Source organism: Haloarcula sp. Atlit-7R, assembly GCF_003666065.1.
Taxonomy (GTDB): domain Archaea; phylum Halobacteriota; class Halobacteria; order Halobacteriales; family Haloarculaceae; genus Haloarcula; species Haloarcula taiwanensis.
Genome location: NZ_QXIK01000007.1, coordinates 170,246 through 224,458 on the forward strand (window position 1 = coordinate 170,246; position 54,213 = coordinate 224,458).

The 54,213-nt window shown below is 58.8% G+C and carries 40 protein-coding genes; 23 read left to right on the top strand and 17 right to left on the bottom strand.

Going from position 1 to position 54,213, the window contains the following annotated elements; genetic code table 11:
* Window positions 1-106: 106 nt before the first annotated feature.
* Together D3D01_RS15295 and D3D01_RS15300 are read left to right on the top strand one after the other, a co-directional pair.
* Entirely contained in the window at window positions 107-628 is a 522-nt protein-coding gene (locus D3D01_RS15295) for an LUD domain-containing protein (protein ID WP_101351823.1), read from the top strand.
* Between the two features lie 2 nt (window positions 629-630).
* Window positions 631-2,811 carry an LUD domain-containing protein gene (locus D3D01_RS15300; RefSeq protein ID WP_121512761.1) on the top strand — a complete coding sequence of 727 codons (2,181 nt, stop codon included), beginning with the start codon at window positions 631-633 and terminating at the stop codon, window positions 2,809-2,811.
* A gap of 209 nt (window positions 2,812-3,020) precedes the next feature.
* Here the strand turns inward: D3D01_RS15300 and D3D01_RS15305 are convergent, their stop codons facing one another.
* The 3 genes from D3D01_RS15305 to D3D01_RS15315 all read right to left on the bottom strand — a co-directional run bounded on the left by D3D01_RS15305 (window position 3,021) and on the right by D3D01_RS15315 (window position 7,149).
* Window positions 3,021-4,370, bottom strand: a complete 1,350-nt coding sequence (locus tag D3D01_RS15305) for a DUF362 domain-containing protein (RefSeq protein WP_101351821.1) — start codon at window positions 4,368-4,370, stop codon at window positions 3,021-3,023.
* 126 nt (window positions 4,371-4,496) lie between these two features.
* A complete protein-coding gene (locus D3D01_RS15310; protein WP_121512762.1) occupies window positions 4,497-5,831 on the bottom strand; it encodes a glycerate kinase in 1,335 nt (444 codons plus the stop codon).
* A 388-nt stretch (window positions 5,832-6,219) separates the two neighbouring features.
* Window positions 6,220-7,149 (bottom strand): NAD-dependent epimerase/dehydratase family protein, encoded by a 930-nt coding sequence (locus tag D3D01_RS15315; protein ID WP_121512763.1) that lies wholly within the window; start codon window positions 7,147-7,149, stop codon window positions 6,220-6,222.
* 349 nt (window positions 7,150-7,498) lie between these two features.
* Between D3D01_RS15315 and D3D01_RS15320 the strand changes: the two genes are divergently transcribed.
* The 5 genes from D3D01_RS15320 to D3D01_RS15340 all read left to right on the top strand — a co-directional run bounded on the left by D3D01_RS15320 (window position 7,499) and on the right by D3D01_RS15340 (window position 14,511).
* Window positions 7,499-8,818, top strand: a complete 1,320-nt coding sequence (locus tag D3D01_RS15320; RefSeq protein ID WP_121512764.1) for a glycosyltransferase family 2 protein — start codon at window positions 7,499-7,501, stop codon at window positions 8,816-8,818.
* 219 nt (window positions 8,819-9,037) lie between these two features.
* On the top strand, window positions 9,038-10,318 hold the full coding sequence (locus D3D01_RS15325) for a nucleotide sugar dehydrogenase (RefSeq protein ID WP_121512765.1): 1,281 nt from the start codon (window positions 9,038-9,040) through the stop codon (window positions 10,316-10,318).
* A 163-nt stretch (window positions 10,319-10,481) separates the two neighbouring features.
* Window positions 10,482-11,597: a non-hydrolyzing UDP-N-acetylglucosamine 2-epimerase gene (gene wecB / locus D3D01_RS15330; protein ID WP_121512766.1), complete on the top strand. Its 1,116-nt coding sequence runs from the start codon at window positions 10,482-10,484 to the stop codon at window positions 11,595-11,597.
* Window positions 11,598-11,889: 292 nt separating this feature from the next.
* Window positions 11,890-12,867, top strand: coding sequence for a DUF1616 domain-containing protein (locus D3D01_RS15335; RefSeq protein ID WP_121512767.1), 978 nt, complete (start codon window positions 11,890-11,892; stop codon window positions 12,865-12,867).
* A gap of 435 nt (window positions 12,868-13,302) precedes the next feature.
* The gene (locus D3D01_RS15340; RefSeq protein WP_121512768.1) at window positions 13,303-14,511 is read left to right on the top strand and encodes a glycosyltransferase; all 1,209 of its coding nucleotides are present in this window, start codon (window positions 13,303-13,305) and stop codon (window positions 14,509-14,511) included.
* Window positions 14,512-14,530: 19 nt separating this feature from the next.
* On the opposite strand, the gene D3D01_RS15345 is transcribed toward D3D01_RS15340, so the two are convergent.
* Together D3D01_RS15345 and D3D01_RS15355 are read right to left on the bottom strand one after the other, a co-directional pair.
* Window positions 14,531-15,748: a glycosyltransferase family 4 protein gene (locus D3D01_RS15345; protein ID WP_121512769.1), complete on the bottom strand. Its 1,218-nt coding sequence runs from the start codon at window positions 15,746-15,748 to the stop codon at window positions 14,531-14,533.
* Window positions 15,749-16,649: 901 nt separating this feature from the next.
* The gene (locus D3D01_RS15355) at window positions 16,650-18,137 is read right to left on the bottom strand and encodes a right-handed parallel beta-helix repeat-containing protein (RefSeq protein WP_121512771.1); all 1,488 of its coding nucleotides are present in this window, start codon (window positions 18,135-18,137) and stop codon (window positions 16,650-16,652) included.
* A gap of 384 nt (window positions 18,138-18,521) precedes the next feature.
* Here D3D01_RS15355 and D3D01_RS15360 point away from each other — a divergent pair, with 384 nt between their 5' ends.
* From D3D01_RS15360 to D3D01_RS15370, 3 genes are all read left to right on the top strand, one after another.
* Window positions 18,522-19,499: a glycosyltransferase gene (locus D3D01_RS15360; RefSeq protein WP_121512772.1), complete on the top strand. Its 978-nt coding sequence runs from the start codon at window positions 18,522-18,524 to the stop codon at window positions 19,497-19,499.
* A 359-nt stretch (window positions 19,500-19,858) separates the two neighbouring features.
* Complete coding sequence (locus D3D01_RS15365; RefSeq protein WP_121512773.1) at window positions 19,859-21,658, top strand: hypothetical protein; 1,800 nt, start codon at window positions 19,859-19,861, stop codon at window positions 21,656-21,658.
* 256 nt (window positions 21,659-21,914) lie between these two features.
* A complete protein-coding gene (locus D3D01_RS15370; RefSeq protein ID WP_121512798.1) occupies window positions 21,915-23,279 on the top strand; it encodes a sulfatase in 1,365 nt (454 codons plus the stop codon).
* A 68-nt stretch (window positions 23,280-23,347) separates the two neighbouring features.
* On the opposite strand, the gene D3D01_RS15375 is transcribed toward D3D01_RS15370, so the two are convergent.
* Window positions 23,348-25,834, bottom strand: a complete 2,487-nt coding sequence (locus D3D01_RS15375) for a right-handed parallel beta-helix repeat-containing protein (RefSeq protein ID WP_121512774.1) — start codon at window positions 25,832-25,834, stop codon at window positions 23,348-23,350.
* A gap of 1,004 nt (window positions 25,835-26,838) precedes the next feature.
* On the opposite strand from D3D01_RS15375, the gene D3D01_RS15385 reads away from it, so the two are divergent.
* Window positions 26,839-28,089: a glycosyltransferase family 4 protein gene (locus D3D01_RS15385; protein WP_121512776.1), complete on the top strand. Its 1,251-nt coding sequence runs from the start codon at window positions 26,839-26,841 to the stop codon at window positions 28,087-28,089.
* Entirely contained in the window at window positions 28,082-29,962 is a 1,881-nt protein-coding gene (locus tag D3D01_RS15390) for a heparinase II/III family protein (protein WP_121512777.1), read from the top strand. Before D3D01_RS15385 ends, D3D01_RS15390 begins: the two co-directional genes overlap by 8 nt.
* A gap of 179 nt (window positions 29,963-30,141) precedes the next feature.
* On the opposite strand, the gene D3D01_RS15395 is transcribed toward D3D01_RS15390, so the two are convergent.
* The 5 genes from D3D01_RS15395 to D3D01_RS15415 are packed head-to-tail and all read right to left on the bottom strand — an operon-like array spanning window position 30,142 to window position 34,159.
* Window positions 30,142-30,576 carry a PTS fructose transporter subunit IIB gene (locus D3D01_RS15395; protein ID WP_101351804.1) on the bottom strand — a complete coding sequence of 145 codons (435 nt, stop codon included), beginning with the start codon at window positions 30,574-30,576 and terminating at the stop codon, window positions 30,142-30,144.
* Window positions 30,573-32,252 carry a phosphoenolpyruvate--protein phosphotransferase gene (gene ptsP, locus D3D01_RS15400; protein ID WP_121512778.1) on the bottom strand — a complete coding sequence of 560 codons (1,680 nt, stop codon included), beginning with the start codon at window positions 32,250-32,252 and terminating at the stop codon, window positions 30,573-30,575. The genes D3D01_RS15395 and ptsP overlap by 4 nt, the downstream gene beginning before the upstream one ends.
* Window positions 32,245-32,532 carry an HPr family phosphocarrier protein gene (locus D3D01_RS15405; protein WP_101351802.1) on the bottom strand — a complete coding sequence of 96 codons (288 nt, stop codon included), beginning with the start codon at window positions 32,530-32,532 and terminating at the stop codon, window positions 32,245-32,247. The genes ptsP and D3D01_RS15405 overlap by 8 nt, the downstream gene beginning before the upstream one ends.
* Window positions 32,529-33,005, bottom strand: a complete 477-nt coding sequence (locus D3D01_RS15410) for a PTS sugar transporter subunit IIA (protein ID WP_101351801.1) — start codon at window positions 33,003-33,005, stop codon at window positions 32,529-32,531. The genes D3D01_RS15405 and D3D01_RS15410 overlap by 4 nt, the downstream gene beginning before the upstream one ends.
* Window positions 33,006-33,019: 14 nt before the next feature.
* Window positions 33,020-34,159, bottom strand: a complete 1,140-nt coding sequence (locus tag D3D01_RS15415) for a PTS fructose transporter subunit IIC (RefSeq protein WP_394343401.1) — start codon at window positions 34,157-34,159, stop codon at window positions 33,020-33,022.
* 244 nt (window positions 34,160-34,403) lie between these two features.
* Between D3D01_RS15415 and D3D01_RS15420 the strand changes: the two genes are divergently transcribed.
* The gene (locus D3D01_RS15420; RefSeq protein WP_121512779.1) at window positions 34,404-36,362 is read left to right on the top strand and encodes an archaea-specific SMC-related protein; all 1,959 of its coding nucleotides are present in this window, start codon (window positions 34,404-34,406) and stop codon (window positions 36,360-36,362) included.
* Window positions 36,363-36,385: 23 nt separating this feature from the next.
* On the opposite strand, the gene rdfA is transcribed toward D3D01_RS15420, so the two are convergent.
* Window positions 36,386-36,982 carry a rod-determining factor RdfA gene (gene rdfA, locus D3D01_RS15425; protein WP_101351798.1) on the bottom strand — a complete coding sequence of 199 codons (597 nt, stop codon included), beginning with the start codon at window positions 36,980-36,982 and terminating at the stop codon, window positions 36,386-36,388.
* Between the two features lie 296 nt (window positions 36,983-37,278).
* Between rdfA and D3D01_RS15430 the strand changes: the two genes are divergently transcribed.
* From D3D01_RS15430 to D3D01_RS15455, 6 genes are all read left to right on the top strand, one after another.
* On the top strand, window positions 37,279-37,959 hold the full coding sequence (locus tag D3D01_RS15430; RefSeq protein WP_233563402.1) for a hypothetical protein: 681 nt from the start codon (window positions 37,279-37,281) through the stop codon (window positions 37,957-37,959).
* On the top strand, window positions 37,952-39,256 hold the full coding sequence (locus D3D01_RS15435; RefSeq protein WP_199725407.1) for a hypothetical protein: 1,305 nt from the start codon (window positions 37,952-37,954) through the stop codon (window positions 39,254-39,256). The genes D3D01_RS15430 and D3D01_RS15435 overlap by 8 nt, the downstream gene beginning before the upstream one ends.
* Before the next feature lie 214 nt (window positions 39,257-39,470).
* Window positions 39,471-40,103 carry a GTP cyclohydrolase I gene (gene folE, locus D3D01_RS15440; RefSeq protein WP_121512780.1) on the top strand — a complete coding sequence of 211 codons (633 nt, stop codon included), beginning with the start codon at window positions 39,471-39,473 and terminating at the stop codon, window positions 40,101-40,103.
* A gap of 403 nt (window positions 40,104-40,506) precedes the next feature.
* Complete coding sequence (locus D3D01_RS15445; RefSeq protein WP_121512781.1) at window positions 40,507-43,041, top strand: FAD-dependent oxidoreductase; 2,535 nt, start codon at window positions 40,507-40,509, stop codon at window positions 43,039-43,041.
* Window positions 43,042-43,084: 43 nt separating this feature from the next.
* Window positions 43,085-43,858 (top strand): electron transfer flavoprotein subunit beta/FixA family protein, encoded by a 774-nt coding sequence (locus tag D3D01_RS15450; protein ID WP_121512782.1) that lies wholly within the window; start codon window positions 43,085-43,087, stop codon window positions 43,856-43,858.
* Window positions 43,859-43,860: 2 nt separating this feature from the next.
* The gene (locus D3D01_RS15455; protein WP_121512783.1) at window positions 43,861-44,829 is read left to right on the top strand and encodes an electron transfer flavoprotein subunit alpha/FixB family protein; all 969 of its coding nucleotides are present in this window, start codon (window positions 43,861-43,863) and stop codon (window positions 44,827-44,829) included.
* 52 nt (window positions 44,830-44,881) lie between these two features.
* On the opposite strand, the gene D3D01_RS15460 is transcribed toward D3D01_RS15455, so the two are convergent.
* Window positions 44,882-45,262 carry a hypothetical protein gene (locus D3D01_RS15460; protein WP_121512784.1) on the bottom strand — a complete coding sequence of 127 codons (381 nt, stop codon included), beginning with the start codon at window positions 45,260-45,262 and terminating at the stop codon, window positions 44,882-44,884.
* A gap of 150 nt (window positions 45,263-45,412) precedes the next feature.
* Between D3D01_RS15460 and D3D01_RS15465 the strand changes: the two genes are divergently transcribed.
* On the top strand, window positions 45,413-46,006 hold the full coding sequence (locus D3D01_RS15465) for a cyclodeaminase/cyclohydrolase family protein (RefSeq protein ID WP_121512785.1): 594 nt from the start codon (window positions 45,413-45,415) through the stop codon (window positions 46,004-46,006).
* 85 nt (window positions 46,007-46,091) lie between these two features.
* Here D3D01_RS15465 and D3D01_RS15470 read toward each other — a convergent pair whose 3' ends face one another.
* Window positions 46,092-47,837 (bottom strand): formate--tetrahydrofolate ligase, encoded by a 1,746-nt coding sequence (locus D3D01_RS15470; RefSeq protein WP_121512786.1) that lies wholly within the window; start codon window positions 47,835-47,837, stop codon window positions 46,092-46,094.
* Window positions 47,838-48,037: 200 nt separating this feature from the next.
* Here D3D01_RS15470 and folP point away from each other — a divergent pair, with 200 nt between their 5' ends.
* Together folP and D3D01_RS15480 are read left to right on the top strand one after the other, a co-directional pair.
* Window positions 48,038-50,437 (top strand): dihydropteroate synthase, encoded by a 2,400-nt coding sequence (gene folP, locus D3D01_RS15475; RefSeq protein WP_121512787.1) that lies wholly within the window; start codon window positions 48,038-48,040, stop codon window positions 50,435-50,437.
* 25 nt (window positions 50,438-50,462) lie between these two features.
* A complete protein-coding gene (locus tag D3D01_RS15480; RefSeq protein ID WP_101351794.1) occupies window positions 50,463-50,696 on the top strand; it encodes a hypothetical protein in 234 nt (77 codons plus the stop codon).
* A 164-nt stretch (window positions 50,697-50,860) separates the two neighbouring features.
* Here D3D01_RS15480 and D3D01_RS15485 read toward each other — a convergent pair whose 3' ends face one another.
* The gene (locus tag D3D01_RS15485) at window positions 50,861-51,292 is read right to left on the bottom strand and encodes a hypothetical protein (RefSeq protein WP_233563404.1); all 432 of its coding nucleotides are present in this window, start codon (window positions 51,290-51,292) and stop codon (window positions 50,861-50,863) included.
* 106 nt (window positions 51,293-51,398) lie between these two features.
* On the opposite strand from D3D01_RS15485, the gene D3D01_RS15490 reads away from it, so the two are divergent.
* Window positions 51,399-52,007 (top strand): hypothetical protein, encoded by a 609-nt coding sequence (locus D3D01_RS15490; protein WP_121512788.1) that lies wholly within the window; start codon window positions 51,399-51,401, stop codon window positions 52,005-52,007.
* A gap of 58 nt (window positions 52,008-52,065) precedes the next feature.
* Here the strand turns inward: D3D01_RS15490 and D3D01_RS15495 are convergent, their stop codons facing one another.
* Both D3D01_RS15495 and D3D01_RS15500 read right to left on the bottom strand, forming a co-directional pair.
* Window positions 52,066-53,826: a BCCT family transporter gene (locus D3D01_RS15495; protein WP_121512789.1), complete on the bottom strand. Its 1,761-nt coding sequence runs from the start codon at window positions 53,824-53,826 to the stop codon at window positions 52,066-52,068.
* A gap of 268 nt (window positions 53,827-54,094) precedes the next feature.
* Window positions 54,095-54,213 (bottom strand): integrase core domain-containing protein (locus D3D01_RS15500; protein ID WP_147439909.1); only part of this gene is annotated, 119 nt, incomplete at its 5' end.

A 54,213-nucleotide genomic window follows, 5' to 3' on the forward strand; every position in this document is an offset into this window, starting at 1 on the left:
ATCCAGTTCGGGAGGGAAGGTGAACGGTGATCGACCACGCCTGCTGGGCCGTCGTCTCTTTCAGACAAAAATTAAATGATGATGTAGGTTTTCGGTTCGCGTATAGATGGAAAGCAAACGCGCTTCGTTCGAGGGGTCGCTCGAAGCACTGGGCGTGTCAGTTTCCAGCACACCCGAGTCTGAACTTGAAGCCGCTGTCACGGAGGCAGTCACGGAGCCGGCAGTCGGGATCGGGCTTGACGAGACGGTCGGGGACGAGGCGTTTTCTCTCGCAGAGACGCCGGTAACAGTCGATCCGACGCCGGTCGGGCTTCGCGAGGCGACCACCGGCGTAACCGGTGCCGAACTCGGTGTCGGCGACTACGGCTCACTCGTCCTCACGATGACCGAACAGGCCAGTGAACTCGTGAGCCTGTTCGTTGAGCGCCATGTGGCTATTCTTCACGAGGAAGACATCCAGCCAGATATGGACGCAGCGGTGGCAGAACTGGACGAGCGGTTTACCGAAACGAACGGGAGCGCGATCATCGCAACAGGACCGAGCGCGACAGCCGATATGGGCGCGCTCGTCAAAGGCGCACATGGGCCTAAGGAGGTCCACGTCATCATCGTCGAGGAGGCGGCCTGACAATGGCGACTGCCGACGAAATCCGCGAACTGATGCGGACCGAAGGGGCAGCAATCGCGGAGAACACGCAGGGGTTCAACGCGGGGCGCTATGACTCTGTCGGGGACCTGGAGGACTACGAGGACCTCAAGCGAGCAGCCCGCAGTATCAAGGAGGACGCAATCGCGGAGCTACCGGAGCTTCTCGACCAGCTCACGGAGACCGTCGAAGCGAACGGCGGGACAGTGTACATCGCCGACGACGCTGCTGACGCGAACGAGTACATCCGCGAGGTAGCCGACGAGCGAGCGGCTGACCGGGTCGTCAAGAGCAAGTCGATGACCAGCGAGGAGATCGAGGTCAACGAAGCGCTCGAAGCGGATGGCGTGGACGTGGTCGAGACGGACCTCGGCGAGTGGGTGTTGCAGGTCGCCGACGAAGCCCCGTCACACATCGTCGCTCCCGCGATTCACAAGTCACGGGAGAGCATCGCTACGCTGTTCAACGAGCGGTTCGACCCCGACGAACCACTGGAGACGGCCGAGGAACTGACCCATTTCGCTCGCGAGAAACTCGGCGAGCAGATTGCCGACGCGGAAGTCGGTATCACCGGTGCGAACTTCATCGCAGCCGACACCGGGACGATGGCGCTGGTCACCAGTGAAGGGAACGCTCGCAAGACGGTGGCTGCGACCGACACGCACGTCGCTGTCGCTGGCGTCGAGAAGGTGATTCCGACAGTTGCGGACCTCCACCCGTTCATCGAACTCATCGGTCGGTCGGGCACCGGTCAGGACATCACGTCGTACGTCTCCTTGCTGACCCCGCCAGTTGACACGCCGGTCGTCGATTTCACGGACGACGAAACGCCGCTGTCGGAATTCGACTCCGAACGCGACTTCCACCTCGTACTTATCGACAACGGCCGACTTGAGATGCGAGACGACGAACAGCTCCGGGAGACGCTGTACTGTATCCGGTGTTCCGCCTGTTCGAACTCCTGTGCAAACTTCCAGAGCGTTGGCGGCCACGCCTTCGGCGGGGAGACGTATTCGGGCGGTATTGCGACGGGCTGGGAAGCCGGCATCGAAGGGCTGGACGTGGCCGAGGAGTTCAACGACCTCTGTACCGGGTGTACGCGCTGCGTAAACGCCTGCCCGGTTGGCATCGACATTCCGTGGATCAACACCGTGGTCCGGGATCGGATCAACCGCGACAAGGACACCCCCGGTGAGTGGCTCGTCGACGGCCTCACCCCCGACGAGGAGGACGACGGTGCCCCCTTGCAGAAACGCTTCTTCGGAAACTTTGAGACCGTGGCGAAACTCGGCAGCGCCACCGCGCCGGTGTCGAACTGGCTGGCCGATACGACACTCGCCCGACAGACGATGTCACGAGTCCTGGGTATCGACCCGCGGCGGGACCTGCCAACGTTCGAACGGGAGACGCTCGTCGACTGGGCCGCTGCTCGTGACTCACAGGTCGATGATCCCGAGCGCCGGGCAGTGCTGTACCCGGACCTGTACACGAACCACGTCCAGGTCGAGCGCGGGAAAGCCGCGGTAAAGGTCCTCGAATCGCTTGGCGTCGATGTGGTGGTTCCACCGGCTCCGTCTAGCGGCCGCGCGCCGTTTTCTCAGGGGATGGTTGCGACGGCGACAGACCACGCCGAACGGGTCACAGAGGCTCTGGCCCCCCACATCCAAGACGGCCGCGACGTGGTCGTTATTGAGCCGAGTGACCATGCGATGTTCACACGGGAGTACGAACGCCTCATCGACGAGTCGGCGTTCGCTGACATCGCGGCGAACAGCTACGAGGTGTTCGAGTACGTGTTCGGCCTGCTCGACAACGGGGCGGCCGTCGATTCACTCTCTACCGTAGAGGGGGCCGAAATCGCGTACCACAGCCACTGCCAGCAGCGGACACTCGGGCTCGAAGCTCATACCGTCGCTGTGCTCGAGGAGTGTGGGTACGATGTCGTCACATCTGATGTGGAGTGTTGTGGCATGGCCGGGAGCTTCGGGTATAAGTCCGACTACTACGAACTGAGCATGGATGTCGGAGACAGACTCCGGACACAACTACGGGACGACGGCGTACAGGACCGGCCCGTTGTCGCCAGCGGAACCTCGTGTCTGGAGCAGATCGACGCTCTGCTTGAGCGGCAGCCGAGCCACCCTATTGAGCTCTTGGCGACGTAACCTTTTTTACGGTTTGCGTGCGCGAGCCAGCACAATCACCTAACGCGTGTACGCCCGTTATTTACCCCGTTTTTATAGCCTTCCGTGAGGCAGGCCCGTGTGTCGCTTGGCCTTCACGGTCTGAGATATCGTGTAAGTGTCGCCGCGATAAAACATAGCCCACCCCGCCTACGCTCTGCAATACACGTGTACAGGTCTGCTACCGGCAGCTACTCGCGGAGCGGCGGCGCGACGAGCTGTCCGGTATCAAACTCAATCGGTGACGGCTCTTCGATGACACGGAGGTCAGCACGGTCACGTGCGGCCTCGACCAGCGCTGGCGAGGCGTAGAGCCGGTGAAGGTGCATCGTATCAGCTGCACGGAGGACACGAACGGTTTCGGTGTCGACGACGCCTATCGTCGACAGCGCAGCGACGATGCCGGCGCGGTCGGTTTCGACCACTGGCGGCAGCTTCACTCCACGAATAGTGCTTGCAGTGAGTGCGTTGATAAGCGACGTTTGCGCGTCGAGTTCTGCGACGACATCTTCGTGAACGACATCCGCGGAACCGACACCCATCGCGTTCCCGTGTGTCTTTTCGGTCAGCCCGCGTGTGAAGATGCGCTTGATGTCTGGCGTCTCCGGAGCCGGTTCGTTTATCGAAAACGGTCGGCGACCGATAACGTTCGTGTCCAGTCCCTGACCGCTGATTTCTTTCCCCTGGCGGTCGAATATCACGAGGTCGAGGTCCCCGAACGGGAGTGTCGGCATCAGTTCGTAGGCAGTCTCTAACAGCTCCGCCTCGCGGTCGAGGAACCCACTCGGCGGCACACCCTCTATCAGCGTCGTCTCGTCGTGCTGGTCCTCAACGATTGCGACGCCGCCGACAATGGGCAACTCGTCGAGTAACTGGCCGGTAATCTCTGGAATCATCCGCCGGAACGACCAGTCGACAGCCCACTTGTGAGCAATCTGTGCGCCGCGTTGCTTGCCCATCCCGATGACCAGCATCTTCGAGAGCCCGCTTTCGACGGGACCGTCGAAATCCGTGTGCGGCTTGACGCGGTTGATGGGGATGATTGCATCAGCCGCCACAGCGGTATCGTCGGCGACGACAGGCACATCACGGTCTGGTGTCCGTCCGACCTCGACAACATCCATCGTCGACCGGATTTCACAGCCTATTGCCGACTCTGTCACGCCCAGCTCGTTCAGCATCGTTCGCTGGCCCTCGCCGGTCGCGCCACCGTGACTCCCCATGGCTGGGAAGACGAATGGCTTGTAGCCGGCATCAGACACTGCTTCAACGACGCCGGCGACGATAGTGGGAAGGTTCGCGATACCGCGACTACCGACGCCAAGCGCGACCTCGCCGCCTGCAGGTACCTCGGCAAAAGATAGTGACTCGACTGCCCGCGCTGCGTGTACTGCGACGTCGTCCGGCGCTATCGGGTCTGTCTCCCAGTTCTGTTCGATGACGCCGAGTTCGGGGAGCGGCGGGTCGCCACAGGCATCGACGATCGTCTCTTCCGGGACGGAGAGGGCGTCCGCCGCGACCTGTTGATCAGGTGCGTTCATGCACGGCATATCAGCCCGTCTGCTGATAAACGTGACCCACGGATCGAACGGTGGCTGCCACATCCTCCGTGATACAACGGTCCGGTAGTACCACCTAAGAGTAGCCACCGCGTACCTGTGCCGCCGTTACTCGGTTGCCTCTGGAACAACGAGCACAATCACGTCGTTGACGTTCGTCCCGGTCGGTCCGGTTTCAACTGTCGCCTCGAGTTCTGAGAGGTGCGAGCCGGCATCATTTGCGAGCAGCGCGTCGCGGGCTCGTTCGCGGTCCTCGATGATGCTCGTATCAGCGATAGCTCCAGCCACGTCTGAACTTCCGTCTTCGCCATCAGTGTCGACGGCAGCGATGACTGCGTCGCCGTCGTGGGCCAGTGCCCCCGAAAGGACGAATTCCTGATTGGGGCCGCCCTGTCCGCCATCTCCCCTGACCGTGACAGTCGTCTCACCACCGGCAAGGAGGACTGCTGGCGGTTCGACCGGTGTGCCAGTCGCTGTCGCTTCTTCGGCGATAGCGACGAGCGGCTTCGCTACCTCACAGGCCTCGCCGCGCAGCCGAGACGTGAGGACCAATGGTTCGTAGCTGGCCTCCCGTGCGACAGCAGCGGCGGCGTCAAGTGCAGTTGCGTTGTCCGCGATGAGATGGTTCGTAACACGGTCGAAGACCGAATCGTCGGGGAACGGTGTCTCCGGTCGTCGGCCATCTTGCCCGGCTTCAAGATGGTCGTGAACGGCTGGCGGCGGCGCGAGGCCGTATCGTTCGAACACATCGATCGCATCTCCATACGTGGTTTCGTCCGGGACTGACGGACCGCTACCGATGGTCGAGAGGTCGTTTCCGACGACATCGCTGACTAGTACCCCAGCAACAGTAGCGGGAGCCGCGCGCCGTGCTATCTGTCCACCCTTCAGGTCTGAGAGGTGCTTCCGGACCGCATTAATCTCCGTAATCGGAACGCCACCACTGAGGAGTCTATCGGTCGTTGTCTGGAGGTCGTTCAGTGTCAGGTCCCCGGCCGGAGCCGATAGCAGCGCGCTGGCTCCACCAGTCAGGACAAATAAGATGAGCGTGTCCGTGTCGGCTTCATCGACTGTCTCTAGTATCTCAGTCGTCGCCGCGACGTTCTTGTCCGACGGTAACGGGTGGTCTCCCATCGAACTCTGGACGGTTTGAGTGTCGACGGCCTGCTTGGAGAGGATGTGGCCGCCGCTGAGGCTGTCGCCGAGCATAGACTCAAGTGCCCGTGTCACGCCGCCGACGGCTTTCCCACCGCCGATAACGATAACATCGGTATACTCGGCAAGTTCGTAGGTCGTTCCGGCGATTGTCAGCGTCTCGCCGTCGCGGCTGACAGCCGATTTGGTGGCGGCCGTGGGTGCAGCCGCGTCCACAGCAGCTTCGAGACAGTCGAGTGCCACCTCGTGTGCAGCGCTGGCAGCCAGTGCGCTCCGGTTATGAATCATACGACTGATTCCGTCCGAATCGGTAAAAAATCCCCCGCAGAAACGGTGCTCAGTGGTGCTGCCAGAAGCCGCTTCTAGTCTGGAGGCAGTGCAGGCACTGTGCGTGACCCGTTAGATGGCTCCACAGCGTACCGCACTGCCGTGTCTGCCAGTACTGAGTGAAAATGTAGACAGGCAACAGCACGGCTGTTCTCGTTTTCGAATGAGTTGGTCAGGTCAGTGTTAGACGCTATTTTATATCAGTATGCCTTGGTTATATCATCGCTGTGTGTACAAGTGATGACTTCGTGACGCAAAAAGCCATTTCGCTACTATCGGGAGCAAAAAATGGCCTGGATGAGACTATTGCCCCGCATTTGCAATATCCGTTAGCAGCAACAGGAGGTGCCTATTCGCCTTCAGCGTTGAGCGTTGACTCAAGCCCTTCTCGGAGAGATACGGTCGGTTCATATCCGAGCAGTGTGCGTGCGTCACTGAGGTCCGCTTCGCTCTCTCTGATATCACCCACCCGCTCGGAGACGTGTTCAATTGCCACATCCGTTCCAACGACGTCCCGGACGGTTTCGGCGAGTTCGTTGATACTAATGCTTCGTCCAGTTCCGATGTTGAATGGCCTGCCGGTCGCATCTGTCGTGGCTGCGAGCAGGTTGGCCCGGACGACATCATCGACGTGAACGAAATCACGCGTCTGCTTTCCGTCACCTTCGACTGTGAGCGGGTTACCGGCCTGCGCCTGACGGATGAACGTGCCGATGACACCAGCGTATTCCCCGTCCAGTCCACGCGGCCCATAGACGTTAAAGTACCGTAGCGGGACTGTCGGCAGACCGTGCTGCTCTGTATAAAACCGCGCATACTGCTCGCCGAGATGCTTCTCGATTCCGTACGGAGTGCGTGGATCAGCCGGTTCCGCTTCCGTAATTGGGACCGTATCGGGGGTACCGTATACGGCGGCACTGGAGGCGAGTACGACCCGCGCATCCTGTCGTCGAGCGCAGTCGAACACGGAGATAGTTGCCGACCCATTAAGTTCGTGACAGGCGACCGGCTGCTCAACCGACTGTGGAACACTAACCATTGCGGCCTCATGAAAAACTACGTCAACGTCATTCATCGCCTCGTCAAGCGTTCTCTTCTTTCGTATATCACCCTCAACGACGGTTACATCGGCTGGGAGATTGGCACGCCGTCCCGTTGAAAAGTCATCGAGGACCCGCACATCGTTCTCCTCCGCTAGCGCTGACGTAAGATGGCTCCCAATGAATCCACCCCCTCCGGTAACTAACACCCGACAATTGCGGATCTCATTCGTCGACATGCTACCCGAACGGGGGGTTTTCATGGGTTAAGTTATTCGTAGACATACGCCTCGGTTCATAAGCGACTAATCTTTGGATCACAGGGCATGTGCCGAGCGAACGCCCGGTGAGACCATAGCGGCCACGTATCGTGTCCTCACGTCAGTCCGTACTTTGTTACCAGCTTTTTGCGAATAATACAGGATTGGCGCAATCTCGGAAAGCTGGGAATAACAATATGATAACTCGTTCACAGCAGAGCATAACGGAATCCACTATTCGCCACAATGACACCACTAAACGTACCGGAGCGTGTGGACGATCACACCGGACGACCGCAATTGAGTGCGGTTCCGGAGTGGAACTGAGATGTCGGATAGAATACAGCAATCGCCCGCTAGTGACAGCACACGCGAGGTTTCAAAGAACTTGCCCGCCGTTGGGTTAGTCGCAACCGAGTCGAACGCAGAGTGGATTGCGGCTGAGATTCTTCGTATACACTCACGGGCACACCAGGCAATTGTCACGGCTGCAGTTGATGCTGATCTTCAGGCACTCACTTTTGCCCGATGGCTCGATGCAGAAGTGGTTCTCCCCTCTGGAAACTGGGCTGAGGCCGATTCCCCCCGCGAGCGCCTGCAGCTGTTCGCCAAGGAAGCTGGGTATCCAGGCCTTCTCTACCATGGTGAGGAGGATGGGTCAGTTAATCTCCCGGCAAGCCGGGACGCCCTGAAAGAGACCGAGAAATTCACCGTCGACGCCCAACTTGAACCCGTCACCGAGGCGGATCCGACTGTCATGGTCGGAATTCCGGCATACAACGAGGCGGCAACGATTGGTACGGTGGTGGAGTCTGCCAAGAACTATGCAGACAGCGTTCTGGTGGTCGACGACGGGAGTACTGACGACACTGTCGAAGTCGCATCGGCGGCGGGCGCGACAGTGTACGAGCACGACCGTAACGTCGGGTATGGTGGTGCCCTCAACAGTATTTTTGACCAGGCTGACCGGGGTGATGCCGACTACCTGGTCATCCTTGATGCTGATGGGCAACACGATCCCAGTGATATCCCGGACTTGATCGAACAGCAACAGGAGTCGGGAGCCGAAGTCGTTATTGGAAATCGGTTCGATGAGGACGCAGACACCGAGATGCCGTTGTATCGGCGGTTTGGTCTGTTTGCGGTGAATCTCATGACTAATCTCAGCCTCGGAATCCTCAGACCGACCAAGCAGATCAGCGACACACAGAGCGGGTTCCGTGCGTATAGTACAGAGGCGATAACCTCACTCGCTGAAGACAACTCAATCGGCGACCACATGGATGCAAGCACCAATATTCTCTATCACGCACACTCGAACGGCTACCAAGTCGTAGAGGTCCCAACGACGATAGATTACGACGTGGAGGCTTCTAACAACCTTGGCCCAGTTGAGCATGGACTCACCCTCGTTGGTAACATTATTCGGACAGTTGAGCGAGAGCACCCTATCATGTTGCTTGGTGTGCCCGGAGTATCCTGCGTTCTGGTCGGATTTGCGTTCACCTACTTCACGATGTTCAATTATCTTCAGTCCGGGAGCTTTCCGCTTGGATATGCTCTGGCTAGCACCACTTTCACAATCATTGGGATCCTCGCATCTTTCACCGGAATTATTCTTCACTCCTTGGAATTATACCGGAAATAGCCGGCGGCTCAGTGGTTGATTGGCCATATTAGGTGGTCCAGACACACTTATCAGGTCTGGGTTTACTATGGTGTTATCTCTATTACCAGAAACAACTTCTGCATAACAAAGGCTAATCTATATGATTCGTAAGTCAATGCGAAGCGAATCAACATCAGACTATCTAGCACGGCGACAGCGTGGCGAGTCAATAACGAAACGACCGAGGGCACAGAGAGCATGAGTATCTGCGTCCATGGGCTCGGCTATATCGGGCTCGCGACTGCATCGCTGTTCGCCAACGCAGGTACTGATGTCACTGGTTTCGATGTTGACGAAGGTGTAATCGATCGCCTCAACGAGGGAAACCCGAACGTCAGCGAGCCTGAACTTGAATCGTACATTCAGGATGCGCTGGAGTCCAATCTAACGCCGAGCCGCCGTCCCCAACCCGCTGATGTACATATTATCTGTGTTCCAACCCCGTACGACGAACTGAACGACGGGGCGGACCTGACATACGTGAAAGATGCCGGACGGAACGTGGCAGACGTTCTCAGATCGGGCGACACCGTGGTGCTGGAATCAACAGTACCGCCGGGCACAACGACCGGAATCTTGGCACCGATCCTGTCACAAGACGACTTCGATATCGGTGAGGATGTACACCTGGGTTACACGCCTGAGACGGTGATGCCAGGGAATACGCTCACAGAACTCCGAACCAACGATCGAATCGTTGGTGGTGTTGATGAGGTCTCAGTCAGTGCCATCAAATCGCTTTATCAACCTCTCACCTCAGGAGATATACATGTCGCCGCAGACCCAACGACCGCCGAGTTCGTGAAGCTAGCACAAAACGCCGAACGAAACGTCAGTATTGCATATGCCAACACGCTTGCGCTCCTCGCAGAGAACTACGGCATCGATGTTCGGTCTGCAATTTCGCTCGCGAACAACCATCCACGGGTTGATATTTTGAGCCCTGGTCCGGGCGTGGGTGGGCACTGCCTTCCTGTCGACCCACATTTCCTGAGCGATGGGTCTGGTGCTACAGAGCTAATCGATATCGCGAGCCGAGTCAACAGCAGGATGCCCGAACACGTCGTCAGAATACTCGAAGATGCCATCGGCTCACTCGAAGACAAGACTGTGGCCGTCCTTGGAATCACGTACAAGGGCAACGTCAGCGACACTCGCAATTCTCCGGGATTGGAAATAGCCAAACTGCTCGGGACTGTCACAGTGGATACACGCCCGGCCATGGATGGGGGTTGGGACGAGGGATCAGTCACGATTCACGACCCGCGGGCAACGGACTCCAGATTACAGCTAGTGCCACTCGATGTAGCAGTTGACGGCGCTGACGCGGTGATATTCGGGGCTGCACACGATGAGTTTGCAGCGCTCGACCCAGAGGACATCAGGTCGAAGATGGCGAGCCGGACTGTGGTTGATCCAGTTGATGTCATCGACACGGCGCAATGGACTGAGCACGGATTCGATGTCCGGACACTCTGAGTTAGTGCTCCGAATAGCCGTCTGTCAGAAACAATTCTCCCACTGGCAATCAACAACGGCGTAGGAGGCCTATAACAAATCTTATCGGCTACTCACGGAATCGCTATGAAACTGAATGGGTGGACTCCCACCGGATGTTCAATTACCGGAATCGTGAGCAACAATGACTGACAACACCGTTGGGTTTGTCCTTGGAACGCGCCCAGAGATTATCAAATTAGCCCCGGTAATCAAAGAGTGTCACCGGCGTGGCGTCGGTACACACATCGTCCACACTGGACAGCATTACTCAGACTCGCTTGATACTGTCTTTTTCCGACAGCTCGGGTTATCACCGCCAGATGTGAACCTCGAAGTCGGATCTGACGATCACGGGGCGCAGACTGGTGCGATGCTCACTGGTATCGAAGAAGAACTTCAAGCCACTGAGCCCACAGTGGTGTTTGTCCAGGGAGACACGAACTCCACCCTTGCGGGCGCACTCGCGGGGAGCAAGATGGATGTCGACGTGGCTCACGTCGAAGCAGGACTTCGAAGTTTCGATGACGAAATGCCCGAAGAGACGAACCGCGTCATCATTGATCACATCGCTGACCATTTGTTCCCACCAACCGCCGAAACAGCAACGTTACTCCGAGATGAGGGGATTCCCGAGGACCGTATCACAGTCACTGGAAATACGATCGTCGACGCAGTCGAGACCTTTGACGATGATGCTGCAACCAGCAGTCAGATTCTGAGTGAGCTCGGCGTTTCAGAAGGGCAGTTCGACCTCTTGACCGCTCACCGAGCGGAAACAGTCGATGACCGGGAAGCGTTCGAGCGGATTCTCAGCGGCGTCGCACGAGCAAGCGCTCAGGCGAAACGAGAAGTCATCTACCCGATTCATCCCCGAGCGAAGGACCGCCTCGAAGAGTTCGGTATTGCAGTTCCCGACCAAATTCGTCTTATCGAACCACTGGATTTCTTTGATTTCCTCAGATTAGAGAGCACAGCGGACCTGGTGTTCACCGACTCAGGTGGTGTGCAGGAGGAGAGCAGCATCCTCGGGACACCGTGTGTGACGCTTAGGTATGGAACTGAACGCCCTGAGACAGCATTTGCTGGTGCGAACTGTGTTGCCGGCCGGGAACCGAGTAGCATCACCGCGGCAGCGACACAAATGCGCGGAAAGGCCGGGGACTGGAACACGCCTTTCGGAGATGGGACAGCCGCCGTTCAGATTCTCGATGCAGTCCCGGAACTCCCCGCAAGAGAAACAGTCACGGCCCCCGAGTGACCAGAGCCGGCAAGCACTGTCTCTCGATAGTGAGTCTATTCTTAAGCCCGAATTGACCGGTCCCCGATGATTCGCTTGGCTAGGGATAGACGGATCCCGACTCAATTGCGTACAACTGGACGCCCACGCTCTGGACAGTTGCTTTCCAAGTGGCAGTTCATCAACTGACAACAGTCTCCTTGCCATCCAGTGAGCAGATTGGGAGGCCAGATTACGGACGATAATCTTTGATCTGACTGTCTACACTGGTAGTAACTGTCTAATTTTATTACTTCACTCTCATCAAGCGATAATGGCTACTGATGCAGATGCGAACATCAAGACGGAGGCGTTCCCGATCGACCTTCTGCTGATCGGACTCCTTGGCCTCTGGCATCTCGCCACCGTCCAAGGGTATATCGGACAGTCTCCCGCAAGAGTTGTTTTGGGGTTGGTGGCGGTGCTTATCGCGCCGGGATACGCTTTGACCGCGCTTCTATTCCCGCGCGGTTCCGCCGAGTCAGATGGATCGTTTGATAGCTGGGGGGGACGAATCTCTACAGGCGAACGATGTGTCCTTGCAGTTGGAACCAGTGTCTGTATTGTCCCGCTATTGGGGCTAGGAGTAGTCTTGATTTCGCCGGGTGAGACTACCGGACCGTACCAACTCTCTATCGGCGTAACGACTGTCGTTCTCACGTTTGCTGCAGCGATTCGACGGCTGCGAGTGCCAGCTGACGAGTCTTTCAGTCCCTTACGTTGGATGACAACCGTCCGGAGCAAGGCGTCTCGACCACCGGTTAGAAGTGTTCCGATGCTACGGACGTTGCTTGTATTAGGGCTTCTTCTCTCCGGTACCGGGATCGGTTACGCGGCCATATCGACTGACCGGGGTGAACAGTTTACGGAGTTTGCGCTGGTAACTGAATCCGACAACGGAGAGCCCATTGCGTCTGAGTATCCGTCAGAGATGGCACTCGGCAGTTCCCGGACTGTTCAGGTCACCATCGGCAATCATGAGCGACAAGAGCTAAATTATACAGTGGTAGTCATCGCTCAGAGAATCGAGAACGGCAGTGTCCTAGCTACCGCGCAGATAGGTCGGTTCAGGAGCCGCGTTGCGGCTGGTGAAACTCTTAATCGATCGCACGAAATGTCTCCCACGCTGGTTGGAGAGGATATCCGGGTTTCATACCTTCTCTATCGGAACGAAGCCCCGGTTGGATCGAACCCTCGCCCCGAGAACGCGTACCGACGTACGCATATCTGGGTTAGCGTTACCAGTACCTGACGGCAGCGGTTCACACTTTGTAATGACGTATCAACCGTGCACACCTTTATGACGCCTTCATTTGATGATCTGATCTGCCTTGGGGCTATCACAATGAATCTCTCAAATTGTGAAAATTTTATATGAAGCTAACAAGCCTGACGAGTTAGAGCTGACGTCTCCAGTTTCCTGTTTGGTAGAGGTCAGGATTGACCGCAGCGCAGTACAGGTACCACTACGAGCAGGCTTCGTACGTGTAATGCCCGCTAGCAGGGGCAGACTACATATTGGACTGTACAATGAGTCTCGTAAGATTTTCTTACCGTCTGTTCCTTCCAACCCGCTCTATCGTTCTGTCCATCTCATCTGCTCACCTGAACAGGCGGGGTCATGTTGTGGAATTCAATTTCGGAACCCAGTGACTAACAAAGACTATCTGACGGGTTCAGTACGACAATGGACGAGTCGACGCTTTCAGATGGGGCCGGTTCTGCTGTCTCGACAGTACCCAAGCAAAACACTGTAACCACGATGGACGGTGACCGACCACTGCTGGCATTTTTCATTCCAGATCTCTCCGTTGGCGGTGCAGAGCAGGTCGCAATCACAATCGCGAACGGACTGGTCACCCGAGGATACGACATTGATCTTCTCTTGTCACGGGCGAGCGGTGAGCTTCGGTCGGAATTATCCGAACAGGTGTCTATCGTCGAACTGCCACCATCGAAGACGCCTGTGGTCGGGGTGGCCGCGCACCTACCGTTTCTGGCCACATATTTAAATAAACGAAAGCCAGCAGCGTTGTTTCCACATCTTGAACACCCCAGCATTGTCTCACTCGCCATCAATCGGTTCCTAAGCGCCGATACTGCAGTGATTCCGACGCAACACTCCGTGTTCGGACACGACGTTGAGGCGACACCGAAAGACCAGATCGTCAGACGGATCGTTCCCAGACTTTACCCCGCATCGGATCAGATAATCAGTGTTTCCGAAGGCGTCGCGGATAGCCTCGTCGATAGAACACCAGTCGACCGATCAGACATTTCTGTCCTACACAACCCTGTGGATGTCGAACAGATTCGTGGTCGGGCCAGACAACCAGTCGAGCACGAGTGGGTAGAAAACGATGAGCGAGATGTCGTCCTATTCGTTGGGCGACACGCACGGCAAAAGAATCTCGATGGATGGGTCCGTGCGTTCGAGAAAGTAGTTAACAGGAACCCCAATGCGCGTGCAGTCATTGCGGGCAAAGGACCGTGCAGAGCGCAAGTTCAGACGACAGTTGAGCAGTTGGGGTTATCAGATGTGGTGTCTCTTCCCGGATTCGTCGATAACCCGTATCGGTACATGACAAAGTCAGATGTGTTTCTCCTCTCGTCCCAGTATGAGGGATTACCGACGGTATTGATCGAGTGTTTGGCGGTTGGGTGCCCGGTCGTGTCGACAGATTGTCCAAGCGGCCCCAGAGAGATCCTCTCTGATGGGGAGCATGGTACACTTGTCCCAATAGACGACATGGATGGATTGGCCAACGCAGTCTGTGACACGCTTGCTGACCCGCCTGATTCTGACCGGTTGCGGTCCCGCGCTGATGACTTCTCGCCGAAACCCGTGTTTGATGAGTACGAACGTTTCCTCGAAAAGCACGTCTTCACAGCTTAACAGCACTACCTGCCAGGCATTAGCCTAAGATTTCAGCTGCGGGGAGTTGGCCGTCATTGATGATTGTTTCGTGCAGGTTCGCAAGTCGTTGCCCGTGTGCCTCCCACGTCCAGCCCTTCGATACTAACCGTTCCTTTCCGTTTGTTCCCATTCGTTCTCGTTCTTTTGAATTACCGATGAGACTGTTCAGAGCGGTAGCAAGCGAATCGGAGTCTTTTTTTGGGATCAAGAGACCCGTCTCCTCGTCTACAACTTGTTCTGGGATACCGGACACAGCAGAGGCGACAACCGCTGTTTCGCTGGCCATCGACTCGTATATAGTGTTCGGCCGGCCTTCTGCGTGGCTCGGGAGCATGAAAATGTCTGCAGCAGCGAACCATCGACGAAGGCCCAGTGGCGGAACTTCCCAGAGAACTCGATAGTTCTCGTGGTGGCTAGCTTTGAGTTCAGCGAGGAGTTCTGTACGGAGATCACCGTAATGACCGACGAAAACAAAGGCTACGTCGTCGTTACGAATGTTATCCAGAGCGTCACAAATTTCGCGGATCCCTTTCCGTTCCGTATACCCGCCACAGAACATGACAAGCGTAGTATCTTGGTCGATTCCTAGTTCCTGTCGAATCGTTGCCTCGCTATCTGTTGGATACCGTGACGGATCCGCACCGTTGGGGAGTACAGTGGCTTTCGGGGTTTCGGTAATATTGTTAGCAATTCGTGCGAGTGATTCACTCACACAAAAGATCCCATCCGCGTAATCGAGAGTCTTTCTGATCTTCCGTCGGCTTATCTGTGAGAGATTGTAGAAGTTATTCAGAATTTTTCCACGTCCCATGACTGTCAACGGGATATCGTTGCTCCTGCAGTACGGAACCAGCCCGTAACCATCGTAATGGATGTGACCAGCGTGACAGATATCTGGCGTCTCAAAGTTCGATGAGACATATTTCGGAAGCATTTCCGAAAACGACTTCGACGATAATGTGTATTTGAATAGTTTTTGTGGCAGCAAATAAAGAAACCTTGGATAGTGGACCTCATGAGAGCTGTACTCATGTCGACTCGGGATATCACTGAACTCGGAATAGGGGCCGATTGGGGGCGCTCTCGGACGAGGGGTAACAACATCTAGACTAGCGTCTCTCGCACTGAGCGCTTTGATAGAGCGGAAGTTGAACAGCCCCATGTAGGGATTAAAGGGGTCTGGGTGGTTCATCGCACTTACGACCGCATCGTACATGAATGCTGACTAGAAATGCGCCTCATTAAGTATGCATCCGGTACTGGTGTTCTCTTTGACGCATGGTTTAGAAGACGGACAATAACAAATAAAATTATAGCTATCTTGGATGTGTTGCTCACTTTGGGATGCTACGCTCTTGGGGAAAACTATCACACTAAACTCATCCTTGAGCTGGCAATTATAGATGAATTTGACGCGTAGGGGCCTAACTGTTACTTTATTCAGAATACATATGTTGAGCCACCAATTTCTGCGGGTGGTCGGTCGAAAACAGGATCTTCTCGGGTTATATGCACCCCAATATATGCTATGGAACCCTACAGATTCTACGTCAACCCGATATGTGGCTGTCGAGGTGCAAGTCTTCAATCCAGAGCTCAGAGGAACCCTTCCATCCACAAGTAGTGCTAACATTCCACGTTTTGTTATTATAATTTTGATATATAAGCGCAGTGACGGTCAAAGCTACGCGATGTATTCGGTCTAACATTTGAACTGATTCTTCGCTATGAAAGAACAGGCATCACACGTCTAAAGAGGACATACACGAGCAGTATCCAGCCGAGCCATTTAGCCCATCGAAGACCGTGGGTCCACCTCATATCTGCCTTCGGCGAAACTAGGAGTACGGCCAGGACTAGAAACCACAGGAAGGCGATGACATAGTAGACACTGAATGCCGTAAACCCGACCCACCACATCGCCAGCGAAAGCGATACCAGCACGCTGATATAAATCAGCAGAAACCGGCGGAGTCGAGGCTCTGTGTCCGATTTCGGTGATGCGAGAGTCAATCGTCTGATACCTGTGTCTGGTCCATTCATGATTGAGATGTCTGATAGTTACGGTGAATCCCTGTTCGGTGACTGGCAGTGAGTTTCAGTGCAGGCATACTAGATCACCTCCATACCACTGAGTGTGACGCAGTGTTGATTCCGACAGTCGATGGCGACGGTACTGATGGCTCGAACGGTGCTTGCCCCTTCGCATCCGTTTCGACCGTGAGGTCAGCTGTGTTGCCGAGCCCTCCCTGATTATTGTTCCGTGCCAAGGTCTGGATAGTGCCATTTGATGAGCTCAGATCGAACACCATGCCATTGCACTCATGGACTGAGAGCCGGTCGATATCGATATCCGAGAACCATCCAGAATCCCGGTCTCTGATAACTTCATCGTCTTCTCGTATGTTCGTTTTAATGATTGCTATCATATCTCCCTCGATAGTCATTTCGTCAATCCGACACTGGAGCGCGTAGTCTGTCATATTTGTCGTAACAACGTCATTAAGACGTACTGTCGGTGGAGTGTCCGCTCGGGAAGCTATACGCTGAATGAACTGTCGCCCATCAAACTCGTGTCCGGGGATGTCATCAAGCTTCGCTTCGAGCGAGGGAGTGTTCGCGCGGTGGAAGACACGACGGACATCCAACAGGGATGCGGCACTCAATTTACAAAAATTCGCACCAGTACCAGTCACATAGCAGTTTCTGACAGATATCTCGCCGGCGTTAAATCGGACATCGATGGCGCTTCCAGAACAATCGATGAATCGAGAGTTCGTCACTTTGAGGGGGTTGCCTTTGCTCGCGTGGGTGGTGATGTGGTGGCCGACGTGTCCGCCATCCGAATAATTGTGGTCGGCGATGGCATTGTCTTCGAATGTACACCGGTTGACGGTCCGTAGCACATCCCGTCCAAGGATAGCCTCTTGATACCAGCCGCGGATATGAGCGTTCGATAGGTGGAGATCACCGTCGCCACCGACTTTGATACATCTTGATCCGCCACCAGCACCGCGGAGGTTCGGGAGGTTCTCATAGTTTCCATTGAGCCGGACATCCCTAACAACGACCGTACCGTGGTCCACATCGTCCATATAGCGGAAGCCGGTCTGTACCGGGTGTGAATCGGCCTGAAGTCGTTCTGTAATAGCGAGTTCCGAGGCCTGTGGGCCGGCTCCATAGATTGAGATGCCGGGTGGCATATCCCCGTCGACACCGATCCGATTAAATGGTTCGTACTGCGCTGCTCTACGGCCAATGTAGTACGTTCCCTCTGGGACGTAAATAGACCCGTGAGCACCAGCCGCTTGAGCAGCAGTTTGGAGGGCCTTCAGATTCCTCTCTGCGGCCTCAATACTCGGATCGCCCGGGTTCGGTTTCGCACCGTGCGCCCTGATGTTCTCCCCGCTCGTCTCTGGCTTATGTTCCTGATCTGGTTTTGCCTCCGGCGTGCCTTTGACACTAGCCAGTGGCTCCTCACTGGGCCCGGTAAACCGACCCCCAAACACTTGATGGGCAACACCACCGGTGACCGCGGCTGATCCGAGGAGGGCAAGGAGCTTCCGTCGGCCTATCTGCGACGCCAACCCTGAGTCATCAGTCATTGTTTTTGTACGTGTAAATCAAGTCATGTATCGTCGGAGGGCAGATCACTTGATGCGATCCCAGTAAGCATACCCACATATGCTGTGATTGATAGCATTGTTATTCCCTTCTTAACCTATTCTGGTATCTATTGACGGGAGTAACATAATCCATCAGACGGCACACCTCTAGTTACCCCGTCGACTCCGGTATTGATATGTTTTTCAGGCGTGTATCTGACTACTGGTCGGGACGTTGTCCAGACTTCGAGGGGAGTTTCTTCAGGAAGAGAGGGCGACCGGGTGGTACCAGCGATATGTCCAGCCGATGACTTGCGGTTTGGGAGCACGAGTAGGTGCCGAATAGTGAACACTGTCAGTCCCGACTCCCAATACCGAAGCCACATGAATGAGTCCGTGGACACGGAAGGAGGGACAACGCCGCTCGTGAGCGCAATCATTCCGACGTACGGCCGGAACGAACGGTTATCGAGCGCCATCCAGAGTGTTCTAGAGCAGACGTACGACAACATTGAGTTGCTCGTCGTCGATGACGCATCTCCGACTCCTGTCAGAGAAACGCTGGACTCATTCGATCTGACGGTGGACAACTCGTTTCGGATCCTCCGTCACGACAAGAACCGAGGAGCGAACGCTGCCAGGAATACGGGTATTAGAGCCGCCGACGGCCGGTACGTCGCATTTCTGGACGATGACGACCAGTGGGACGAGACGAAGATTACAAAGCAGGTGCAAGCATTTCAGGAGTCTGGCTCGGAGACCGGTGTTGTGTACACCGGCGTTCGGAAGGACGGGCCAGAGGGCACGACAGTGTCGACACCAGTCGCATCGGGCGACGTAATGACGGACCTCCTGACCGGCACGAACTTCGGTCAGTTCTCGTCGGTTATGGTCGATACGACGGTCATAGAAACTGCAGGATTACCCGACGAGAGATTGCCTGCCTGGCAAGACCGCGAGTGGTTCTTCCGCCTAGCACAGCACGCCCACTTCCAGCCAGTTCGGGAGACGCTGACGTACCGTCAGACCGGACTCCCCGACAGCATTACGAAAAAGTTTGAAGAGAAGCGAGACGTGGCCTATCCACTGCTCATCTCGAAACATGACTGGGTTGCGGCGGAGTACGGACTCTACTATGAGCGGATGTTCGTAGCCACAATGCGTCGCTCGCTGGCACGGTCTGCGGTTAGAGCCGACCGTTACAGGGAGGCCAGGAAGTACTTTTTCTTATCCGCGCTCGCGAATCCGTTGTACTGGTCAGTGTATCCGCATTTGGTTGCGTCGCTCGGTGGGAGATGGTCTTATGAATCGATTGCCTCTCTCCGACAGAAGGTAACTAACGGTCCCGCTTCCGGCACCTAAACTCTCCTGGCTTCCAGCATGACAGCGACGACGTACCATCGGGAAACCGGACACTGTGGCATCGGCTCAACTGAACCGCTGTTGTCGTTTTCATTCCCACCGTGGAGTGATAGTGAGATAGACCATGTCACAGTCAGTCAAGTAGGCACACCGGACAGGAGCGGAACCGTCACGGACGGACCGCAGATTCTTCCGGCGGCCCTGTGGAGACAGCTAAATGATCGCATAACAATGTATACAATTCGGAAAGGGGAAGATATGCAAGCACGATCAAGTGAAGGATCATCTGATGCTCTTGATCAACATTACTCTCGCTCGACGATGTGGTTCTTCCAGCGAAATCTCAGGAGGCGACACCGATGAGCCGAACCCGGCATCTTGAACTACTTACGCTCCTCGGGACGGGGCTACTCATGATTGCGGTCGCAGTCGTTTCTACGGTGCCATCGGCAACCAAGTATGAAATATCCATCTACGGGGCTCTCCCGTCGTATTTTTGGGTCTCGATCGTCGGTGCGCTGTTCGTGGGCGGCCTTGTTATACTCTTGAGCGCGGCTGAGCGCGCGGATACGACGTGGCGACCGGCACTCGCGCTCATGATTCTCTCTAATTTAGTCCTCTTTCTCATGCCGTTCCTGCGTGGGTATCAGATGTATGGGCGTGAAGACCCTATGTCACATCTCGGGTATATCCGCGATTTTGTTGTCACCGGCGAGATCGGCGCCAACATCTACCCGCCAGCCCACGTTCTGGCTGTCACTGTTTCCGATGCAACGGGTCTTGGCTGGATGACGGTCGTGATGGTGCTGTCTCCCATGTTTTCTCTGCTATATTACGGAGCGATGTTCTATCTGTTGCGGACCGTGTTCGACTCCCGACGAGAGATGCTCTTTGGACTCCCGTTCGTCATGCTCCCTGTGCTTCGATTCGCACATCTCGGGTTCCGCCCCTTTGCACTGAGTGTTATGCTGATACCGTTCTCGCTGTACCTTCTTTTCAAGAGTGATCAAAGCGCCGCACCTGCAACCCGAACCGCTTTCGTGATCGCACTCTTCGCACAGACATTCTATCACCCGCTAACTGCGCTTTTTGTCATCGGGACATTCGTCCTATATCGCGGGAGCAATCACGTTCCGGGTATGGGCGGTCCACTCCCTACAACGAAAAATCTCTTTTCGCTCTCAGTGGCATTGTTTGCGGTTTGGTACACGCAGTACGCGGGTATCCTTCTGCGCTTCAAGCGGATCTACACCACTCTGTTCGGTGTCGATCAAGGGGAACCGCCGGTGGCCGCTTATCAGCAAACTATTCAAGAATCTTCACCGGCATTAATCGATATTCTTCGAGTGATACTGTTCAAGTATGGCGTAGAATTCATGCTGTTTGGGCTCGGGTTCACATTTATCGTCGCTGTAGCTGCTCTGGTCTGGAAAGGTCGATATGTCCCAACACCACACCTCGGCCTGTTTACCGGGGCGGTGGTCGTATTCAGCTTTGGAGGGTTGTTATTCCTAGTCTCGGACCTCATCGTCCCGCCGAACCGACCATTCCAGATCGCTAAGATCGGCGCTATCATATTGGTCGGACAGCTGTTGTATGTCAGCTGGAGAAAGGTCGACTGGAGCGAGAGACGGATCGGACGGACTGTGGGGTTCTGGCCGACAGCTGTGGTAGTTCTCCTACTGCTCGCAAGCCTTTCCACATTCAGCGTGTATAAATCGCCGCTGAGTTCTGAACGGAATCCACAGGTAACCGAGATGGAAATGGAGGGGAGCGCATGGCTGATGGGCCACGGCGAGGCCACCGAAAATCTCGACCGCTTCGGGATCACCTTTCATCGACATCACGACTACCGGAACGGTGTTCAGACAGCGGATAACTTCGACGAAGGGACACCGCCGAGTCATTTCAATTACACCACCCGTCAGTATCTCGGGAGTAGTTACGACTCCGACCACTACCTTACAATCACACGGAAGGGCCGGATCACGTATCCAGAGCTTTTCCCGGGCTATCGTGACCGATGGCGATACACACCCGGTGATTTCGATCAACTCGAACGGGACCAGACAGTCAACCGACTGTACGACAACGGCGATTATACGCAATATCTCGTTAATGCTACCGCAAATGACGGAACGACGGCGAGTCCGAACTGATGTCACACTGGTCAGAACTCCGACATTTGGAACAGGTAGTCGAGTAGTTCTGTGAGATATTGATTCATAATCCGTATCAAGTGGGGATAACGTCGGAGTTGGCGCTCTACTCGGTTAGGGAACGTATAATTATTTCTTTGAATGTTGCTAAACTACCCATGTCGAATCCAAATTGGATACACACGAGAGACTATTTAATAAAAAGCGAACGGGTTCGATTTGTGGGATATAACTCCGGCCAGTGGAGGGAATGGCAATGAAAAATATCGTTTTCATTACCGTCGATTCACTGCGTGCTGACTATGTTTCCGGGCAGAAGGCTCCTGACTCGCTCGAAACGCTTCCGCAGATGACCGAAGAGTGGCTCACGTGCTCCACTGCATACGCGAATGCGCCATACACGAAGCAATCGTTTCTCTCGATTCTGAGCGGGAGCTATCCCTGGACGTTCGAATCAGCGGAGACTGGCTTCGATCCGGACCGAGTGCATATTGCGGAGCGGTTGTCCGAAGAGGGGTACGCCACAGGTGGCTTTCACTCGAACACGTATCTGAGCCCGACATACAACTACGATAGAGGGTTCGACTATTATCTGGGTCGTGACAGTGGAGGAGATGGGGACACAGACTCCAAGCTCACGTCTCTGTTCAACACGGCCGTGGAACGGGCTGTCGCTACCGAGCAACTCTCAGATCTCGTTTTTTGGACGTACCAGAACGCCGGTAAGCGGCTGGGGATTCAGCTTGGTAGTAACCTCTACAAGCCGGCCGAAGAGTTGAATCAGCATATCGTCAACTGGACCAAACAGCAGTCTAGACCCGTCTTCGTATGGGCACATTACATGGATGTGCATAATCCGTACTATCCTCACGAGGGGACAGTCAGTGAAGGAATCAGCCGGAGACGGGCAGTAAAACTATTTCATAAAGTTAACCAACAACGGTCCGAGGCCGCCGAGAGCGATATAAATTCCCTTGAGCGTCTGTACCGTGGTGAAATAGAGTATTTCGACCGGCAGCTTGGGAACCTGCTAGAGCGACTCAACGAGACGCTCGGTCTCGAAGAGACACTCCTTGTGTTCACGTCGGACCATGGCGAAGCGTTCAACGAGAAGGGACTTGTTTTTCATCCGGGAAGCGCTCTCTATGAGGAGAACGTTCATGTTCCAATGATGATTGATGGACCTGAGATTAGCGGTGGGGAGATAGAGACCCCGGTTTCACATGTCGATCTAGTTCCGACGATACTGAAAAGAGCCGGTATCGAGGCACCAGAGGCAGTCGACGGACGAGATATCGCCGGACCAAATTTTGATGCTACCAGCGACCGTATCGCATTCACGGAGAGCTACGATCACGACGACGGCGGACTAATGGGAACTGACGGAGAGTATAAACTCATCAGGGATCTGGAGACGGGTGAGGAGATTTTTTGCAGGCGCCACTCCGAACCGGAAAAGATCAACCAACCAGACAACATTGAGTCTGTCGCATACGACAGGCTGGCCGGGGCTTTAGACGACCACATTCAGTCGGTAGCAAACGCCGAAGTTACAGCTACTGAGAGCGAAATTTCCGAAAACGTCCGACTCCAACTCCGCAAACTCGGCTACAAAGAGTGACAAACCGTTCGACGATTGAATCGTAACTTCGCCCCACAGACAGGGAGATGAATAACACGGAGCGGGAGCTACAGCGGTTCGCTCAGACTATCCACCTGATTCTCGACGTCATTCACTGTGATCCGAAGTTCGTCGACTTGACCGCGGTCTCGCAATCGGTGCGTGTAACTGTCCTGTTTCCCGCTGACACGGGTGCTATCGGCAGCCACCACTGTTCCCTGAGAGAGGAGCGTCGTGACGACCATATCGAGGTCCCCATCGGCGTCCGTAACGGTCCAGTCAACATCGAATCGTGACCAGTCATCAGTATTCGTTCGGTTCACTTCGACGGCTTCGATCTTCGGGGGGCTCAAAGCCGTCCCGTTGTCTACGGTTACGGTGGCCGAGGCAGTGGCGTCGTTTCCGGCGGAGTCGGTCACACGTGCTTCGAGTCGGTAGTCGCCCCCGTCAACTCCTGTCGTGTCCCACGTGTCCTCGAAATACCCAGTCTCAGCGTTGTATGTGGCCGTATTCCAGCTAGCGTCGCCGAGACGGTGTTCTACAGTCAGTGCGTCTGCCGCATCTTCCTCGTCGTTTGCTGCGATCTGTACCGTCACCTCGCCACTCGCTACCTCACCATCAGTCGGCGTTGCCCAGGATACAGACGGCGTCGTATCTGTCGTCTCGGAGCCAAGGAATTGAGCGGTGGCACCGCCAGTCACGGCACTGAACACGTCCGTTTCGACGGGTTGCGGGTCGAACGACCCCAGCCCAACCCAGCCGTCAGCGTGGTCACTGTCAGTCTCGACAACATCCCACTCAGTTGGTTCGTCCGTCCCAGCAGGCCACACCTTCGCTTTCAGCTCGGACCCCTCGGCACGGAACCGCCTGTAAAAGTATTCATTCTCCTGTGGCGTGCCGAATCGGGCAATCGTTCTCACGTTCCCGTCAGTGTATTTACCCAGACGGAACGCGTCTGCACGGTCTTCGACCTCTATCCAGTAACCGTTGGCATTACCGTCAACCGTCGAGCCACGGAGATACACCCGTGCGTGGAACCCGTATTCTGTCTCCGCAGCGAACGATGGAACTCGAAACTTATCTAGTACCTCAACGTCCGCCGGTCGGCCGACATTGTCCGCGGAAATAGCGTATCGGGTACGGTTCCCGTCAGTGTTCTCGAAGGCGAGAGCAGAGTTTCCTGCGAACTGCGATCCGGTGTCGACACTCCAATCACTCGTGGAACTGGACCACTGCGGTGTCCAGTGATCGAACAACGGTGGCTCTGAGGTAGTGGTCGTTTCCTGCCCAGAGTCATCGGACGCCGAGTTGATACCGACATCGGAAGCAGTCGGCACATCGGGTGTGAGCGGGTCGGCACCCTGCTCGTCGGCCTCAATCGTAATAGCGCCGGTATCGCCGAGACCGCCGTTCCTATCACGCGCGAGTGTCTTGATAGCCCCGTCCGAGTCCTGCGTGCCGAACAATTCCCGCTCGCAGTTGTGCACTGACACGCGGTCGAGAGCCACATCGGAGAAATGCGCCCCGTCACGGTCACGGAACACTTCGTCAGCTAGCTCGAACGTTGCGTTGTGAATCGCAAAATTGTCACCCTGAATATTCAGTTGTCCGGCGGCGGCCTGAATAGCGTATCCCATGTGGTCTCTGGTTTCGACATTCTCGAGATACACTGTCGGTACACCGCCGGTGCGGTCGGACAGCCTGTTGATGAAACAGCGGCCATAAAAATTCTCGCCCGACTTCTCATCAAGTTTGGATTCGAGCGAAGGCGTGTTGGCGCGATGGTATACTCGTCGGACATCGAACAGCGAGGAGGCACTCAACTTACACAGGTTGGCACCCGTCCCTGTCACGTAACAGTCTCGCATCCGTATCTCGCCAGTGTTAAACCGGACATCGATTGCGCTCCCGGAACAGTCAATGAAATGGGAGTTCGTCACTGTGAGAGGGTTGCCCTCGCTCGCATGAGTGGTGATGTGGTGGCCGATGTGTCCGCCACCCGAATAATTGTGGTCCGCAATGGCGTTATCTTCAAACGTACACCGGTCGACGGTCCGTAGCACGTCCCGGCCAAGGATAGCCTCTTGATACCAGCCGCGGATATGCGCATTCGAGAAATGTACATCTCCACTGCCAGCGATATTCATACATCTAGAACCCCCGCCAGCACCGCGAAGGTCCGGTAGATTCTCGTAGTTCCCATCCAGCCGTATATCACGGATTGTGACCGTGCCATGATCGGCACCATCGTCGTAGTAAAATCCTGTCTGGATCGGGTGGGATGACGCGTCGGTGTGCCTGCTCACCCCTAGCGCTGACCGCTCTGGACCGGCCCCGGTGATTGATATGCCGGCGGGCTCCTGCCCACCGAACTCAAAGAACGAAGACCGACTGTCACGAGCGAAATAAAACGTTCCCTCTGGGACGTAAATTTCGCCACCGTCGCCAGTAGCATTTGCCGCGTCAAGCACTGCCTTCCAGTTACGTTTCGCCACATCGAACGAGGGGTCGTCCGGGTTCGCCACCGCACCGTGCTCGGTTATGTCTTCAGTCATAGCGCGTACTCACTGAAATCAGTCATATACTGAGTCTGCTGAGACGATGCGGTTGCAGCGACGCTGTTCGCACCGACAAGTGCGGCGACTGTGACAGCACCCGTTTTGAGATATGCCCTGCGGTTAATCGTACCTTGTTGGCCCCCGTCAAGTGATTTGTTCCGCCCGTTCTTTCCGTCCGCTTCTTCAGTTAATGACTTATTACTTTGCTCCGATTCGGTATTCATCACACTCACCGCTGGTGTAGGTCCCGTATTTACTGATGCTACCAGTCAAAGTGATTTTAGCCCATTTTAATTACCAACTAAAGATATTTACAGGCAGTTAGCTTATCTTAAGTTGATAATACATGATAGGAGTAAGAGTATCCTACCTTGAGACAGAATATCGTATAGCGTGGTTGATCCGCATCTTGAGCACAGGACGCTATACTCAGCCGTACAGAGAAACTACTTCAGTCAGACATCAAATTTGACTCGTATGGAACGGCACGATACCGATCACGGACATACGGAAACTGTGGTTTTGACGGTTACAACTGTAATCTGACTTGTTTTGGCCATCCAGTTTGGCGGGAGTGAGATTCATTAATCATGACTATTTTTGACGCCGTTACAGACTGGTCTATATAGCATACAGAGTCCACGAATAATCTGTCCTGAACGTCTCATACTCTGTTTCTGAGGCTCTTCGTTTGAGAGACAGATCAGGATAGTTTATTATAATACAGATTGGAGCTTTGACCATATTTTGATCTATCAGCTCACTTTATTCAAGATTGAGAATCTCTAATAAGTCAATATATACCGATTCAATAGTGTACATAACGGATTCAGGTTCGGAGCACCACAAGAGTATCAAACGTATACTAATACTCCCGTCATCGGTACGGTGCAACGATTCGATGTTGATGAGTAGCGATAGGCAATCGGGCACTGGACCGTCGTCAAAATCGAGGGCGGAACATCTGAGAGTGGGCCGAGCGATGTACACATTTCACGACGATGACAACTGACTGTGTCATCGTCTCTCAGCGGTATCCCCCTGAAAAGGGCGGCAATGCATCCAGAATCCACGACACAGCCGTCAATCTCGGTGACGACTTTGACGTGACCGTTCTGGCACCGTGCCTCTGTTACCCACCGGGAAACTTCGAACGGACTTGGAAGCGCAAACAGACAGACCGCGATAAGGGTGTGGTCGTCCACCGCCTGTGGACGTGGCAGCCACAAAGAGAGAACCCCTCTCTGCTTCGTCGACTTCCCTACTACCTGATATTCGCACTGCATGCGGCTCTCTGGCTAGTCTTGAATTTCCGGCAGTACGACGTTGTCATGACATCTACGCCACCGATCTCCACTGGGTTCCCCGGACTCGTGGCTGCTGCCATTGGAACTCCCTGGGTAATCGATGTCCGCGACCTGTGGATTGAGAACTCAATCGCCCTTGGATACATTTCAGCAGATAGTCCCCTAGTAACAGCCGGCCGCGCGTTCCAGCGCCTCGCGCTGCACTCCGCCGACTGCATTACAGTAACGACTGAGACGCTTGGAGAAGCAGTCGCTGACACGTACGGTAGCGAACTCAGGGACCGGGTTCAAGTCGTCCCGAACGGTGTTGACATCACCCGGTTTTCCTCCGTATCGTCCCCTGAAAACGGCGGCTCGCGAATCGTTTACACCGGTAATATCGGGAGTGCACAGGCACTCGAACCGTGTATCCGGGCAATGCAACACATTTCAAGCGACGATGCAGTGCTTCAGTTAGTCGGCGACGGTGACGAGGTGTCTCGGCTCAAAGATGTGACAGACCGACTTGGGCTTGAAGACCGCGTAGAGTTTGTCGGGCTGGTGGACCGTGAGCGAATCCCGGAGATCCTTGATACTGCAACTATCGGATTGGCTCCAATAAAAGACAGTCCGGAACTGGACTACGCAATACCCACGAAGCTCTACGAGTACATGGCGTGCTCGCTACCCGTCGTCGTCACCGGAAGAGGGGAAATAAAGCGGTTCGCAACGGATACAGAGGCAGGGATTCACACAGAACCCACTCCCGAGAGCATTGGGGCAGCAATTGACAGTCTTCTCGAAAACCCCGACAAGCGAGTGGCGATGGGTCGAGACGGACACAGAGTCGTCTCCGAATCATACGATCGGCAGGCCATCGCGGGTCGACTCGGCGAGGTGTTTCGGACATTGACAACAGGCGAACAACTGGAATCGTACACGGCCCCAGAACCTGAGCATGACTGAGTCCCTGCAGACGCTTCCCAAAGCGGTCAGATTGTACGGACACACGCTCACACAGTTGGAGCCTGCTCAGGTACTCGGGATGGTTGAGCGAACGACTCGTAACTCCGTACTTACACGACTCCCGCTGGACTTCGACGCACACTACGACGCGGCGATTCCTCAGGCCCTCTCGGTGGCAATCACTCCGGTCAAAACGGATCTTCGCCTACTTCGGGCAGAACTTTCAGAGACGACCGTCGAGATGTTCCAGCAACAGAGCCGTCGGGCGGCCGATGGTAATCTGACGTTCCTCAACAGGACCATACAGCTACGGTCGCCAGACCAACTCAACTGGTTTGACGACCGGTTCGACGACTATCCGCTGCTCTGGCCGCTGAAACTATACGCGTTCGAACCGCTTCGATGGGCGACGCTGGGGTTCACAGACCCACAGTCGGCCCCCGATAGGGTTGTCGATGTGTTCGACCAGTGGGTGCGGGACTGGACCGATAGTATTGAGATCGGCCAACCGGGGTACCTTCGAGACGTGTGGACGCCGTGGGCAGTGTCGCTCCGCATTCAAACACTCACACGATACCTCGCGTGGCGGACTGGAGGCACCCGGAAAGACGGTCCAGAAAGACTCATCGAAACCCTTGCCAGAGAAATATATCGGAATTCGCTCTTCCTCGCAAACCATATCGAAGGTGATGTCGGCGGGAATCACCTCGTCGAGAACGGGCTCGCACTGCTCATGAGCGGACTTACTTTCCCGGGTGCTGATACGTCTTGGGTTTCGGAGGGGATCTCTATACTCGGTCGTACGGGGGCTAAGCAGTTCCTTTCTGACGGTGGTCATTATGAGCGCTCGCCGATGTATCATGCAATCGTGACAACTCGGTTCGTGACAGCGTGCGCTGTGCTGGCAGCCAGTGATCGGTCACTCCCCAACTGGCTGACAGCGATGACGACGCAGGCCGTAGCGTATCTGCGGTACCTCTGTCCCCCAGACGAACGGCTTCCGCTCTGTAACGACGCCGTGTTCGGTCAAGCGCTTCCACTTGCCGACTGTTTGAGGTACGCTGCTGCCGCCGGGTTCGGGTCGGGTGACCGTCCTGCCCCAGCATCCAATCCAGCGAGCGGAGAAACAGGGTACTACTGGCTCGATACAGACCATGGGCGTCTGTTAGTTGACGGCGGCCCAGTCGGGCCTTCGCATTTACCCGGTCACTCTCATAACGACCTGCTGAGTATCTTGCTCTGGATCGGAGGACAGCGTGTACTTACAGATACCGGTGTATATGATTATGCCAGCAACGACCGCAGACAGTACGTCAGAGGTGTCGCTGGCCACAATACGGTACAGGTTGGCAACACCGAGCCGATAGAGATCGGGGGAAAGTATCTGATGGGGGCGCGGACGGAGCCGATGGCACAGTGCGAGGGGACAGACCCGGCGGTTTTCGATGGCCACTACGTGACGAACCCACATTCGCCAGCGTCGTATCAACACACCAGAAGCATTGTAGCGGCAGATGACTGGTGGCTTGTCCGCGATACACTCCGCGGGTCTGACACTGAGACCGAGTCGTGCATCTCCCGTCTCCATTTCCACCCGGATATTGCTATCACAATCGACGAGTCTGAGACAGTACGGGCATCTCACCGGGCAGTGGCCGATGATGAGCCGCCCTTGCTGAGCGTTCACCCGCTGGGTACAAACGACGTTCGCACTACGACAACCGAATACTTCCCCGAATTTGGCGTCGCTCAAGAGCGACAGACCGTGGAGTTACGGGTCGGTCCGGAGTCAGGAACAACAGTTCTGGGTTACCTGCTTGCCCCAAGAGGCGGCGGTGGGGATAGATATGACTCCTCTGGTGAAGGTGAATAACCACCAGCGGGCCGAAACCGCCAGCCCCCGGTAAGGACTGGTTTGGACACCGCAGCTGATGCGTACTCCGGCGTTTGAGATCGTGATCTCAACTCTCAGATTAGCTCCGTTCGTGAAAGTGGGTAAATCCGCTATGGCAGTTCGATGGATCGCCTACGTTAGCGGGGTATACCTCCGACTCAACTGAACAGACGCTTCAACCGAGCCACGAGACTCTTCGAACGGTCACCACCACGACGGCGCTGCTGAGTAGAATCGGTACTCGTGGACTCGGATCCATCTACATCGGACCCAGTGTCCGATGCGTCGCTGTCAGCAGCCGCAAGCGCATCAGCGATCATGCCTTCGGCGTCGTTAACGGCGTCTTTGACTGTGCCTTTAATTAGCGGGATACCGCCGAACCGGTCCTGGCTGACCGACGTGTCCGAGGCGATGATGGCGGCGTCGGCGGATTGGATATCCGTTTCGGAGAGTTCGTTCTCCGCTCCCATCGCCCCCTGTACTTCTACCTTAATATCGTGACCCTGTTCTTCGGCTGTCTGTTCAAGATTCTCGGCTGCCATCTGACTGTGTGCGATACCAGTCGGACAGGAGGTGACTGCGACGAGTTTCATGTGTCTAGTGTGGTGTGGACTTCGCTTCGCGTTGCGGCGAGTTGGGCGCGGTCCGCACGCTCACTCGCGGTGCTGTACTCGGTGTCGCTGACGGCCGTCTTGACCTCCGGAATCGTCACAGCGCTCATGCTGAGTTCGTCAAGGCCGAGACCGACAAGAAGCTCGGTTAAGTCGGGATCGCCGGCCATCTCGCCACACATTCCGACCCAGGCGTCTTCTTCGTGGGCTGCGGTAACTGTCTGATGGATCGCCCGGAGGACGCCCGGATGCGAAGGATCGTGTAAGTCACCGACGCGCTCGTTCTCTCGGTCAGCGGCCATCACGTACTGTGTGAGGTCGTTCGTTCCGATAGAGAGGAAATCGACTCGCGCCGCGAGTTCGCCGGCCATGAATGCGGCGCTCGGTGTTTCGATCATGACGCCGACTTCGACATCAACGGCGTCGGACTTTTCAATATCAGCCGCTGCCGTGTCCAGCGCGTCGAGTGCAGCGTCGAGTTCGGGAACCGTAGCGACCATCGGGAACATGATGGCGAGGTCCCCGGCGCCGTCCGCAGCAGCACGCAGAAGTGCACGGAGTTGCGTGGCGAAAAGGTCCGAATCCGGGCCGAGCGAGCGCCGGATTCCCCGTTCACCGAGGAATGGGTTTTCCTCATCTGGCTGGTCGAGATACGGAATCTGCTTGTCGCCACCGATATCCAGCGTCCGGACGACGACGCGCCCATCCGGGAACGTGTCGAGTGTCTCACGGATGGCCTCGTACTGCTCATCTTCAGACGGCGGCGTCTCCCGGTCGAGGAAGAGAAACTCAGTCCGGTAGAGGCCAACGCCGTCAGCCCCTCGTTCTACTGCGGGCTTCAGTTCCGCCGGCTGGCCGATATTTGCCGCCACTTCGACGTGTCGCCCGTCAGTGGTTTCGACGGACGCATCGACGACAGCGGCACCCGAGTCGCTTGCTGCGGCCGCTCGCTCGGTGTCATCAGGGGCGACCAGCACCTCGCCGCTGTCGCCGTCGATCACCACTTCTGTTCCGTCTTCGATGGCTTCGAGCGCTTCCCCGACACCGACAACGGCCGGGAGGGCCAGCGAGCGGGCGAAAATCGACGCGTGCGATGTCCGTCCGCCCGTGACTGTAGCGAAGCCGGCCACGCGGTCCGGGTCGAGCTGTGCCGTGTCGCTGGGTGTCAACCGTTCGGCGAGGACGACACTGCCGTCGGGCAAGTCACCGAGGTCGACCCGTTCCCCATCCGTCAACAGACGGAGGAGGCGGTCACGCACGTCTCGAAGGTCGTCCGCACGCTCGGCCATTCGGCCGTCCATCCCTTCGAACTGCTCGATATGTTCGCCGAACGCGGCGTCCACGGCGTTCGGGGCGGGCTGGCCCTCGCCGATCATCGTCTCGACGGCCTCCTCGATAGTCGGGTCTTCGAGGAACTGGATATGCGCGTCGAACACTGCGGCTTCGTCTTCACCAACGCGTTCGGCAGTCGCTTCGCGCTCGGACGCTAGTTCCTCGCGAGCGGTGTCGACGGCGTTGGCGAATCGCCGGCCTTCTGCCTCGGGGTCGACTTTCACGTCGTCAGGGTCCGGGAGCGAGATGTCGCGGCCGTACCAGACAACCGTCCCGACCCCGGAGCGCGGCGTGGCACCGGTCCCGTGGAGTGTGCGGTCAGCCATCGTCAGTGTCCAGTTCCCCCTCTGGTGTTGTTAGTATTCGCTCCAGCTCGTCAAGTACGGCTTCTGCGTCCGGGCCGTCGGCGACCAGTTTGATGTCGTCGCCCTGTCCGACACCGAGGCTGGTGATGGCGATCATACTCGCTGCCTGGACAAGGTCACCATCCGGACGCCCAGCCGAGACCTCCGCCTCGTGATCGTTGACGGCCTGGACGAACGCTGACGCCGGCCGGGCATGCAACCCCGCCTCCGGAACAACCGTTACAGTTCGTTCGACCGTCATGCGATGGCCTCCCGAAGCGTGTCCTGAACGGTCGCTTCGTCCTCCGCCGCGTGGAGCCGGTCCCGGACGTCGTCGTGCATCAGAGCCCGCGAGAGCGAGCTGAGGATGTCGAGGTGCTCCTCCCCACCGGCCTCCGGGACAAGGATCATGAAGATGAGCGTCGCGGGTTCGCCGTCCATGGAACCGAAGTCGATTCCCTCCTCGGAGCGAGCGAACGCGAGCGAGGGCTGACTCACAGCGTCAGTCTTCGCGTGTGGAATCCCGATCCCCATGCCGACGCCCGTTGTCGTCTCCGATTCGCGCTCCAGCAGTGCTTCGAGTGCGCGCTCGCGGTCCTCGACTCTGCCGCCGTCCACCAGCAGGTCAAGCAGGGACTCGATACACGCTTCCTTCTCTGCCGGCGGCTCGGACAGCGAGATGTGGTTCGCCGGAATCAGTTCTTCGATGTCGTCCGCTGAGATTGCATCTGTCATTGTCGTCAGTCTAGTTAGTCGTCCGACGGTTGTGTACTGCTCGCCTCTGCCCCGGTGTCGACACGGTCTTCGAAGTCCGGCTTGATAACCGTAGCAACAACCGCTGTCACAAGCGAGCCCAGCAGGATGCTGCCCAGGAAGGCGAGTGGCTGATTCGACAGCAGGACCACGAAGATACCGCCGTGGGGCGCGGGCATCGTGACGCCGAGGGCCATCGATGTCGCACCGCCGACAGCGCTACCGGCCACGATAGCCGGGATGACACGCAGCGGGTCCGCGGCTGCATACGGAATCGCGCCCTCAGTGATAAACGAGAGGCCGAGCACGATACCGCTTTTCCCGTTCTCGTACATCTCGGCCGCGTACTTGTGGGGCGCGATGAAGTTCGAGAGCGCGAGGCCGATTGGCGGAATCATCCCGCCGATCATCACTGCGGCCATCGGAGCGTAGATTTCCTCGGTGATGAGCCCGGTGGCGAACACGTACGCGACCTTGTTTACTGGGCCACCCATATCGAAGGCCATCATCCCCCCGAGGATGAGGCCGACGACGATAGCCTGACCGCCCTGCATCGACTGCAGGAAGGAGGTCAGAGCCTCGTTAGCGAGTGCGACGGGAACGCCCAGCACGAACAGCATCAGCGGCGTCAGAACTGCCATCGTCGCGACTGGGATGAGCAACACCGGCATCATTGGTTGAATGAACTCGGGAACGTCGAGATTCTTGAAGAAGCGCGCGACGTACCCGGCCAGCAGCCCAGCGACGATGGCGCCGAGATAGCCGGCACCGGCTTCGCCGCCGGAGATGCCGATTACTGTCGCCGCTTCGGCGACGACGTTCCCTTGCTGGAGGATGTATGCCAGCAGGAATCCCGGGGCGAGTCCGGGGCGGTCCGCGATGGCGTACGCGATGTAGCCGCCCAGAATGGGCACCATAATTGTCAGCCCGGCCACGCCGATCTGTGCCAGGAACCAGCCCGCCGAGCCGGTATTCCCGAACACTGCCTGTGTGTCCCCTATCGCGTACGCGACCGCGAGGAAAATCCCCCCGATAGTTACGAAGGGAATCATGAACGATACGCCCGTCATCAGGTCCTCCTTGACGGAGGTCACGTGAGCGCGAAGCGCACTCTCAGCCCGGTGTTGATCTGTCATGGTCAACGACATCGACAGCTACGCCGATTGGGTGATATAAAGATACACGTTTGAGCGTGTTATTTATCGAATCTGCTCGATATATGGATATAGGCGATTGTTTCTGCACGGAAATAGGTCTGAGGATTCGGTTGAATAACAGGCATATGCTTGTTAGCCACTTCCATCTATTAGGGTCAATGTCTGGATGGTCGGTGCCACGCGCGTCATAGTGCTTATGCCCGTAACTCGCTCACACCGAAACATGGGTTCACTCTCGGTATCTGGGGAAGTGGCGACCGTCACCGTCGAGAAGATAGGGGGCATCGACGAGACGACAGTCGAGGTCCCGCCAGGGGTGACGGTGCTCCAGGGCCGGAACGCGACGAATCGGACCTCGTTCCTGCAGGCAGTGATGGCCGCTCACGGGAGCGAGTGGGCAAGCGTCAAAGGTGACGCTGATCAGGGGCACATCGAGTTCTCACTGGGAGGTGAGACGTACACCCGAACACTGACCAGAACCGACGACGGGGTTGTCGGGTCGGGCATCGGTCTTCTCACGGACCCGACTGTTGCGGACCTGTTCGCGTTCCTGCTCGAAGACAACGAGGCCAGGCAGGCTGTCGAGCGGGGTGATAACCTCCGAGAGATTATCATGCGACCCGTCGATGTGGCGTCTATCCACCGACAGATACGTGCGGCCGAGCAGCGCAAGGAGGAGATCGACGAGGAACTCGATCGTATCGCGTCGCTCAAGCGTGAGCTTCCCGACCTAGAACGACAGCAGGCGGATCTACGCGAGGAAATTGCCGAGACGAGAGACGAACTCAAGCGTGTCGAAGGACGCATCGACGAGCGGGACGTCGATTTCCAGACGACACAGAAAAACAGGGACGAACTCGAGACTGCTCTCGATGAACTCCAAGCGACTCGGTCCGAACTGAAACGCGTCCGCGAGGATATTCAGTCAGAACAGGAGAGCATTGCGGCGTTACGCAACGAGCGAGGCAACCTCGCAGTCGAACGGTCCGGGCTCCCAGACTCACCAGATGACCGACTCGAATCCCTAGATGCAGACATCGAACGACTTCGGGAACGGGAGCGTGAACTCTCAGAGTACACCACCCAACTGCAGAACGTCATCGAGTTCAACGAAGAACTGCTATCCGGCGAACACCAGGAAATAACTGATGCCATCGACGCAAAGCCCGAGAGCGTAGGTGACATCACGGAACAGTTGTACAAGGGATCAAAGACGACCTGCTGGACCTGTGGCTCGCGAGTGAAGCCGGCCCGTATCGAGTCGACACTCCAGAGTATGCGTGACCACCTTCAGGAGACGATCACAGAGATTGACCATGTCGAAGACAACCTTGACGAACTAACCGACCAGCGTGACGAAATTTCGGAGACGCGCGCGCGGACACAGGAACTCACGGAGACGATTTCGGAGGTCGACGCCGAAATTGAGCGCCGGCAGTCGGACGTAGCGGACCTCCGGGAGCGACGCGACAACCTTTCGGCCCGCGTCGAGGAACTGGAGGACCGGGTGACGACGCTCCGGACCGAGGAGTTCGACGAAGTGCTGGACCTCCATACGGAGGCGAACGAACTGGAACTGAAACTGGACCGCCTCGAATCAGAGCGGGACGAGGTGAGCGAGGAGATCGCCGACATCGAGTCAGAAATCCGTCGGAACGACGAACTAGCCGACCGACGGGAAGAGGTAGTCGACGAGCTGATCGACCTCCGGTCGCGTATCGACCGGCTCGAAGCCGAGGCGACCGACCAGTTCAACGAGAAGATGGCCGACTTGCTCGACATTCTCGGTTACGGGAACATCGAACGTATCTGGCTCGAACGGACCGACACGCCCGACGGCCCGGTCGTCGGCAGCGACGACGGCGTTACGGGGTCGACGTTCACTCTCCACGTCGTCAGGAGCACCGAATGCGGGACGGTGTACGAGGACACGGTCGGCCACCTGAGCGAGAGCGAGCGCGAGGTGACCGGGCTCGTGTTCGCGCTCGCCGGCTACCTCGTCCACGACGTGTACGAAGAGGTCCCGTTCATGCTGTTGGACTCGCTTGAGGCAATCGACGCGGAGCGCATCGCCGCCCTCGTGGAGTACTTCGCGGAGTTCCCCACCTACCTCGTCGTCGCGTTGCTCCCTGAGGACGCGCAGGCGCTCCCCGAGGAGTACACCCGGATTACCGACATCTGAGGGACTGGGTACGGCCAGGGACGCTACCGGCAGTTACAGCCGCCGCGGTCGAGGAGGTCGCTGATGCTGTGGCGCGTCCCGCAGTCCTGACAGCGGATGTCGATGCTGACGAACACGCGGTACTCGCCGACGGTGAGCCTGTCGGCGGTCTGTAGTCTGTCGACCGTGTCTCGGACGATGGTCTCGACCCGGCTGCGGAGGCGGTCGATGGTGTCACGCTCGCGCTCTACCTGCTCGGTCTCGCGGTCGGGGTCGTAGCTCGCCCCGCGAACCTCCGTCAGGTAGTAGCGAATCGCCTGGTAGGTGACGAACTCCTCTTCCAGCCGTTCGACGTCGATGCCGGCCCGTTCGAGCCGGTTCCGGGCTTCGACCCGCTTGCCCGCGCTGACGTCATCGGCCGTCAGGAGGCGATAGAAGTTCGCCGGTTCACCGTCGACCACGTCCATCCCCGCGTCGCGTATCGCGGCCACGAGCAGGGCCCGGTTGAACCGGTCAGCTAGGTCACGGAGGCTCTGGCGCTCCTGACCGTCGCCGAGCCAGGCCCGTTCCAGCTCCGAACCCATCGACTCCAGACCGTACGTTTCGATTAGCCGTCCGACTTTGGACTGCGCCGACCCCATTACCGCCGGAACGCAGCGGCCCGGTTTAGCCGTTGTGTTGCGTCTCCGCGTCCGTCGGTACCGGGCAGTCGGCTCACCGGGTGGGGCCGCGACGCAAACGGTAGCCACAGAACTCGCAAATTGTAAATTATCAATGCCGAATCCAAGCGTAAATCTTCCGAAGATGTATTTATATCTACAGTGTCCGGTGTAGAATATCGACATCGGTTCAGCGCTCCAGCTATCTAACACGACCTGGTCGCTGTCAGTCTACCACGAGGATTTTATACCTGACAGCGCAAGCGGGAAGTTGCACAATGGTCCCCTTCACCCGACGTGCCCTCCTCCACAGCGCCTGCGGGCTGGCGACGCTGTTTGCCGGCTGTAGCGGGCTGTTCGAGGGCGGCACCGGCTCGACACGCACGCCGACCGAACGCAACGACGCGGCCGGTTCGAGGGCCGGCTCGGTAGCCGACCCGGACACGGTCGTCGCCCGCGTCGACGCCGACCGGAAACCGGTCTGGCTCGACGACGAACGACCGACCGAAAGCCGACGCAGAGACCGGCTGCAGTCCGAGGTTATCGACACCGCGGCGAAAGCCGACCGGCTCGGCATCGCTGAAACCGTGGAGCGGGAGCCAATCGAGAGTTTCCTTGCCGAGACCGACTTCGAGATCGAGACAATATACCTCCAGAACGTGAACATCGAGGAGTGTTTCCGGCTGTCGCTCTGTAGAGTCCAGTGGTCGCCGGACAGGATTTCGACCGACTACGGGCGGGTGAGCCGTCCCTACGACGAACGCTGTACGGCGGGTGAGACGGTGTACGCGGCGTGGTTCATCCGCATCCCGCAGGCGCTCGACGCCGACGAGGTCACTACGTTCTCCTCCTCTATCGGGGGCAGCGGCTGTGACGGCCCACAGATGGGTGCCGAAAGCGAAGGTGTCGGCGGGTCTGGACAGAGCAGCGTCGGTCCGGTGGTGAGCGAGCATGACTGACGATACGTCCGGGACGAGTGGAAACCGCGCGGTGATGACTCGCCGCGGGATGCTCGCGCTGGCCGGGGCCAGCGCCATCGCCGGCTGTGGCAGTTTCGGTACCACCGGGAGCGAGCCGACTATCGACGCCTACGACCTGCCCGACGTCCGCCGCAACGAGGAGCTTGAGTCACCGGTGCCCCCGTCGGTCCCGGTCGACGTCGCGGCGAGTCACTTCGAGGCCGCGCGCGAGCGGGTCCGCTCGCTCCTGGCGACGCTGCCGACGCCGCTTGGCCCCGACGAGATCCCGAACGGCCACGTTCGCCAACATCTGACCGACGCCGCCAGCACCGCCTCTGACGGCCTCGACGAGGCGCGGACGGCCCGAACAGAGTTGGTGGCGCTTCGAGAGCTCCGGTCGGCGCGCGAACACGCCCGCTACGCCGCTGCGGGCTGGAGCGTCGCCGACCGCGGTCGCACTGACGCCCCCTTCCGGGAGGAACACAGCCAGACGGTGTTGGCGGCCCGGGAAGCCATGCAGGCACACGAGTACGTCGGGACCGACCCGGTGCGCGCGGCGCTGGTCCACGCCCGCATCGAGACCGCACTCCAGCGGGCCAACGAGACGGACGGGAGGCCCAGAGCGGACTCGGAACTGCTGGCGGTGGCCGAATGTGGCGAGCGGGCCGAGTCGGCGCAGGCGTATCTCGACGACGCCCGCCACCTGCAGTCACAGTTCGACGCCGCGCTCCCGGATGATGCCGGGACGCTGGAGCCGGTACTGACCGCTGGGGCCCAGACGTTGCTCGCGGCCGTCCGGGACCGGCGGGAGGACCTGCCGCCGGAAACGACCACTGACGACCGCACTCCGGGGCGGATAGTTTTCGAAGAACTCCGCTGGGAAGCCGAAAGCGGTATCAGCCGTCTCACGGATGCCGTCGGACCCGCGAGCGCCGTTGTCGATGCGAACAGTCAGCTTGCCCGGTTCCAAGCGATCGACCGCATTCAGACACGGCGGGAGGCAGACGAACTCGCCCGGCCATCGGATGGGAAAACGGTTCGAGATATCAGACAGACCGCGTATGATGCACTCACCGCGGCTCTGGAATCGAGTTCACAACCGGAACTGGTCCGGGCGATTCTCGTCGACGCCGGCCACAAGGTCATGGCCGCTGACCGTTGGTTGACGCATCATCAGGGAGAGATATCGGCGTCCACTCTCGATAGAAGCGTTGCGGACTACTGGCACGCGACAGCACTCGCCCGTTCAGCATCGGCAGCGACCCAGCAGACCGTTCAGGCGCTGGCATCTGACTGAATCTTAACGTTACGAAAACCATGTTGCGGCTGGTCTGTCGGTCAACAGAAACGCGGTTACTACCGTGCAGGCGGGCCCACTGAATGTTCTATATTACACGACATTTGTATTCATTGATACGTTGTAGTACGAAATCACAATGTTACCACTGTTATTCCAGTACTGAACTAGTGGGGAACAGAGACTTTGTACGTTGAGCTCCTGTTTTGCTGTAATGGATTCCCGGGAACAGGAGCCTGCACAGCAGCACGAGACTGCGACCCACCCAACAGATGACTTCGACGAAGAGAAGGCGCGACGTGGCGCTCGCCTCCTACTTGAAGCCGCTGGCCGTGATCCCAGTTCGGCAGGACTATCGGAGACGTGGAGTCGGCGTGTCCCGGACATGTTCGAGACGCTGACGGAAGGCGCTCGGTCCGAGTCGAAACCGATCATGCGTACCTTCGACGCGGAGACCGACGGTCTCATCGTCAAAACAGGAATTCCGCTTTACAGTATGTGTGAACATCATATGCTCCCTTTTCAGGGCGTTGCCCATGTGGCGTATAGACCCGGGGACCAGATGGTGGGGCTGTCAAAGCTCATCCGATACGTCCGGTGGCAGTCACGCCAGCTAACGACACAGGAGACGCTCACGCGGGATATCGCAGCCGGTCTGGCCGACGAACTCGACGCCCATGGAGTCGTCGTCGAACTGACCGCAACGCACATGTGTGAAGTAATGCGAGGCATCGAGACGGAGACTGAAACGACAACCAGAGAGTACGTCGGAACAATCAGTGAGGCGGACCGCACGCAGTTCAGGGAGTCGGTTCGACGCCACATCGACGGTCCCAGCAGCCGCTGAGTGCCAGGGGCCGTATCCTGTGTGACAGAATTCTGGAGTCAAGTGGCCCAGTCATCACAATATGTCTGTTACCCTGTGGTCGTTCGTCGGTAGCGGACAGCAAAAAACCCATCATGATAGAATATTGACTATATGAGCTTCTGCCTGTTCTCCTTGGCACTGGAACGCGAGCATTAACTCGACGACGGGTCCACCAAGCACAAATATCGGTTTGCGACTGCTGACGTTCTGGACAGCGGCCACTCGCCGGCGGCCAGCACCTCGGCCGCATATAAATCGCCGCAGAACTGTGGTCCCTGCTTCTTTCCCGAAAGGGGCCACGCTCAAAACGGACGATGTTGAGCGTTATCACCACGAGAGGCGAGAGTACAGTTCGGTCCGCCAGCATACGGGTGAGACCTCGATGAGTTCGAACTCGCTGCCGTCAGCGGCGAAGACAGTAGTCATCGGTGGCGGTATTGTCGGGAACAGTCTCGCGTATCACCTCGCCCGGATGGGGCGAGAGGACATCGCGATTCTGGATAAGGGGCCTTTACCCGACCCCGGTGGGTCGACAGGTCACGCGTCGAACTTCCTGATGCCGGTGGAACACTCGAAGGAGATGACCCATCTCACCCGGCGAAGCATCGAACAGTACGAGGACATGGACACGTTCACCAACAGCGGCGGTATCGAGGTGGCACGCACAGAGGAACGGGTCGAGGAACTGAAACGGCGCGTCCAGTCGGCGAAGGCATGGGGCGAACCGGCGGAACTGTTGACCCCTAAAGAAGTTGAAGAGATAGTGCCGTACGTCAACACTGACCTCATCAAGGCGGGGTTCTACAGTACCGGGGCGGGCACGTGTGACCCGCTTCGGGCCGGTGAAGTGATGCGAGCCCGGGCGGACGAGTACACTGATGGCGGCCTGCACGTCTCGCCCAACACCGAAGTGCTCGACCTTCACGTCGAAGACGGGTCGATACAGGCGGTCGAGACCGACCGCGGGACCGTCACGGCCGACGAGGTGGTCATCGCGGCCGGGCTCTGGAGCCCGAAGATCGCCGATATGGCCGGCGTCGAGATCCCGCTGACACCGGCGGTTCACCAGATGATCAGCGTCGGCCCAATCTCCGTCTTTGAGGACTATGAGGGCGAGATCTCGTTCCCGGTCGTCCGCGATATGGACACCCAGATGTACGAGCGCCAGCACGGGAACGACCTCGAAGTCGGGTCGTATCAACACCGGCCGATACTCTGGGACGTCGAAGACATACCGTCCATCGACGAAGCTCCGCTGTCGCCGACACAGCCGCCGCTGACCGACGACGCGTTCGAGCAGTCGATGGCCGACGCGCTGGAGATCGTCCCGGCACTCCTTGACGACCCCGAGGCCGGCATCCGTCACGAAATCGACGGTCTGCTCTCGCAGACGCCCGACGGTGCGCCGCTGCTGGGCCCGCTGCAGGACGTCGACGGACTCTGGTCGTGTGCCGCGATCTGGATCAAGGAGGCCCCGGCAATCGGCGAGGCGGTCGCCCAGTGGATGACGCGTGGCTGGTCGGATATCGACCTCCACGGGGCCGACGTGAACCGCTTTTACGAGTACGGGAACTCCCGCTCGTTCGTCAAAGACCGGGCCAGCGAAGGGTTCCAGAAGATATACGACATCGTCCACCCGGCCGAGCAGTACCAGTCGGCCAGGGAACTCCGAACGAGCCCGTTCTACGAGAAACAGGCCGACCTCGACGCGGAGTTCTTCGAGGCGGCCGGCTGGGAACGGCCGCAGTGGTACGAGTCGAACAGCGATCTGCTGGACCGGTACGAGGACGAACTCGCCGAGTTTCAGCGGCCCAACGAGTGGGACTCGCGGTGGTGGTCTCCGATTATCCTCGCGGAGCATCTCCACACCCGCGAGCATGTGTCGATGATCGGCGACATGGGCTTCAGCATCTTCGACTTCCGCGGGTCGGACGTCGTCGACTACCTCGAACGGATGGCTGTGGGTCGCGTCGACGTCGATGTCGGCAAGACCGTCTACACGCCGATTCTCGCCGAAAACGGCGGCTTCGTTTCGGACCTGACCATCGCCCGACTCGGCCCCGAACACTACCGGGTCGTCACCGGCGGCGCGGCGGGCGGGTCAGACCGGGCCTGGTTCGGCGACCACATCCCGAACGATGCCGACGTGACGATGATCGACCGCTCCGAGTCGTTATGTACGCTTGGCGTCTGGGGACCGAACGCCCGGGATATGGTCGACAGCGTTACCGAGGAGGACATGTCCCACGACGCGTTCGAGCCGTACACGGCACGGGAAATCACGGTCGGCGAGGTCGACGCGTGGGCGATGCGGCTCTCCTACATCGGCGAACAGGGCTGGGAGATCTACGCCCCGATGGGTCAGGGCCGCCGCCTCTGGGACGTGCTCTGGGAGGCCGGACAGGACCACGACGTCAGGCCGGCCGGCATGGGCGTCTACGGGACGACCGGTCGCCTAGAGAAGGGGTACCGGCTGTTCGGGCACGAACTCGAACTGGAGTACAACCCGGCGGAAGCAGGGCTGACCTTCCACGGGGTCAAGGACGCCGATTTCATCGGGAAGGAAGCCTACGCTGAGGCCATCGATGAGGAGAATACGGCCACGCTGTGTACCCTGTCGGTCGACGACCACGCACCGGAGGGCGGCGAGCGCCGATTCATGCTCGGGAACGAACCGGTCCTCGATGAGAACGGGGACGTTCTGGTCGACGACGAGGGTCGTCGGTCGTACGTCACCAGCGCCGGGACCGGCCCGAGCGTCGGCAAGCACCTCCTCATGGCGTACCTCCCGCAGTCCCACGCCGAGGAAGGGCGGAGCCTCCAGGTCGAGTACATGGGCCAGCAGTATTCGGTGACCGTCGCAGTCGTCGGGAGCCGGCCGCTGTTCGACCCGGAGAACGAGCGCATCAGGAGCTAGCACAGCCAGTGAACCGATTGCAATCGAACGACGGAGATACGACATGGACACCGTAGCCTGCATCAAGCGCGTGCCGGACACCGGCGCGAAACTCACGCTGACCGACGACGAACAGGAGATCGACACGAGCCATCTGGGGTTCACGATATCGCCCCACGAGGAGTGCGCCGTCGAGGAAGCGATCCAGGTGGCCGACGACCACGACGGGACGGCCACCGTGGTGTCGCTCGGACCGGCGGACGCCGACGAACAGCTCCGGACCGGGCTCGCGATGACGGCCGACGAGGCGACGCTGCTGGAAACCGACGGGGAGGAGTGGCGGCCCCGGAAAACGGCGGCCGCCCTCGCAGACGCCCTGAGCGGCGACGCCGGCACCGACTCGGCCTTCGACCTCCTCCTGTTCGGCAACGAGTCGGCCGACGTGGCGAACCACCAGGTCGGGGTTCGCGTCGCCGAGCGGCTGGACGTGCCGTTCGTCGCAGGCGTGTCAGACCTGACGATTGAGGACGGGACGGCCATCGCCGAGCGCGACGTGACTGGCGGGACCGAGGTGTACGAACTCGAGCTCCCGGCGGCCGTCGGCGTCAAAGAGGGGCTCAACCAACCCCGCTACGCCTCTATGCGCGCCAAGATGCAGGCGCGCAAGCAGTCTATCGGGCGGCAGAACCCGGTCGCCGGCGAGTTCGACGGAGCTATCGAGAAAGTCCGGTTGGAAGCGCCGGAGAGCACGGAGGGCGCGGCCGAGGTGCTCGGCGAGGGACCGGACGCCGTGCCTGCAGTCCTCGACCTGCTCCGCGACGATCTGGAGGTGGTCTGACCGTGATACTGAGCCTCGTCGAACACGCGGGCGGGAGTCCCGAGGAGCCCTCGCTGGAGGCGCTCACGTTGGCCCGAGAACTGTCGACAGCGGCCGACGCGACGCTGGCAGCCGTCGCCTTCGGCACTGAATCGGCGGCGCTCGGGGACAAGCTCGGCGACTACGGCGTCGAGACGGTCCACCGTGTTGCCGACGAGCGACTGGACACGTACGCACCCGAGGCCCGGGCGGAGAGTGTCGCCCAGTTGCTCAACGCCACGGACCCGGAGGCGGTCGTCGCCCCGGGGACTGACCGCGGACAGGAGGTGCTGGCCCACGTCGGTGCCAGGTGCGATCTGCCGATGGCGGCCAACTGTCTCGACGTCGAGGTCGGCGAGGTGTACGAACTATCGCGTCAGCGATGGGGCGGTAGCCTTGTCGAACACGCACGTCTGGACAGTGACCCGAAATTACTGACGGCAGCGGCACACGAGTTCTCGCCGGAGACGGCGACAGCGGCCGCTGAGACGGCAGTCAAGTCGTTCGAGCCGTCGCTTGAGGAGAGCGCGTTCCGGGTCAGGGTCGACCGCGTCGAGGAGTCCAACGAGACCGGTGTGTCGCTCGGCGAGGCCCGCGTCGTCGTCGGTGGCGGGCGCGGCGTCGGCGGCCCGGAGGACTACGACAAACTGGAGACACTGGCCGATAGCCTCAGTGGAACCGTCGGCGCGTCGCGAGCCGCCGTCAACGAGGGCTGGCGACCACACGACGACCAGATCGGACAGACGGGCGCGAAAATAAGCCCGGACCTCTACGTCGCCTGTGGCATCAGCGGTGCAGTGCAGCACATGGTTGGCTGTAAGGGTGCAGACAACATTCTGGCAATCAACACCGATCCGGAGGCAGCCATCATGCAGAAGGCCGACTACGCCGTCGTCGGCGACCTCCACGAGGTCGTGCCGGAGTTGAACGACGCGCTGGGAGACGGGGACTGAGACGGTCGGCCGTTCCGTGTGCGGGCTTGGCTGACGGGCTGGCCGCCTCGGCTCATTCTTTGACGACGTAGTCCCCGAAGTTCTCGACAGTTCCCACGGGTGGTGCGCCGAAAGCGAGCCAGACGTGCGTCTCTTCAGTATGGTTACAGAGGTTCCGGACCGTATCCGGGTGGACGCGGACGACCCCGCCCTCGGGGACATCGTGGACGTCACCCTCGATGGCTATCTGGCCGCCGGCCGTCGCGACGAACACCTCCTCCTGACCGTCGTGTGTATGCGGTGTCGTCACAGAGTGCGGTTCGACGATGACCTGATTCACCCGCATCTCCGTACAGCCGAGCGGGTCCGTGAGTTTCCGGACCTCGGTATCGCAGGTGTCGAACTGTGCCGTCGGTAGCGTCGCTGGCTGGACGATTTCGTACGAAGACGCCATACACCGTTTTGACACAGTCCGGGCATAGCCTTTGTGACGAGATGGCCAACGCGGACCGAATACCGTCGGGGAAATCATTAGGCGAGTGGGCCGAGAGTGCCGTGGTATGGACAGTCGATCAGCAGAGACGGCCGGCGTTGCGCCCGACAGATGACCTTCGCGGACCAGCCTATCGGCGAGTTCCTCGACGGTGTCGCGTCGGGCCAGGTGACTCCAAGCGGCGGTGCAGTCGCTGCCATCGGCGGCGCGATGGGCGCGGCGCTCTGTGAGATGGTCTGTATCCACACTGTCAGTGCTGACGAGTCCAGTGCAGACTCCGGTGAACTAGCGGCTCTGGCGGACGCTCTGACCGATAGCCGGGAACGGCTGCTCGCCCTCGCTGACAAGGACGCGGCAGCGGTCGACGCGGTCGGGGCCGCGTTCGAATCCGGAAACGACGACCGGATTCAGGCGGCCGCGAAACGCTCGACGGAGGTGCCACTCGAGACGGCCGAGGTCTGTCTCGATGTCATTGAGCACGCCCGCACGGTGACTGCGAAGGGGAGGCCGGTCGCCGTCCCGGACGCGGCTGTCGGGGCGCTGCTCGCGGCGGCGGCGCTACAGGCGTCCGCCTCGACTGTTCGAGCCAATCTCGACATGATAGACGACGAATCATTCGTGGCAGCGATGAAACAGCGGGCAGACGCGACAGAAGCGGCCGGCGAAGCGGTGCTCAACGAGGCAATCGCAAACGCGGAGCGGTGAGCGTCGTCCGCCCGCCGAACGCTGAACGGTGTTCACTAAGCGCCGAGCCAGCGAAACGCGAGAGGCGGGACGTGGGGCCGGGTCGTCAGAAGAGTCCCGAAATGTTACCGTCTTCGTCGATGTCCATGTCAGCCGCGGCCGGCCGGGCTGGTAGGCCAGGCATCGTGAGCGCATCAGCCGTGAGCGCGACGAGGAAGCCAGCTCCGGCAGACGGGTACACTTCGCTAATTTCGAGTTCCCAGCCCTCCGGCGCGCCCTTCTTGCTCGCGTCGTCGCTCAGCGAGTGGAAGGTCTTGGACATGACGACCGGGTAGTCGTCGAAGTCGAGCGCGTTCATCTGCTCGATGTCGTCGAGCGCGCCACCGGTGTATTTCACGTCGTCAGCGCCGTAGATCTCGGTCGCGACGGTGTGGATCTTCTCCTTGATGCTGTCATCGTCGTCGTACAGCATCCGGAAGTCCTCCTCGTTGCTCTCCTCGGTCGCCTCGATGACGTTCTCCGCGAGGTCGACGCCGCCCTCGCTGCCGTCGGAGAACACGTTCGACTCCGCGGCACGGACGCCGAGGTCCTCACGGCAGTGGTCCAGCACGGCCTGAATCTCCGCGTCGGTGTCGTCCGGGAAGCGGTTGACCGAGACGACAACCGGGACGCCGAACTTCTGGAGGTTCCGGGCGTGCTTGTCGAGGTTCGAGAAGCCGGCCTCGACGGCGTCGACGCCGGCCGCGTCGATTTCGTCGTAGTCGACCGGCCACTGGTCGAGGCCGTGGTACTTGAGCGCGCGAACGGACGCCACGAGTACGACGGCGTTCGGCGTCATGTCGCCCTTTCGACAGACCACGTCCATGAACTTCTCGGCCCCGAGGTCGGAGCCGAATCCGGCCTCGGTGACGAGGTAGTCGCCCATGCCGAAAGCGGTTTTATCCGCGACCAGGGAGTTGGTTCCGTGGGCGATGTTGGCGAAGGGGCCGCCGTGGACCAGCGCGGGCGTCCCCTCAATGGTCTGGACGACGTTGGGTTTGATGGCGTCACGGAGCAACATCGTGGCCGGGCCGGTCGCCTCGATGTCGTCGACGGTGACCGGGTCGCCGGCCTCGTCGTAGGCGACGATGATGCGGCTGACCCGCTCTTTGAGGTCGCCGATGTCGGTGGCCAGACAGAGGACCGCCATCAGCTCGGAGGCAGCCGTCAGGATGAAACTGTCCTCCCGCGGGGTCCCGCCGGTCTTGCCGCCGAGGCCGACGACCGTCTCCCGGAGCGCGCGGTCGTTCATGTCGATGGCCCGCGGCCACGCGACGTTGTTGATGTCGATGTCGAGGTCGTCGCCCTGTGATATCTTCGCATCGAGCATCGCAGCGATGAGGTTGTGCGCGGAAGTGAGTGCGTGGAGGTCGCCGGTGAAGTGGAGGTTTATGTCCTCCATTGGGAGGACCTGCGACCGGCCGCCGCCTGCCGCACCGCCTTTGACGCCGAATACAGGGCCTAGCGACGGTTCTCGGATGGCGATCATCGCCTCTTCGCCGACGTGATTGAGCGTCTGGCCGAGGCCGACAGTCGTTACCGTCTTCCCTTCGCCTTTCGGCGTCGGCGTCATTCCGGTTACCAGAACGAGATTCTGTTCCTTGTTCTCGGCCTGTTCGCGGAGGCGCTCAATCGCGTGTTGTTTGACTTTCGCGGTGTATTCGCCGAAGTACTGGAGGTCGTCGAGGCCAAGTCCCCACGGCTCGACCAGCTCCCAGATCGGCTCCATGTCGGTCGACTGTGCGATATCGTAGTCCGTGGGAATCGGCTCCTGACTCTCTTCGGTCGAAGATTGCTCGTCCTGTGAAGACATCTCTACTTACCCTTCCTTGCACCGTCGTAATAATGTTAGTGAACCTGACACTACCGGGATAGGATGTGTTCGAGACGCCGCCGACGGCCGACGACGACACATCGTGTTCCTCCGCTTACCGGAGTAGGTCCGAACCGACGGCGGGCCCAAAAGTCCCCCGTGGCGATACATTAATCATGCCACCGCCGACCAGTTATGCTATGGAGTACCACGAGTCGGCGGACTACTTGCAGTCGTTGCAGCGTCGTCGGCCCAAGTTGGGAACCGATACGACGGCGCGGATGCTTTCACATCTCGGTGACCCGGACGACAGTTTCGATAGCGTGCAGATTGCCGGGTCGAACGGAAAGGGAAGCACCGCCCGGATGACCGAAAGCGTGCTCAGGGCCGCCGGGCTAGATGTCGGTCTGTTCACCTCGCCAGGATTGAACGGCTTCCGGGAGCAGATTACGGTCAACGGCGGTCGGGTACCGAAAGAACGGGTAACGGAGTTCGTCGAGCAGATCGAGCCCTGTATCGACCAACTGGCTGCCGAAGAGGACAAGCCGACGCATTTCGAGGTACTCACCGCGCTAGCGCTGTATCACTTCGATGTCGAGGATGTCGATGTGGCGGTGCTGGAAGTCGGCATCGGTGGCCGATACGATGCCACGAGCGCGGTCGATCCCGTCGCAAGCGCCGTCACCAGCATCAGTTTAGAACACACCGACCTGCTCGGCGACACAGTCGAAGAAATCGCCCGTGACAAAGCGCAGGTCGCGCCGCGGGACGCCCCGCTCGTGACAGGAACGACCGGGGCCGCACTCGATGCGATTCAGGAGATTACCGATACCATCACCGTCGGCGACGACGAGGCCGATGTCACCGCTGTCGAGAACGGCATGCGCTCGGCCGTCGAGAACCGCATCTCACTCACTGGGCCGGACTGGGCTCTCGAATCGAACCTCAAGCTACTCGGACAGCATCAAGCAGAGAACGCCGGTGTCGCAGCGACGCTGGCCCGACAACTCATCGGCGTAGACACCGAAACCGTCTCCGAAGGACTGCGGGCTGCAACCTTACCGGGCCGGTTCGAAATCCGGTCGACCGACCCGATGGTGGTCCTCGATGGGTCCCACAACCCCGGTGCGATGGAGACGCTGACGGCACTCATCGAGCGATACGAGTACGACGACCTCCATGTGGTCTTCGCCGCGATGAGCGACAAGGAGTACGAGCGGATGATTGGGGCGCTGCCGGCAGTCGAGACGGCCTTTACCGCGCGACCGGAAGTCAACCGAGCCGCGAGCACCAAATCACTCGCTGCGGCGTTTGAGGGGCAAGCAACTCGGGTACAGCAGGCCGAGTCCGTTCCAGAAGCCACCGAACGAGCGATAGCTACGGCCGACGCGGACGATTTCGTCCTCGTGGCCGGCTCACTATATGCAGTTGCCGAAGCACGGGACCGCTGGAGCCGGCTCGTTGTTCCAAAGGAGAACCTCCAGCAAGCATCTACGGGAGAAGCTGATGGAGTCAAAAGTGTGCCAGAGATCCGCCAGCGGGTACTTTCGGTCACGTTGCGGCGCGACCAGGCAGGCGTCGTCACGCAGGCGTTTGAGGACTGCGGTGGCACCTGCACCCGTTCGACTGTCGGGATGCCGGAGAAGCTCGTCGACACGACCCTGTCGGGGACGCCACGACAGTTCCGACAGCTCATTGACCGACTGGCCTCGGCGGGACTGGGGCTCGGCCGACTCGCCACGCAACTCGAAGACGCGCTAGCTGACAGATCGTTCCCGCCGCCGTTCGACACTGATGCAGCAGCCGTGATGGGGATTCTCAACGTCACGCCGGACAGTTTCTACGATGGTGGCGAATACAATCGTCGCGACCTCGCTATCAGTCATGCGGAACAGATGATCGAATCTGGGGCGGATATCGTCGACATCGGCGGCGAGAGTACGCGCCCCGGGGCGGAGCCGGTGACCGTCGAAACAGAGATCGACCGCGTAGTACCGGTTATCGAGGCCGTTTCGTCGCTCGATGCGACTGTCTCTGTAGATACCCGGAAAGCTGCCGTCGCTGACGCGGCGCTGGATGCCGGGGCCGACATCGTCAACGACGTGTCGGGACTGTCGGACCCCGAGATGCGGTTCGTGGTAGCTGACCACGACGCGTCCGTTGTCCTGATGCACAGTCTGTCCGCGCCAGTGGATCCGGGTCGAACTGTCACATACGACGATGTCGTCGATGACGTGCTTCGAGAGCTCACAGAACAGGTACTGCTCGCCGAGCAGGCCGGTATTGACCGCGAGCAGGTTATCGTCGACCCCGGCTGTGGGTTCGGAAAGAACGCCGCCGAATCGTTCGAACTCGTCGACCGGCTCCACGAGTTCCACGCGCTCGGCTGTCCGGTGCTGGTCGGGCACTCTCGGAAGTCGATGTTTGCCGATATGAGCGACGCAGGAGCGGACAGGCTGCCGCCGACGCTGGCAACAACGGCACTTGCCGCCGAGCGTGGGGCTGACGCCGTCAGAGTTCACGATGTCTCCGAGAACAACGCCGTCCTCAAGACGGTTTCAGCGACGGCGGCTCGACCGTCCCAGCTTCGACAACAGTGATACCTGTGCAGCCCCAACAGCAGCCATGGGACAGTTTCCGGTTCAGATCGGCTCGGGCCTGCTTGAGTCCGTCGGGCAGGTGGCAGCAGTCGCTGGGACCGTTGTTCTTCTACTGATACTCGTTGGTCTGGGTGCCTTCGCGTACAAGAGCCTCGTCGGAGACGGAATCCGCTGGCCCGACGAGCGGGACGAAATGGACAGTGACGATGACGACGGCGTCGTGCAGGGAAGCCGTGATGACGACTGGAAGTATTACTGACGGCAGACCCCCAACTCACGCGTCAGAGCTGGACAGCACCCCGGCCGTGATTCCGTAGTCGTGTCGCAGTAGCGCACGGTTCGCCCACGACAGCACACCGGCTGGTGCACCCAGCCTCGGCAGATAAGCAAGGCAAGTGCCTCGGGGCTTGCCCCCGAGGCGGTTCACTCGGCACTGTGGTCGTATGAGTGTTCGAACTCCCAGTGGTACCGACAGTCTGTACAGGTTGCCCACTCGGGGATATCGAACCGCTCGGGATGTCGCTGGCCGTGTTCCATCCGGCCTCGACAGACAGGACACGTGAGATACAGGAGCTTGAGGTCGGCGAACTCGTCGTGGCGGTACTCGCCGACGCACCGCGGACAGTCGATGCTGTCACGCGCGTTGTGCTGGAAGATTTCCGACTCACATCGCGGGCACTCGATCGTTGCTGGCGGCCGTCTCGCCCACCCGCTGTCACCGTCGTACGTCGTCGTCGCCGTGTCCATGCTCGACAGCCTGAACTTGTTCGGACCGTCACCCCGCCGGAGTGGGGCGACGATCCGCTCCCCGAGCCATACGAGCTTCGAGAACAGAATCGCGAGCCATCCAGACACTATCTTATGGTACGTATTCTGATGGCTTAAATTTCCGGGCAGCGCCGACGCTGACCCGGTACTGTGCGGTCGATAGGTTTTCACGGCGACCCACAGTATGTGTGGTATGGCTTTCGACGCCGTTGTCGATATCGCGCCGACCGCTATGGGGCTTGCAGCAACTGCCGGAGAGCACGTCGTAGGACAACTGGAACCCAGCGTCGCTGCCGAACTATCCAGGCCGCTTCGCGGGGTCGTCTCCTTTATTCTCGTTGTCGTGTCCGGTGCGGTGATACTCCGACTGCGGCGGGCTTCTGTCGCCGATTCTATCGACGCGATATCGGCCAGCCCGGCGACCGCCGTCCTCTACGGCATCGCCGGATACGTGATATTCGGGATCGTTGGTCTGTACGGAGCCACGACCTTGGCGCGCCTCAGTGTCGCCGGCGGTGTATTCGTCCGTCTCGTCGTCCTCGCCAGTAGCGCCGTTTTCTTGTTTCTCACCGGGTTCGGGTTCCTCATCGTCGGGACGCTCCTCACTGAACTCCTGTATCACCGTCAGCCGTCGCACGGACTACTCATCGGCGCGTCTCTCAGTGCACTCACCTGGGTCCTGCTGTCACCTGTCGGCAGTATCGTCTCCAGTCTCGGCATCGCTGCGTTCGGAATCGGCGGCTCTGTGCGGGTCTGGATACACTCTGAACGAACGGTCGAGACAGAAGTCGACCCACGCTAACACTCTTCGTCCGAACTGTCGTTGCGGGTCGCCTGGAAAACGTCGAAAAGAGGGTCCGTCAGTCGGTCCCTGTCGCAGCGTCGTCGCTCCGTTCGGAGATATCCGTCACCATCTCGTCGCCGGCGGTCACGACGTCGACGTCATCCCGTTCAGAGAGGTCCTGAATCGTTTCTGCGAACTCTTCGGATTCGAGTATCTGGTACTCGTTATCGAGCCCAAGATACACCGTGTAACACATCAGACACAGGATGAGCGCGAACGGGAGTCCTGTGGTGATTGCGGCCGTCTGGAGCGCCGTCAGCCCGCCGCCGATGAGCAGGATGGACGCGACAAGCCCCTCAGTAAGGGCCCAGAAGATCCGCTGCGTTCGCGGCACGTCGTGTTTTCCGCCCGAGGTCAGGTGGTCGATGACCAGTGACCCGGAGTCAGACGACGTGACGAAGAACGTGATGACCAGCAGGGTCGCGAGCAGTCCGCTAATCACGCCAAGCGGGAACTGCTCCAGCAGGGCAAACATCGCGACAGTCTGGCCGACTTCGTTGTAAGTCGCTAGCGCCTGTCCGTTCCCCATCAGTGAGTTGAACATCGCGCTGCCGCCGAACACCGACAGCCAGAGCGTCGAGAACAGCGACGGAAGGAACAGCACGCCCAGGACAAACTCCCGAACGGACCGACCCTTCGAAATGCGCGCGATGAACATTCCGACGAACGGCGACCACGCGATCCACCAGCCCCAGTAGAACACGGTCCAGGCGGTGGGGGTGCCGTTCGCGGCTTCGTTGAGCGTCCCGGTGAAGAACCCGAGCGCAAGGATGTTCCCGAAGTACGCGCCGAGTCCCTCGACCCACGTCCCGAAAATGTACACCGTGGGACCCACGATAGCGAGGAACCCGAGAAGCGCGAACATCAGGTAGAGGTTGAGCGTGCTCAGGCGTTTGACCCCACCGTCGAGCCCTGCCGCAACTGAGAGCGTCGCGATGAGCGTGATACCGGCGATGAGCGCGACCTGCGGCCAAGTCCCCGTCGGGACACTCACCGCACCGAGCATGTCCCCGCCAACGTAGGACAGTCCCGTATTGACCTGGGCAACACCGAGTCCCAGCGAGGTCGACAGCCCGAACAGCGTCGCGAACACCGTCACGAGGTCGATGACGTGGCCCGGCCAGCCGTAGATTCGCTCACCAAGGAGGGGCCAGAATATCGACCGGAAGGTAAGCGGGAGCCCGCGGTTGAACGAGAAAAACGCGAGGCCCAGTCCAACCAGCCCGTACACCGCCCACGGGTGAAAGCCCCAGTGGAAGAACGTCTGTGCCATCGCGGCGGACGCTGCCGCACCGGTTCCGGCTTCGGCTCCGAAGAAACTCGGCGGGTTCTGGAAGTAGTACAGCGGTTCCGAGACGCTGAAGAACATGAGGCCGATGCCCATGCCGGCGCTGAATAGCATCGCCATCCAGGAGAAGTCGCTGAACTCCTTCTCGGCCTCGACGCCGCCGATCTTTATTTTACCGTACTTGCTGAACGCGAAGTACAGCAATGTGACGATGAACACGTTCACCGCCAGCAGGTAGAACCAGCCGAAGGTGTCCCCAATGGTATTGAACAACCACGTGTACGCGGAGGCTGCCGTGTCGCCAAGCAGTATCGTCACTGCGATGAACAGCGCAATTATCGCCAGTGCCACCGGGAAGACAACTGGATGGATGTCGAAGCCAGCCGCCTGAATGTTCGTATCACCGGGCTCGCGGTCGGACTCCGGATGGAACAGCTCTACCTGGAGCCCGTCCGACATTTCGCCGGCTTGTTCGTCACTATCTGCCATACGTTACCCCTCTCGAACGTGGTACTGGTCTGTGGAGTCTCATTGTCGTAGTCTCGGTCTTGCTCTGTCACGGTCCGCTGCTGCCATCATGCCAGCGATGTCCCAGCGATGGGCGTCTACAGCGTTCGCATCCTGTTTGGCTCTCTGTGCTCGCTTGCGGGCACCGTGTGCCCACGGGGCTATTGTCGACGTATTTTATGTGCTACTGAGTCTCATACATAAACACTAATGCAACTCTAATAAAACTTCACGTTAAACACGGCACTGTCTAGTTCTGGATGACCTCAGCTGGCGTTCGTCCGTCGAGTGCTTGGTTCGGTCGTTCGTGGTTGTAGTGGTGTCTGAAGCGTCGTAACCACTGTTTCGCGCTGGATTGACTGCCCCGCC

What these genes read in the sequence shown, in the direction of transcription:
- D3D01_RS15395 (WP_101351804.1), bottom strand. Translation starts at nt 30,576, where the DNA reads ATGAAACTCGTCGCAGTCACCTCCTGTCCGACTGGTATCGCACACAGT.
- D3D01_RS15445 (WP_121512781.1), top strand. Translation starts at nt 40,507, where the DNA reads ATGAGTTCGAACTCGCTGCCGTCAGCGGCGAAGACAGTAGTCATCGGT.
- D3D01_RS15320 (WP_121512764.1), top strand. Translation starts at nt 7,499, where the DNA reads ATGTCGGATAGAATACAGCAATCGCCCGCTAGTGACAGCACACGCGAG.
- D3D01_RS15435 (WP_199725407.1), top strand. Translation starts at nt 37,952, where the DNA reads ATGACTGACGATACGTCCGGGACGAGTGGAAACCGCGCGGTGATGACT.
- D3D01_RS15480 (WP_101351794.1), top strand. Translation starts at nt 50,463, where the DNA reads ATGGGACAGTTTCCGGTTCAGATCGGCTCGGGCCTGCTTGAGTCCGTC.
- D3D01_RS15430 (WP_233563402.1), top strand. Translation starts at nt 37,279, where the DNA reads ATGGTCCCCTTCACCCGACGTGCCCTCCTCCACAGCGCCTGCGGGCTG.
- D3D01_RS15345 (WP_121512769.1), bottom strand. Translation starts at nt 15,748, where the DNA reads ATGTACGATGCGGTCGTAAGTGCGATGAACCACCCAGACCCCTTTAAT.
- D3D01_RS15390 (WP_121512777.1), top strand. Translation starts at nt 28,082, where the DNA reads ATGACTGAGTCCCTGCAGACGCTTCCCAAAGCGGTCAGATTGTACGGA.
- D3D01_RS15310 (WP_121512762.1), bottom strand. Translation starts at nt 5,831, where the DNA reads ATGATTCATAACCGGAGCGCACTGGCTGCCAGCGCTGCACACGAGGTG.
- D3D01_RS15465 (WP_121512785.1), top strand. Translation starts at nt 45,413, where the DNA reads ATGACCTTCGCGGACCAGCCTATCGGCGAGTTCCTCGACGGTGTCGCG.
- folP (WP_121512787.1), top strand. Translation starts at nt 48,038, where the DNA reads ATGGAGTACCACGAGTCGGCGGACTACTTGCAGTCGTTGCAGCGTCGT.
- D3D01_RS15365 (WP_121512773.1), top strand. Translation starts at nt 19,859, where the DNA reads ATGAGCCGAACCCGGCATCTTGAACTACTTACGCTCCTCGGGACGGGG.
- wecB (WP_121512766.1), top strand. Translation starts at nt 10,482, where the DNA reads ATGACTGACAACACCGTTGGGTTTGTCCTTGGAACGCGCCCAGAGATT.
- D3D01_RS15360 (WP_121512772.1), top strand. Translation starts at nt 18,522, where the DNA reads ATGAATGAGTCCGTGGACACGGAAGGAGGGACAACGCCGCTCGTGAGC.
- D3D01_RS15295 (WP_101351823.1), top strand. Translation starts at nt 107, where the DNA reads ATGGAAAGCAAACGCGCTTCGTTCGAGGGGTCGCTCGAAGCACTGGGC.
- D3D01_RS15450 (WP_121512782.1), top strand. Translation starts at nt 43,085, where the DNA reads ATGGACACCGTAGCCTGCATCAAGCGCGTGCCGGACACCGGCGCGAAA.
- D3D01_RS15325 (WP_121512765.1), top strand. Translation starts at nt 9,038, where the DNA reads ATGAGTATCTGCGTCCATGGGCTCGGCTATATCGGGCTCGCGACTGCA.
- D3D01_RS15385 (WP_121512776.1), top strand. Translation starts at nt 26,839, where the DNA reads ATGACAACTGACTGTGTCATCGTCTCTCAGCGGTATCCCCCTGAAAAG.
- D3D01_RS15415 (WP_394343401.1), bottom strand. Translation starts at nt 34,159, where the DNA reads ATGACAGATCAACACCGGGCTGAGAGTGCGCTTCGCGCTCACGTGACC.
- D3D01_RS15495 (WP_121512789.1), bottom strand. Translation starts at nt 53,826, where the DNA reads ATGGCAGATAGTGACGAACAAGCCGGCGAAATGTCGGACGGGCTCCAG.
- ptsP (WP_121512778.1), bottom strand. Translation starts at nt 32,252, where the DNA reads ATGGCTGACCGCACACTCCACGGGACCGGTGCCACGCCGCGCTCCGGG.
- D3D01_RS15375 (WP_121512774.1), bottom strand. Translation starts at nt 25,834, where the DNA reads ATGACTGAAGACATAACCGAGCACGGTGCGGTGGCGAACCCGGACGAC.
- D3D01_RS15490 (WP_121512788.1), top strand. Translation starts at nt 51,399, where the DNA reads ATGGCTTTCGACGCCGTTGTCGATATCGCGCCGACCGCTATGGGGCTT.
- D3D01_RS15340 (WP_121512768.1), top strand. Translation starts at nt 13,303, where the DNA reads ATGGACGAGTCGACGCTTTCAGATGGGGCCGGTTCTGCTGTCTCGACA.
- D3D01_RS15355 (WP_121512771.1), bottom strand. Translation starts at nt 18,137, where the DNA reads ATGACTGATGACTCAGGGTTGGCGTCGCAGATAGGCCGACGGAAGCTC.
- D3D01_RS15315 (WP_121512763.1), bottom strand. Translation starts at nt 7,149, where the DNA reads ATGTCGACGAATGAGATCCGCAATTGTCGGGTGTTAGTTACCGGAGGG.
- D3D01_RS15410 (WP_101351801.1), bottom strand. Translation starts at nt 33,005, where the DNA reads ATGACAGATGCAATCTCAGCGGACGACATCGAAGAACTGATTCCGGCG.
- D3D01_RS15300 (WP_121512761.1), top strand. Translation starts at nt 631, where the DNA reads ATGGCGACTGCCGACGAAATCCGCGAACTGATGCGGACCGAAGGGGCA.
- D3D01_RS15460 (WP_121512784.1), bottom strand. Translation starts at nt 45,262, where the DNA reads ATGGCGTCTTCGTACGAAATCGTCCAGCCAGCGACGCTACCGACGGCA.
- D3D01_RS15335 (WP_121512767.1), top strand. Translation starts at nt 11,890, where the DNA reads ATGGCTACTGATGCAGATGCGAACATCAAGACGGAGGCGTTCCCGATC.
- D3D01_RS15420 (WP_121512779.1), top strand. Translation starts at nt 34,404, where the DNA reads ATGGGTTCACTCTCGGTATCTGGGGAAGTGGCGACCGTCACCGTCGAG.
- rdfA (WP_101351798.1), bottom strand. Translation starts at nt 36,982, where the DNA reads ATGGGGTCGGCGCAGTCCAAAGTCGGACGGCTAATCGAAACGTACGGT.
- D3D01_RS15405 (WP_101351802.1), bottom strand. Translation starts at nt 32,532, where the DNA reads ATGACGGTCGAACGAACTGTAACGGTTGTTCCGGAGGCGGGGTTGCAT.
- D3D01_RS15305 (WP_101351821.1), bottom strand. Translation starts at nt 4,370, where the DNA reads ATGAACGCACCTGATCAACAGGTCGCGGCGGACGCCCTCTCCGTCCCG.
- folE (WP_121512780.1), top strand. Translation starts at nt 39,471, where the DNA reads ATGGATTCCCGGGAACAGGAGCCTGCACAGCAGCACGAGACTGCGACC.
- D3D01_RS15370 (WP_121512798.1), top strand. Translation starts at nt 21,915, where the DNA reads ATGAAAAATATCGTTTTCATTACCGTCGATTCACTGCGTGCTGACTAT.
- D3D01_RS15470 (WP_121512786.1), bottom strand. Translation starts at nt 47,837, where the DNA reads ATGTCTTCACAGGACGAGCAATCTTCGACCGAAGAGAGTCAGGAGCCG.